Annotated in this window: 58 protein-coding genes, 2 tRNA genes and 1 other RNA gene (2 of these 61 cut by a window edge); 45 read left to right on the top strand and 16 right to left on the bottom strand. The window is 67.8% G+C overall.

The genetic code is table 11. From position 1 onward, the window contains the following. The 10 genes from secY to rplQ form a co-directional block, all read left to right on the top strand. Nucleotides 1-14, top strand: partial view of a preprotein translocase subunit SecY gene (gene secY / locus PTQ19_RS12530; protein WP_179410074.1) — the end only. Its footprint begins 1309 nt before the window's first position; 14 of the gene's 1323 nt are visible here — the last part of the coding sequence; its start codon lies off the left edge, out of view; the stop codon is at nucleotides 12-14. Continuing rightward, entirely contained in the window at nucleotides 11-607 is a 597-nt protein-coding gene (locus PTQ19_RS12525) for an adenylate kinase (protein WP_179410075.1), read from the top strand. Before secY ends, PTQ19_RS12525 begins: the two co-directional genes overlap by 4 nt. Nucleotides 608-616: 9 nt before the next feature. Continuing rightward, nucleotides 617-1465, top strand: coding sequence for a type I methionyl aminopeptidase (gene map, locus PTQ19_RS12520; RefSeq protein ID WP_274367568.1), 849 nt, complete (start codon nucleotides 617-619; stop codon nucleotides 1463-1465). 94 nt (nucleotides 1466-1559) lie between these two features. Continuing rightward, nucleotides 1560-2219: a DsbA family protein gene (locus PTQ19_RS12515; RefSeq protein ID WP_274367567.1), complete on the top strand. Its 660-nt coding sequence runs from the start codon at nucleotides 1560-1562 to the stop codon at nucleotides 2217-2219. Nucleotides 2220-2380: 161 nt separating this feature from the next. Then, nucleotides 2381-2602, top strand: coding sequence for a translation initiation factor IF-1 (gene infA, locus PTQ19_RS12510; protein WP_017201569.1), 222 nt, complete (start codon nucleotides 2381-2383; stop codon nucleotides 2600-2602). An 88-nt stretch (nucleotides 2603-2690) separates the two neighbouring features. Continuing rightward, nucleotides 2691-2807, top strand: a complete 117-nt coding sequence (rpmJ, locus tag PTQ19_RS12505) for a 50S ribosomal protein L36 (protein WP_071644008.1) — start codon at nucleotides 2691-2693, stop codon at nucleotides 2805-2807. Between the two features lie 165 nt (nucleotides 2808-2972). After that, entirely contained in the window at nucleotides 2973-3347 is a 375-nt protein-coding gene (gene rpsM / locus PTQ19_RS12500; RefSeq protein ID WP_274367566.1) for a 30S ribosomal protein S13, read from the top strand. Nucleotides 3348-3374: 27 nt separating this feature from the next. Next, nucleotides 3375-3773, top strand: coding sequence for a 30S ribosomal protein S11 (rpsK, locus tag PTQ19_RS12495; protein WP_274367565.1), 399 nt, complete (start codon nucleotides 3375-3377; stop codon nucleotides 3771-3773). A gap of 110 nt (nucleotides 3774-3883) precedes the next feature. Beyond that, entirely contained in the window at nucleotides 3884-4873 is a 990-nt protein-coding gene (locus PTQ19_RS12490) for a DNA-directed RNA polymerase subunit alpha (RefSeq protein WP_179410080.1), read from the top strand. A 35-nt stretch (nucleotides 4874-4908) separates the two neighbouring features. Beyond that, entirely contained in the window at nucleotides 4909-5415 is a 507-nt protein-coding gene (gene rplQ / locus PTQ19_RS12485) for a 50S ribosomal protein L17 (RefSeq protein ID WP_274367564.1), read from the top strand. Between the two features lie 77 nt (nucleotides 5416-5492). Here rplQ and PTQ19_RS12480 read toward each other — a convergent pair whose 3' ends face one another. Beyond that, on the bottom strand, nucleotides 5493-7064 hold the full coding sequence (locus PTQ19_RS12480; RefSeq protein ID WP_206824477.1) for an AMP-binding protein: 1572 nt from the start codon (nucleotides 7062-7064) through the stop codon (nucleotides 5493-5495). A gap of 127 nt (nucleotides 7065-7191) precedes the next feature. Here PTQ19_RS12480 and PTQ19_RS12475 point away from each other — a divergent pair, with 127 nt between their 5' ends. From PTQ19_RS12475 to PTQ19_RS12460, 4 genes are all read left to right on the top strand, one after another. Beyond that, the gene (locus tag PTQ19_RS12475; protein WP_274367563.1) at nucleotides 7192-7989 is read left to right on the top strand and encodes a sulfite exporter TauE/SafE family protein; all 798 of its coding nucleotides are present in this window, start codon (nucleotides 7192-7194) and stop codon (nucleotides 7987-7989) included. 73 nt (nucleotides 7990-8062) lie between these two features. Next, nucleotides 8063-8527, top strand: coding sequence for an FAS1-like dehydratase domain-containing protein (locus tag PTQ19_RS12470; protein ID WP_274367562.1), 465 nt, complete (start codon nucleotides 8063-8065; stop codon nucleotides 8525-8527). Beyond that, nucleotides 8527-8928, top strand: a complete 402-nt coding sequence (locus PTQ19_RS12465; protein WP_222446345.1) for a MaoC/PaaZ C-terminal domain-containing protein — start codon at nucleotides 8527-8529, stop codon at nucleotides 8926-8928. The genes PTQ19_RS12470 and PTQ19_RS12465 overlap by 1 nt, the downstream gene beginning before the upstream one ends. 16 nt (nucleotides 8929-8944) lie before the next feature. After that, nucleotides 8945-10081, top strand: a complete 1137-nt coding sequence (locus tag PTQ19_RS12460; RefSeq protein WP_206551486.1) for a UDP-N-acetylmuramate dehydrogenase — start codon at nucleotides 8945-8947, stop codon at nucleotides 10079-10081. A gap of 94 nt (nucleotides 10082-10175) precedes the next feature. Here PTQ19_RS12460 and PTQ19_RS12455 read toward each other — a convergent pair whose 3' ends face one another. Further along, nucleotides 10176-11378, bottom strand: coding sequence for a pyridoxal phosphate-dependent aminotransferase (locus PTQ19_RS12455; RefSeq protein ID WP_274367561.1), 1203 nt, complete (start codon nucleotides 11376-11378; stop codon nucleotides 10176-10178). Between the two features lie 103 nt (nucleotides 11379-11481). Here PTQ19_RS12455 and PTQ19_RS12450 point away from each other — a divergent pair, with 103 nt between their 5' ends. Continuing rightward, nucleotides 11482-13890 (top strand): polysaccharide lyase 8 family protein, encoded by a 2409-nt coding sequence (locus tag PTQ19_RS12450; protein WP_274367560.1) that lies wholly within the window; start codon nucleotides 11482-11484, stop codon nucleotides 13888-13890. A gap of 25 nt (nucleotides 13891-13915) precedes the next feature. Here the strand turns inward: PTQ19_RS12450 and rraA are convergent, their stop codons facing one another. The 3 genes from rraA to aceB all read right to left on the bottom strand — a co-directional run bounded on the left by rraA (nucleotide 13916) and on the right by aceB (nucleotide 17780). Next, nucleotides 13916-14380, bottom strand: coding sequence for a ribonuclease E activity regulator RraA (gene rraA / locus PTQ19_RS12445; protein WP_274367559.1), 465 nt, complete (start codon nucleotides 14378-14380; stop codon nucleotides 13916-13918). Between the two features lie 90 nt (nucleotides 14381-14470). Beyond that, on the bottom strand, nucleotides 14471-16066 hold the full coding sequence (locus PTQ19_RS12440; RefSeq protein WP_179410089.1) for an isocitrate lyase: 1596 nt from the start codon (nucleotides 16064-16066) through the stop codon (nucleotides 14471-14473). A 49-nt stretch (nucleotides 16067-16115) separates the two neighbouring features. Then, the gene (gene aceB, locus PTQ19_RS12435; protein WP_274367558.1) at nucleotides 16116-17780 is read right to left on the bottom strand and encodes a malate synthase A; all 1665 of its coding nucleotides are present in this window, start codon (nucleotides 17778-17780) and stop codon (nucleotides 16116-16118) included. Between the two features lie 144 nt (nucleotides 17781-17924). Here aceB and PTQ19_RS12430 point away from each other — a divergent pair, with 144 nt between their 5' ends. Further along, the gene (locus PTQ19_RS12430) at nucleotides 17925-19376 is read left to right on the top strand and encodes an XRE family transcriptional regulator (RefSeq protein ID WP_206551489.1); all 1452 of its coding nucleotides are present in this window, start codon (nucleotides 17925-17927) and stop codon (nucleotides 19374-19376) included. Between the two features lie 39 nt (nucleotides 19377-19415). Here the strand turns inward: PTQ19_RS12430 and PTQ19_RS12425 are convergent, their stop codons facing one another. Further along, nucleotides 19416-20921 carry a helix-turn-helix domain-containing protein gene (locus PTQ19_RS12425; RefSeq protein ID WP_274367557.1) on the bottom strand — a complete coding sequence of 502 codons (1506 nt, stop codon included), beginning with the start codon at nucleotides 20919-20921 and terminating at the stop codon, nucleotides 19416-19418. A 99-nt stretch (nucleotides 20922-21020) separates the two neighbouring features. On the opposite strand from PTQ19_RS12425, the gene gabT reads away from it, so the two are divergent. From gabT to rplA, 14 genes are all read left to right on the top strand, one after another. Further along, entirely contained in the window at nucleotides 21021-22382 is a 1362-nt protein-coding gene (gabT, locus tag PTQ19_RS12420; protein WP_274367556.1) for a 4-aminobutyrate--2-oxoglutarate transaminase, read from the top strand. Nucleotides 22383-22479: 97 nt separating this feature from the next. Continuing rightward, on the top strand, nucleotides 22480-23838 hold the full coding sequence (locus PTQ19_RS12415) for a flavin monoamine oxidase family protein (RefSeq protein WP_206824481.1): 1359 nt from the start codon (nucleotides 22480-22482) through the stop codon (nucleotides 23836-23838). Beyond that, on the top strand, nucleotides 23835-24725 hold the full coding sequence (locus PTQ19_RS12410; RefSeq protein WP_179410095.1) for a universal stress protein: 891 nt from the start codon (nucleotides 23835-23837) through the stop codon (nucleotides 24723-24725). The genes PTQ19_RS12415 and PTQ19_RS12410 overlap by 4 nt, the downstream gene beginning before the upstream one ends. Nucleotides 24726-24734: 9 nt before the next feature. Next, complete coding sequence (locus PTQ19_RS12405; protein ID WP_179410096.1) at nucleotides 24735-26276, top strand: APC family permease; 1542 nt, start codon at nucleotides 24735-24737, stop codon at nucleotides 26274-26276. A 33-nt stretch (nucleotides 26277-26309) separates the two neighbouring features. Beyond that, nucleotides 26310-27782 carry an NAD-dependent succinate-semialdehyde dehydrogenase gene (locus PTQ19_RS12400; protein WP_179410097.1) on the top strand — a complete coding sequence of 491 codons (1473 nt, stop codon included), beginning with the start codon at nucleotides 26310-26312 and terminating at the stop codon, nucleotides 27780-27782. Between the two features lie 28 nt (nucleotides 27783-27810). Next, nucleotides 27811-29172 carry an aldehyde dehydrogenase family protein gene (locus PTQ19_RS12395; RefSeq protein ID WP_206551494.1) on the top strand — a complete coding sequence of 454 codons (1362 nt, stop codon included), beginning with the start codon at nucleotides 27811-27813 and terminating at the stop codon, nucleotides 29170-29172. A 119-nt stretch (nucleotides 29173-29291) separates the two neighbouring features. After that, nucleotides 29292-29489: a DUF4177 domain-containing protein gene (locus PTQ19_RS12390; RefSeq protein ID WP_179410099.1), complete on the top strand. Its 198-nt coding sequence runs from the start codon at nucleotides 29292-29294 to the stop codon at nucleotides 29487-29489. Then, nucleotides 29486-29998 carry a DUF2165 family protein gene (locus PTQ19_RS12385; protein ID WP_179410100.1) on the top strand — a complete coding sequence of 171 codons (513 nt, stop codon included), beginning with the start codon at nucleotides 29486-29488 and terminating at the stop codon, nucleotides 29996-29998. The genes PTQ19_RS12390 and PTQ19_RS12385 overlap by 4 nt, the downstream gene beginning before the upstream one ends. Continuing rightward, nucleotides 29995-30432 carry a pyridoxamine 5'-phosphate oxidase family protein gene (locus PTQ19_RS12380; protein WP_274367555.1) on the top strand — a complete coding sequence of 146 codons (438 nt, stop codon included), beginning with the start codon at nucleotides 29995-29997 and terminating at the stop codon, nucleotides 30430-30432. Before PTQ19_RS12385 ends, PTQ19_RS12380 begins: the two co-directional genes overlap by 4 nt. A 150-nt stretch (nucleotides 30433-30582) precedes the next feature. Continuing rightward, nucleotides 30583-30655, top strand: a tRNA-Trp gene (locus tag PTQ19_RS12375). A gap of 41 nt (nucleotides 30656-30696) precedes the next feature. After that, entirely contained in the window at nucleotides 30697-30966 is a 270-nt protein-coding gene (secE, locus tag PTQ19_RS12370; protein WP_179410102.1) for a preprotein translocase subunit SecE, read from the top strand. 59 nt (nucleotides 30967-31025) lie between these two features. Then, the gene (gene nusG / locus PTQ19_RS12365; protein WP_274367554.1) at nucleotides 31026-32042 is read left to right on the top strand and encodes a transcription termination/antitermination protein NusG; all 1017 of its coding nucleotides are present in this window, start codon (nucleotides 31026-31028) and stop codon (nucleotides 32040-32042) included. 176 nt (nucleotides 32043-32218) lie between these two features. Continuing rightward, the gene (gene rplK, locus PTQ19_RS12360; RefSeq protein WP_179410104.1) at nucleotides 32219-32650 is read left to right on the top strand and encodes a 50S ribosomal protein L11; all 432 of its coding nucleotides are present in this window, start codon (nucleotides 32219-32221) and stop codon (nucleotides 32648-32650) included. Nucleotides 32651-32662: 12 nt separating this feature from the next. Next, nucleotides 32663-33349, top strand: a complete 687-nt coding sequence (rplA, locus tag PTQ19_RS12355; protein ID WP_206551497.1) for a 50S ribosomal protein L1 — start codon at nucleotides 32663-32665, stop codon at nucleotides 33347-33349. 62 nt (nucleotides 33350-33411) lie between these two features. Here rplA and PTQ19_RS12350 read toward each other — a convergent pair whose 3' ends face one another. Further along, entirely contained in the window at nucleotides 33412-34077 is a 666-nt protein-coding gene (locus PTQ19_RS12350; protein ID WP_274367553.1) for a LysE/ArgO family amino acid transporter, read from the bottom strand. A gap of 71 nt (nucleotides 34078-34148) precedes the next feature. Between PTQ19_RS12350 and PTQ19_RS12345 the strand changes: the two genes are divergently transcribed. Continuing rightward, nucleotides 34149-35051 (top strand): LysR family transcriptional regulator ArgP, encoded by a 903-nt coding sequence (locus tag PTQ19_RS12345; RefSeq protein ID WP_206824496.1) that lies wholly within the window; start codon nucleotides 34149-34151, stop codon nucleotides 35049-35051. A 2-nt stretch (nucleotides 35052-35053) separates the two neighbouring features. On the opposite strand, the gene PTQ19_RS12340 is transcribed toward PTQ19_RS12345, so the two are convergent. Continuing rightward, the gene (locus tag PTQ19_RS12340; RefSeq protein WP_179410108.1) at nucleotides 35054-35731 is read right to left on the bottom strand and encodes a YqaJ viral recombinase family protein; all 678 of its coding nucleotides are present in this window, start codon (nucleotides 35729-35731) and stop codon (nucleotides 35054-35056) included. Nucleotides 35732-36011: 280 nt separating this feature from the next. Here PTQ19_RS12340 and rplJ point away from each other — a divergent pair, with 280 nt between their 5' ends. Together rplJ and rplL are read left to right on the top strand one after the other, a co-directional pair. Continuing rightward, nucleotides 36012-36500, top strand: coding sequence for a 50S ribosomal protein L10 (gene rplJ, locus PTQ19_RS12335; RefSeq protein WP_179410109.1), 489 nt, complete (start codon nucleotides 36012-36014; stop codon nucleotides 36498-36500). A gap of 48 nt (nucleotides 36501-36548) precedes the next feature. Next, nucleotides 36549-36932 (top strand): 50S ribosomal protein L7/L12, encoded by a 384-nt coding sequence (rplL, locus tag PTQ19_RS12330; RefSeq protein ID WP_179410110.1) that lies wholly within the window; start codon nucleotides 36549-36551, stop codon nucleotides 36930-36932. A 57-nt stretch (nucleotides 36933-36989) separates the two neighbouring features. Here rplL and PTQ19_RS12325 read toward each other — a convergent pair whose 3' ends face one another. Beyond that, nucleotides 36990-37994 (bottom strand): LacI family DNA-binding transcriptional regulator, encoded by a 1005-nt coding sequence (locus PTQ19_RS12325; RefSeq protein ID WP_206821874.1) that lies wholly within the window; start codon nucleotides 37992-37994, stop codon nucleotides 36990-36992. A gap of 242 nt (nucleotides 37995-38236) precedes the next feature. On the opposite strand from PTQ19_RS12325, the gene PTQ19_RS12320 reads away from it, so the two are divergent. From PTQ19_RS12320 to PTQ19_RS12310, 3 genes are all read left to right on the top strand, one after another. Next, nucleotides 38237-39562: an ABC transporter substrate-binding protein gene (locus PTQ19_RS12320; protein WP_206821875.1), complete on the top strand. Its 1326-nt coding sequence runs from the start codon at nucleotides 38237-38239 to the stop codon at nucleotides 39560-39562. Nucleotides 39563-39659: 97 nt separating this feature from the next. Then, the gene (locus tag PTQ19_RS12315) at nucleotides 39660-40799 is read left to right on the top strand and encodes a carbohydrate ABC transporter permease (RefSeq protein WP_224818701.1); all 1140 of its coding nucleotides are present in this window, start codon (nucleotides 39660-39662) and stop codon (nucleotides 40797-40799) included. Continuing rightward, nucleotides 40796-41782, top strand: coding sequence for a carbohydrate ABC transporter permease (locus tag PTQ19_RS12310; protein WP_425313116.1), 987 nt, complete (start codon nucleotides 40796-40798; stop codon nucleotides 41780-41782). The genes PTQ19_RS12315 and PTQ19_RS12310 overlap by 4 nt, the downstream gene beginning before the upstream one ends. Here the strand turns inward: PTQ19_RS12310 and PTQ19_RS12305 are convergent, their stop codons facing one another. After that, a complete protein-coding gene (locus PTQ19_RS12305) occupies nucleotides 41783-42115 on the bottom strand; it encodes an AraC family ligand binding domain-containing protein (RefSeq protein ID WP_274367552.1) in 333 nt (110 codons plus the stop codon). A gap of 56 nt (nucleotides 42116-42171) precedes the next feature. On the opposite strand from PTQ19_RS12305, the gene PTQ19_RS12300 reads away from it, so the two are divergent. From PTQ19_RS12300 to PTQ19_RS12285, 4 genes are all read left to right on the top strand, one after another. Then, entirely contained in the window at nucleotides 42172-42837 is a 666-nt protein-coding gene (locus tag PTQ19_RS12300; RefSeq protein WP_179410114.1) for a phosphatase PAP2 family protein, read from the top strand. Next, nucleotides 42812-43417 carry a GNAT family N-acetyltransferase gene (locus PTQ19_RS12295; protein ID WP_274367551.1) on the top strand — a complete coding sequence of 202 codons (606 nt, stop codon included), beginning with the start codon at nucleotides 42812-42814 and terminating at the stop codon, nucleotides 43415-43417. Before PTQ19_RS12300 ends, PTQ19_RS12295 begins: the two co-directional genes overlap by 26 nt. Nucleotides 43418-43471: 54 nt before the next feature. Beyond that, nucleotides 43472-43556: transfer RNA gene (locus PTQ19_RS12290), tRNA-Ser, on the top strand. 84 nt (nucleotides 43557-43640) lie between these two features. Continuing rightward, nucleotides 43641-44540, top strand: a complete 900-nt coding sequence (locus PTQ19_RS12285; RefSeq protein WP_206551505.1) for a rhodanese-related sulfurtransferase — start codon at nucleotides 43641-43643, stop codon at nucleotides 44538-44540. Here PTQ19_RS12285 and PTQ19_RS12280 read toward each other — a convergent pair. The 3 genes from PTQ19_RS12280 to PTQ19_RS12270 all read right to left on the bottom strand — a co-directional run bounded on the left by PTQ19_RS12280 (nucleotide 44528) and on the right by PTQ19_RS12270 (nucleotide 48978). After that, on the bottom strand, nucleotides 44528-46675 hold the full coding sequence (locus PTQ19_RS12280) for a transglutaminase TgpA family protein (RefSeq protein ID WP_274367550.1): 2148 nt from the start codon (nucleotides 46673-46675) through the stop codon (nucleotides 44528-44530). The genes PTQ19_RS12285 and PTQ19_RS12280 overlap by 13 nt on opposite strands. Nucleotides 46676-46781: 106 nt before the next feature. Continuing rightward, a complete protein-coding gene (locus PTQ19_RS12275; protein WP_274367549.1) occupies nucleotides 46782-47921 on the bottom strand; it encodes a DUF58 domain-containing protein in 1140 nt (379 codons plus the stop codon). Between the two features lie 76 nt (nucleotides 47922-47997). Then, on the bottom strand, nucleotides 47998-48978 hold the full coding sequence (locus PTQ19_RS12270) for an AAA family ATPase (RefSeq protein ID WP_179410119.1): 981 nt from the start codon (nucleotides 48976-48978) through the stop codon (nucleotides 47998-48000). A 112-nt stretch (nucleotides 48979-49090) separates the two neighbouring features. Between PTQ19_RS12270 and ffs the strand changes: the two genes are divergently transcribed. Next, nucleotides 49091-49187: signal recognition particle sRNA small type (gene ffs / locus PTQ19_RS12265), an RNA gene on the top strand. A 14-nt stretch (nucleotides 49188-49201) separates the two neighbouring features. Here ffs and PTQ19_RS12260 read toward each other — a convergent pair. The 3 genes from PTQ19_RS12260 to PTQ19_RS12250 are packed head-to-tail and all read right to left on the bottom strand — an operon-like array spanning nucleotide 49202 to nucleotide 51223. Continuing rightward, the gene (locus PTQ19_RS12260) at nucleotides 49202-49711 is read right to left on the bottom strand and encodes a hypothetical protein (protein ID WP_206824506.1); all 510 of its coding nucleotides are present in this window, start codon (nucleotides 49709-49711) and stop codon (nucleotides 49202-49204) included. 2 nt (nucleotides 49712-49713) lie between these two features. After that, a complete protein-coding gene (locus PTQ19_RS12255) occupies nucleotides 49714-50700 on the bottom strand; it encodes a hypothetical protein (protein WP_206824508.1) in 987 nt (328 codons plus the stop codon). Further along, nucleotides 50684-51223 carry an RNA polymerase sigma factor gene (locus PTQ19_RS12250; RefSeq protein ID WP_206824509.1) on the bottom strand — a complete coding sequence of 180 codons (540 nt, stop codon included), beginning with the start codon at nucleotides 51221-51223 and terminating at the stop codon, nucleotides 50684-50686. The genes PTQ19_RS12255 and PTQ19_RS12250 overlap by 17 nt, the downstream gene beginning before the upstream one ends. Before the next feature lie 107 nt (nucleotides 51224-51330). Between PTQ19_RS12250 and PTQ19_RS12245 the strand changes: the two genes are divergently transcribed. The 4 genes from PTQ19_RS12245 to PTQ19_RS12230 all read left to right on the top strand — a co-directional run. Further along, on the top strand, nucleotides 51331-51930 hold the full coding sequence (locus tag PTQ19_RS12245) for a rhomboid family intramembrane serine protease (protein ID WP_274367548.1): 600 nt from the start codon (nucleotides 51331-51333) through the stop codon (nucleotides 51928-51930). 61 nt (nucleotides 51931-51991) lie between these two features. Further along, nucleotides 51992-52558, top strand: a complete 567-nt coding sequence (locus PTQ19_RS12240; protein WP_274367547.1) for a hypothetical protein — start codon at nucleotides 51992-51994, stop codon at nucleotides 52556-52558. 9 nt (nucleotides 52559-52567) lie between these two features. Beyond that, entirely contained in the window at nucleotides 52568-54673 is a 2106-nt protein-coding gene (gene pta / locus PTQ19_RS12235) for a phosphate acetyltransferase (protein ID WP_274367546.1), read from the top strand. A 124-nt stretch (nucleotides 54674-54797) separates the two neighbouring features. Continuing rightward, nucleotides 54798-55173, top strand: the beginning of a protein-coding gene (locus PTQ19_RS12230; protein ID WP_274367545.1) for an acetate/propionate family kinase. 848 nt of this gene lie beyond the right edge of the window; 376 of the gene's 1224 nt are visible here — the first part of the coding sequence; its start codon is at nucleotides 54798-54800; its stop codon lies off the right edge, out of view.

Raw genomic sequence — 55173 nt, 5'->3', positions numbered from 1 at the left:
GGCTCCTGAGATGACCGCCACCGCACGACTGCTGATCGTCGGCCCGCAGGGCTCCGGAAAGGGCACCCAGGGTGTCCGTATCGCCGAGGCGCTGGGCATTCCCGTCGTCTCGACCGGAGACATCTTCCGGGCCAACATCAAGCAGGGAACCGAACTCGGACAGAAGGTCACCGCGATCCTGGATGCCGGTGACCTGGTGCCCGACGAACTGACCAGCGAGATCGTTCGCGACCGGCTCTCGCAGGAGGACGCCGCCACGGGCTTCCTGCTCGACGGCTACCCGCGCAACACCGCTCAGGTCGCGCACCTCGACGCCTTCCTCGCAGACCAGGGCGCCTCGCTCGACGCCGTGCTGCTGCTGGATGTGCCGCGTGACGAGAGCATCGCGCGTCTCAGCCTGCGTGCCGTCGAGCAGGGGCGCTCGGATGACACGGAAGAGGCCATCGCGCACCGCCTGGACATCTACGAGAACGAGACTGCTCCGATCATCTCGGTGTACGCGGAGCGTGGCATCGTCGACCGTATCGACGGCGTCGGCTCGCTTGACGACATCACCGCTCGGATTTCGGATGCCCTGGCCGCGCGCGGCATCGCACAGCTGGTCTGATCTGTTCTGATGTTTCGCAAGTCGATCTACAAGAGCCCGGCGCAGCTGAGGTCGATGGTCGAGCCCGGCCGGATCACGGCAGCGGCACTCGAAGCGCTCCGCCCGCTGGTGCGAGCGGGCGTGAGCACCGCTGAGCTGGACGCCGAGGCGTCGCGGGTGATAATCGCGCGTGGAGCGGAGTCGAACTTCAAGCTCGTGCGCGGGTACCGGCACACGACGTGCATCTCGGTGAACGAAGAGGTCGTCCACGGCATCCCCGGCGACCGTGTGCTGCAGCCCGGTGACATCGTCTCGGTCGACTGCGGCGCACAGTTCCAGGGGTGGAACGGCGACAGCGCCGTGACCTTCATCGTCCCCGGCGATGCGCCCGCTGATGTTCTCGCGCGACGAGAAGAGCTCTCCCGCGTCACGAACGGGTCGATGTGGGCGGGAATCGCGGCGATGGCATCCGCCTCGCATATCGGCGACATCGGCGCGGCGATTCAGGACTACGTCGAGGCGCAGGGGCCGTCTGTGGTTTCGGGGGAGAGCTACGGCATCCTGCGTGAGTACGTCGGTCACGGCATCGGACGCAAGATGCACGAGGCACCCAGCGTGTTCAACTACCGCACGCCGGATGCTGGTGCAGAGATCCGCCCGGGCCTGGCCCTTGCGATCGAGCCGATGCTCACCGCCGGTGGCGAGGCGACGTTCGTCGAGGACGACGACTGGACGGTATCGACGGTAGACGGTTCTGACGGCTGCCACTGGGAGCACAGCGTCGCCCGCCACGAGAGCGGCATCTGGGTGCTCACTGCGCCGGATGGGGGAGCGGCCGGTCTTGCTCCGTTCGGCGTGACTCCGACCCCGATCGCCTGAGGTCTCACACGCCAGGCATAGCGACGTCCGGGCAGAATATTCGTTGAGGCAACAGGTTCGCCGACGCGGCGAGCCGTACACAGATCGGAAGTCTATGGCTGCTGCGCAGGGCAGGAACAACTGGTTCGTCATCGGTATCTCGACCGCGGTCGTGGTGGTGCTCGTCGCACTCGGTGCGCTCGTGGTGTGGATGAACAACCGTGCGAACGACCCGGGGGCCGCGCCCACCGGCGACATCATCAACGCGGAGTCGGGCGCGATCACCTTCGGCGAAGGCGACGATGTCGTCGCCACGTACCTGGACTTCATGTGCCCCGCGTGCAACGCCTTCGAACAGTCGTACGGGCAGAGCCTGCAGTCGGCGGCGGCCAACGACGACATCACGCTGGAGATCTATCCGGTCGCGATCCTCGACCACCTCTCCCAGGGGACGAACTACTCGTCCCGCGCCGCGGGAGCGATGTACTGCGTCGCCGACGCCGCCCCAGACAAGGCGCTGGACTACATGAACGCGCTGTTCGCGAACCAGCCGCAGGAGTCGGGGCCCGGTCTGACCGATGCGCAGCTCGCGCAGATCGCGGAGCAGGTCGGTGCGGATGCCGCGGTCAGCTGCATCGCCGACGGCACCTACGAGAAGTTCGGTGCCGCCCAGGCCAAGAAGCACGATGTGCGCGGTACTCCGACGGTCGACATCAACGGCACGCGCCTGGACATCAGTGAGATCAACACCGAGCTGCCCAAGGTGCTGCCCTGAGGTTTTGCGGGATCCGCATTTGCCGCACGGGCATCGACGGTCTAACATAGATCTTTGGTGCCGTGCGCCTTGTTCTGGCGTGTCCCAACTCGGCGGCGCAGCACCGCTATCATCACCCATCCACCGCAGATCGACCGATCTGCAGAAGCGTCAGCGAGGCTATGGCTAAGAAAGACGGTGTCATCGAGATCGAGGGCGTCATTTCCGAGGCGCTGCCCAACGCGATGTTCCGCGTTGAGCTCAGCAACGGACACAAGGTGCTCGCCACGATCTCCGGAAAGATGCGGCAGAACTACATCCGCATCATCCCCGAAGACCGCGTGGTCGTGGAGCTTTCGCCCTACGACCTGACCCGCGGGCGCATCGTTTACCGCTACCGCTGATCGGTCGAGAAGTAACGGCTGTCGACTGGCGAGTCCCTGTGACGGGGCTCGGCACGAGAGAGCACGAAGACAGCGAACAGGAAGCACTATGAAGGTCAACCCCAGCGTCAAGCCCATCTGCGACCACTGCCGCGTGATCCGTCGTCACGGTCGCGTCATGGTGATCTGCAAGAGCAACCCGCGCCACAAGCAGCGCCAGGGCTGAGCACGAGCTCCACAACTGAATACTCCGGTCGTCGAGTGAGTGCATCACTTCACGACCGGGAAATGAACAGGCAGGTCGGATCCCGCGCAGGCGGGGGACACCCCGGGTTGGAGGCCCGGGAACGGACTCTGCTCCACACCTCCACCTCACTCCAGGAGATACCGCATGGCACGTCTTGCCGGCGTTGACATCCCGCGCGACAAGCGCGTGGTGATCGCCCTCACCTACATCTACGGCATCGGCCGTACCCGCTCCGTCGAGATCCTTCAGGCGACCGAGATCGACGAGTCGATCCGCGTCAAGGACCTCTCCGACGAGCAGCTTGTCGCACTGCGCGACTACATCGAAGGCAACTACAAGGTGGAGGGTGACCTGCGCCGCGAGGTCGCCGCCGACATCCGCCGCAAGGTCGAGATCGGCTCCTACGAGGGTCTGCGTCACCGCCGTGGCCTTCCGGTGCGCGGTCAGCGCACCAAGACCAACGCGCGTACCCGCAAGGGCCCGAAGCGCACCGTCGCCGGCAAGAAGAAGGCCCGCTAAGCGGCCAGGGAATAGGAGAACACTTTCATGGCTGCACCCAAGGCCGCCGCGCGCAAGCCGCGCCGCAAGGAAAAGAAGAACATCGCGCTGGGCCACGCCCACATCAAGTCGACGTTCAACAACACCATCGTTTCGATCACCGACCCGTCCGGCGCTGTCATCAGCTGGGCCTCGTCGGGTGGCGTGGGCTTCAAGGGCTCGCGCAAGTCGACCCCGTACGCGGCCGGTATGGCCGCCGAGTCGGCTGCCCGCCAGGCCGCCGAGCACGGTGTCAAGAAGGTCGACGTCTTCGTCAAGGGCCCGGGGTCGGGTCGTGAGACCGCGATCCGCTCGCTGCAGGCCGCTGGCCTCGAGGTCGGTTCGATCCAGGACGTGACGCCGCAGGCTCACAACGGCTGCCGTCCGCCGAAGCGCCGCCGCGTCTGATCTCGTCCCTGCCCGCCCGGCGCCGCTCAGGTGCCGGGCGGGCAGGTCCACAACTCAAGACCTCACCCACACATGTCATATAGCGGGCATGTGATCGAAAGGAACACATAGTGCTCATCGCACAGCGTCCCACTCTCACCGAGGAAAAGATCTCCGAGAACCGCAGCCGGTTCGTCATCGAGCCGCTGGAGCCCGGGTTCGGATACACGATCGGCAACGCGCTGCGTCGCAGCCTGCTGTCGTCGATCCCCGGCGCATCGGTCACCACCATTCGCATCGACGGCGTGCTGCACGAGTTCAGCACGATCCCCGGTGTGAAGGAGGATGTCACCGAGATCATCCTGAACATCAAGCAGCTGGTCGTTTCCAGCGAGCGCGACGAGCCCATCACCGCGTACCTGCGCAAGACGGGCGCCGGCGAGGTCACCGCCGCTGACATCTCCGCTCCGGCGGGTGTCGAGGTGCACAACCCCGAGCTGGTCATCGCGACGCTCAACGACACCGCTCGCTTCGAGCTCGAGCTCACCATCGAGCGTGGCCGCGGCTACGTCTCGGCTGCGCAGAACCGCAGCGAGTACGCCGAGGCCGGCCAGATCCCGATCGACTCGATCTACTCGCCGGTGCTCAAGGTCAGCTACCGCGTCGACGCCACCCGTGCCGGTGAGCGCACCGACTTCGACAAGCTGGTGCTCGATGTCGAGACGAAGTCGGCGATCAGCGCGCGCGACGCCGTTGCATCGGCCGCGAAGACCCTCACCGAGCTGTTCGGTCTCGCTCGCGAGCTGAACACCGAAGCAGAGGGCATCGAGATCGGCCCCGCGCCGGTCGAGGCCGTGCTCTCCAGCGAGCTCTCCATGCCGATCGAGGACCTCGATCTGTCGGTGCGCTCGTACAACTGCCTCAAGCGTGAGGGCATCAACACCGTTTCGGAGCTGGTCGCCCTTTCGGAGACGCAGCTGATGAACATCCGCAATTTCGGACAGAAGTCGGTCGACGAGGTGCGCGACAAGCTCGTCTCGCTCGGTCTGTCGCTGAAGGATTCGGTGCCCGGTTTCGACGGCGCCCACTTCTACAGCGCAGGCGAAGACGAGTCCTTCTGAAACCCGACCTCTTCCTGATCAGGAGCTAGACGAACATGCCCAAGCCCACCAAGGGTCCCCGCCTCGGAGGCGGCCCCGCACACGAGCGCCTTCTTCTCGCGAACCTCGCGGCAGCGCTCTTCACCAACAAGTCGATCCGCACGACCGAGACGAAGGCCAAGCGCCTGCGTCCGCTCGCGGAGCGTCTGATCACGCTCGGCAAGCGCGGCGACCTGCACGCACGCCGCCGTGCAGCGACCGTGCTGCGCTCGAACAAGGACGCCCTGCACGTCCTGTTCGCCGAGATCGCCCCGCTGGTCGCCGAGCGTGAGGGTGGCTACACCCGCATCACGAAGGTCGGCAACCGCAAGGGTGACAACGCGCCCATGGCCGTGATCGAGCTCGTTCTCGAGCCCGTCGCGCCGAAGAAGAAGGCCAAGCCCGCCGCTAAGGCTGCAGCGCCCAAGGCTGAGAAGGTCGAAGAGGCACCCGCCGAGGAGACCGGCGAGGCTCCCGTCGAGGACGCCGCTGCTGAGGCACCCGCGGAGGAGAAGGCCGAGTAAGGCCCTCCACGCGTTGTAAGAAGCCCGCCACCCTCTGGGGTGGCGGGCTTCTTCGCATCCGCTGGCGTAGTGAAGCGTTACGCGGCGCGAAGCTCCTTGCGCAGGATCTTGCCCGCGCTCGACTTCGGGATGGTCTCGATGAACTCGACCTGGCGCACCTTCTCGTGCGGGGCGACGCGCGCTGCGACGAAGTCCATCACATCCTGGGCGCTGAGATCAGCATCCGCCTGACGCACCACGAAAGCCTTCGGGATCTCCTGGCCATCCTCGTCGTAGGCACCGATCACGGCGCTGTCGGCGATGAGCGGATGCTCGAGCAGGAGTGCTTCGAGCACGGCGGGCGCTACCTGGTAGCCCTTGTACTTGATGAGCTCCTTCAGGCGGTCGACGATCCGGAAGATGCCGTCGGAGGTGACGGTCGCGATGTCACCGGTGTGCAGCCAACCGTCGACGTCGAGCATCTCGGCGGTCGCCTCGGGGCGGTTCAGGTAGCCGCTCATGATCTGCGGGCCGCGCAACCAGAGTTCGCCGGCGGCGCTGGGGCCATCGGCGGGAACGTCGACGTCGATGCCGGTCTCGGGGTCGACGATACGGGCCTCGGTGTTGGGGACAAGCGGGCCGATCGACGACTTGTCGATGTCAGTGCGCTCGGCCGGGATGAGGTTGGCCGCCGGACTCGTCTCGGTCATGCCGTAACCCTGCACCACGCTGCAGCCCAGGCGCTGCTCGACCGCGGCCGCCAGCGCACCGTCCAGCGGCGCCGCCCCCGAGAAGATCACGCGCACCGACGACAGATCGTACTGGTCGACGATGGGGTGCTTCGCGAGCGCCACCGCGACCGGCGGAGCGATGAACACCCAAGACGTGCGGTGTTCCTGGATGATGCGCAGGAACTCGGGTAGGTCGAACTTCGGCATGGTGACCAGTCCGGCGCGCTGACGGATCGCGAAGTTCAGCAGCACCGTCATTCCGTAGATGTGGAAGAACGGCAGGATGGCGAGGATGCGGTCCTGCTCGCCGACGGTGAGCATGGAGCGGCACTGGGCAACGTTCGCGACGAGGTTGCGGTGTGTGAGCATCACGCCCTTCGGGCGACCCGTCGTCCCTGATGAATAGGGCAGCACAGCAAGATGCGTCGCCGGGTCGAAGACGACGTCCGGTGCGGCGTGGCCCTCTGCCAGCAGGGATCGCAGGTCCGGGTGGCCCTCTGCTCCGTCGAGCACGATGAGCCGGTCGTCGGGAATACCGCGCTGCGCGGCGGCTGCCTTCGCGCCCGCGAGTAGCGGTGTGACGGTGATCAGCCACTCGGCACCAGCGTCTTCGAGCTGGTTCGCGATCTCGTCGGCCGTGTACAGGGAATTGATGGTCGTCGCGGTGGCGCCGGCACGCAGAATGCCGTGGAAGACCGTCGCGAACGCCGGGATGTTGGGGCAGAGGATGCCGATGCGTGAGCCGATCCCGATGCGACGGGCGGCGAGAGCGCCCGCGAACAGGTCGATCTGGGCGACGAGCTGTCGGTACGTCGTCTCGGCGCCGCTCGTACCGTCGACGATCGCGACGGCATCCAGCTGAGTCTCGTCGAGATCGGCGAACAGGTACTCGTGGATCGACGTGTTCGGGATCTCGATGTCGGGAAGTGTGCTGCGCATGGGGATCTCCTTCGATCGCGCGTCCGATGTGGGACTCAGTCTCTCATGCTGTGACACGCAATGCCGAACCTGCGGGGCGCCGACCCTGTGCGCAACAGACACAGCGCACGGGTTTAGTGTTGACCGTGTGACTGAAGAGGATCTGTCCATCACCCGGGAGCCTCGCGCGTACTTCACCTTCGTCTTCATCGGACTGCTGGCAGGCCTCCTGTCGGGGTTGTTCGGCGTCGGCGGCGGAACGGTGATCGTGCCCCTGCTCGTGCTGATGCTGCACTATGGTCAGCGCCGCGGTGCCGGCACGTCGCTCGCCGCGATCGTGCCGACGGCGAGCATCGGTGTCATCTCGTACGCCCTGGCCGATGCGGTGGCCTGGATCCCGGCGCTCATCCTCGCCGGAGGTGCTGTCGTGGGGGCGCAGATCGGCACCTGGTTGCTGCCGAAGGTGTCGCAGTCGGCATTGCGCTGGGGCTTCGTGGCGTTCCTCGTCGCGGTCATCGTCAGCCTGTTCGTCGTGATCCCCTCGCGCGAGGCTGAGCTCGTGCTCGGGTGGGGCAACGGCATCGGCCTTGCGGGTGTCGGCGTCGGTACCGGCATCATCGCCGGGCTCATCGGCGTCGGCGGAGGCGTCGTCGTCGTGCCCGTGCTGATGCTCGTCTTCGGCACCAGTGACCTGGTGGCCAAGGGCACGTCGCTGCTGATGATGATCCCCACGGCGATCTCGGGGACCATCGGCAACCTGCGTCACGGCAACGTCGACCTGCTGGCGGCCGGCATCATCGGACTCGCCGCATGCACGACGACGGCGCTGGGCGCCTGGCTGGCGACGATCGTGGATCCGTTCGTCGGCAACATGCTCTTCGCGGGCTACCTGCTGTTCATTGCGGTGCAGATGAGCGTGAAGGCCATCCGCGGACGCCGGCGCTGATCTCGCCCGCGCTGGAGGGTTTGTCCGGTCGTGGGCACCGGCGCTTCTGAGGCACGCTCGGTAGGATCGAGGGGTGCCTGTGAACAACGAACTGGTCGGCCGGGAGTTCCCGCCGACGGCCCCGTATCTGGTCGGACGAGAGAAGGTGCGCGAATTCGCCCGCGCAGTCTTCGCGGATGCTCCTCAGCACACCGACGTCGAGGCGGCCCGCGCGGCCGGCTATGCCGACGTCGTTGCGCCGCCGACCTTCGCAATGGTCGTGCAGGACCTCACTCTTCAGCAACTGCTCGCCGAGCCCGACTCGGGGATCGTGCTCGCCCGTACGATCCACGCCGAGCAGCGTTTCACCTACACGCGTCCGATCGTCGCGGGCGATAAGCTGACCGCGCAGCTGGCGGTCACGGGCATCCGCACTCTCGGAGGCAACGCGATGATCACGAGCGACGCGACGATCACCGACGGCGACGGCGCGCACGTCGTCACCGCCACCAGCGTTCTGCTGGTGGGCTCGGAAGCTACCGACGAGGAGGCGAAGTGATGGCCGAGTACACTGTTGGCGACATCATCGCCGAGCGCACCGTGCACCTGACGCGCGAGTCGCTGGTTCGTTACGCCGGGGCATCCGGCGATTTCAACCCGATCCACTACCGCGACGATGTGGCCGAGGCCGTCGGCCTTCCCGGCGTGCTCGCGCATGGCATGCTCACGATGGGGCTGGCCTCATCGACGGTGCTGGCCGCGCTTCCCGCAGACGTCCGTGTGATCGACTACGGGGTGCGCTTCACCAAGCCGGTCGTCGTCGATCCCGAGCACGGCGCTGATGTGCACGTGCTCGCCAAGGTCGGCGCTGTCGATGAGACCTCGGCACGCATCGATCTCACGGTGAAGGCCGCCGAGACCACGGTGCTCGCCAAGGCCCAGCTGCGCGTCGCGCTCTGAAGGGGCTTCGGCTGAGATGACAGAGATCGAACCCATCGCCCTGCGCGAGCTGACCACCCTGCGGACGGGCGCCGCCCCGCATCGGATGCTGGATGCCACCACGACTCCCGAGCTCATCTCCGCTCTCCGCGAGGTGTGGCAGGAGGGAGGCGAGTGGTTCGTGCTGGGCGGGGGATCCAATCTCTTCGTCGGTGACGAGCCGTTCGACGGCACGGTCATCCGCATCCTCACCACCGGTATCGAGGAGCTGCCGTCGCCGCACGAGGGTCGCATCCGGTTGCGTGTGCAGGCGGGGCATTCGTGGGACGACCTGGTCGCCTACGCGGTCGAGCGCGGGTACGCCGGTATCGAGGCGATGAGTGGCATCCCCGGGACCGTCGGTGCGGCTCCCGTGCAGAACGTGGGCGCCTACGGGCAGGAGATCCAGGAGACCCTCGTCGAGGTCGAGCTGATCGACGAGCACGCCGACGCCGCCGTCGTGGTTCCGGCCGCCGAACTCGGATTGGGGTTCCGTACCTCGGTGCTCAAGCACCATTACGGCGAGGTGCAGGAGCGCCGCGCCGTCATCCTCTCGGTGACCCTTGACCTGGCTGTGACGGGTGATGGCGGACGCGTCGTGCGTGGTGACCAGCTGCGCCGGGCCCTGGGCCTGGAGGACTACGAGCCTGTGCCGCTGAGCTGGGTGCGCGCGCGAATCCTCGAGACCCGTGCGATGAAGGGGATGCTGCTCGACGAGGCCGATCCCGATACCCGTAGTGCGGGCTCGTTCTTCCAGAACGCGATCGTGTCTGAGGCCGTGGCGCGCACGCTGCCGGCGGAATGCCCGCGGTGGAAGGTCGAGCCCGACCTCGACGCGATGACGGTGATTCCGTTGGATGACTATTACGGGCTCAGCCCGCGCGCCGAGCGGCCCGCGAGCATGGTGAAGGTCAGCGCCGCATGGCTGATCGAGAACTCGGGCATCCGCAAGGGCTTCAAACTGCCGCGTTCGCGCGCGGGTATCTCGACCAAGCACGCCCTCGCGGTGACCAACCGCGGCGGTGCGACTGCCGCTGAGGTGAGCGAGCTCGCCCGCTTCGTGCAGAGTCGCGTCCACGCCGAGTACGGTCTGCTGCTGCAGCCTGAGCCGGTTCTGGTGGGCGTCGAGCTCTGACGCCGCCGACACCCCCACTTCACGCCGAGACCCCTACGTAGCTGCGCAGCTACGTAGGGGTCTCGGCGGTAGAACGGGGTGTCGACGCGCGGGGTCAGGAGGCGAACAGGCGCTGCAGGCGCTGCACGCCCTCCAGCAGCTGGTCGTCGCCGAGCGCGTACGACAGCCGCAGGTAGCCGGACGGGCCGAAGGCCTCGCCGGGGACGACGGCGACCTCGGCCTGTTCAAGGATCAGATCGGCCAGCTCGAGCGACGTCGTGGGAGTCACACCGCCCCAGGTGCGGCCGAGGAGGCCCTGCACATCGGGGTACACGTAGAAAGCGCCCTGCGGGTTGGGCACCACGAGCCCGTCGATCTTCGACAGCTCCGACACGATCAGACGGCGACGGCGGTCGAACGCCTCGCGCATCTGCTCGGCCTCGGTCTGAGGCCCGGTCAATGCAGCGACGGCTCCGCGCTGCGCGACGTTGTTGACGTTGCTCGACAGGTGCGACTGCAGGTTGGCGGCGATCTTGATGGCATCCGCCGGGCCCACCATCCAGCCCACACGCCAACCGGTCATCGCATACGTCTTGGCGACGCCGTTGACCAAGATCGTCTGACCGGCGACCTCGGGCAGCGCCTCGACGATCGAGGTGGCCTTGACGCCGTCGTAGGTGAGGTTCTGGTAGATCTCATCCGAGATCACCCAGATGCCGTGCTCGACGGCCCAGGCGGCGATCGCGGCGGTCTCGTCGGCCGAGTACACCGAACCCGTCGGGTTCGACGGCGACACGAACACCAGCACTGTGGTGCGGTCGGTGCGCGCGGCTTCGAGCTGCTCGACGGTGACCTTGTAGTCCTGGTCGGCGCCGGCGAACACCTCGACGGGCACGCCGTCCGCCAGGCGGATCGCCTCGGGGTAGGTGGTCCAGTACGGCGCGGGCAGCAGCACCTCGTCGCCGGGGTTCACCACCGTCTGGAAGGCCTGGTACACCGACTGCTTGCCGCCGTTGGTGATCAGCACCTGCGAGGGCGAGACCTCAAGGCCCGAGTCGCGCAGCGTCTTCGCCGCGACGGCTTCGCGCAGCGCGGGAAGTCCGGCCGCCGGCGTGTACCGGTAGTTGGCCGGGTCGGCGAGGGCCTCGGCGGCGGCATCCACGATGAACTGCGGCGTCGCGAAATCGGGTTCGCCGGCCGCGTACGAGATCACGGGGCGGCCTTCGGCCTTGAGGGCCTTGGCCTTGGCATCCACCTTCAGCGTGGCGGACTCGGCGATGGCGGACAGCTTGCGGGAGAGAGGGGCGCGTTCGGTCACGATCTTGATCGTACTCGGGTGGCGCTACTCATTGAATCCTCTCCCGCGCTGCTCGTAGCGTCGGCGGCGATCGGCTGTGGCCGGCGCGACCGAAGGAGCTCGAATGCACACGACCAGACGCGGATTCCTGCAGCTCGGAGGCACGGCGCTCGCCGCGTCGCTGATCCCCGGACTGCTGCCGAGCAGCGCCGGCGCGGCGCCCCCGCCGCTGTCCATCGCGGGAGGGACGGAAGCGCTGCGTGCGCGCTGGGTCGACGCGCTCACCAGCCGATCGATCATCACCGCCGATCCGACAGGGTTCGACGACGCCATCGCCGCGCTCGACCGGGGGACCACTGCGCTGATGCAGCAGATCGCCCCCACCGGCACCCGGTACTTCACCTCGACCGACTGGACGGTCGGCGCCACGGATCTGCTGCGTTCGAACCAGATGAGGCTGAACTACGTCAACCTTGAGAAACTCGCCACGGCGTGGGCCACCCCCGGCTCGACGCACGAGGGGTCGTCCGAGGTGCTCGATGCGGTGCGCACGGGGCTTGCGCACATGCACGAACAGATCTACCACCCCGGCACCACGTGGTGGGGCAACTGGTGGTCGTGGAACATCGGTGCCGCGCAACCCCTGGCCAATGTCATGGCGCTGATCCGCGACGAGCTCGATCAGGCCGACATCGACCGCTACTGCGTGGCGTTCGATCATTTCCTGCCAGAGCGCGACCCCCGACTCCAGCAGCATCCGAGCGGCGTGCAGGAGTCTAACGGCGCCAACCGCGTCGATATCTGCCAGGCCGTCATCGTGCGCGCCGTCGTCCAGCCCGACGAGCCGCTGCTGCGCGCGGCGGTCGACGCGCTCAGCCCCACCTGGCAGTACGTGACCGAGGGCAACGGCTTCTTCGCCGACGGCTCGTTTGTGCAGCATTCCACCATTGGCTACACCGGCACCTACGGTCTTGTACTGCTGGGCGGCCTGTCGAAGCTGTTCGCCCTGCTCGCCGATTCGGACTTCCCCATCGTTGACCCCACGCGCAGTAATCTCACCGGTGTGATCGAGGGGTCGTTCGCGCCTTTCATGTTCAACGGGCAGATGATGGACGCGGTGCGAGGGCGTGCGGTCGCGCGCTATGCCCTGCGCAGCAAGGACAACGGTGACGAGCTCATCGAGCACACGCTGCGCCTGGCGAAGGCCGCCGACCCCGATACTGCGGCACGATGGCGGGGCCTGTGTCGGCAGTGGATCGAGTCGAACGCTGCCGCCGACATCGCCGAATCGACGAAGATCGGCCGCCGTGCACTGGTCGCGGAGCTACTCGACGCCAAGGTCGTAGCCAGACCGGATGCCACCGGCCCGCGGTTCTTCCCCGCGATGGACCGTCTTGTGTACCGTTCGACCGACGGCGCCTGGGCTCTGTGCGTCGCGATGTGCTCGAACCGGATCGCGTGGCACGAAGGAACGGGTGCCGAGAACATGCGGGGTGTCAAGACCAGTCAGGGGATGACCTATCTCTACCTCGCTGATGACGACACGCACTTCGACGATCACTTCTGGGCGACATCCGATCTCGACGCACCTGTCGGTGCCACCGTAGATCTCACTCCGCTGCCGGACAATCCGGAAGGTCAATGGGGTGAGACGACCCCGTCGAACGAGTGGACGGGCGGAGCGACGCTCGACGAGTTCGCGGTCTCGGCCATGCACCTGGTCGCGCCGGGCGGAACCGGACTCGTCGCCCGCAAGGCGTGGTTCTTCCAGGACGATCTCGTCGTCGCGCTCGGCAGCGACATCTCGTCGCGCAGCGGGGCCGAGGTGCGCACGGTCGTCGAACACCGCAACCTCGGTGGTGCTCCGCGCACACTCACGGTCGACGGCGAGGCGATCACCGCCCCGCGCACTCTGCGCGGCGCACGCTGGGCACACCTCGCCGACGTCGGCGGCTACGTGTTCCTCCCCGGCTCGCCCGCCCTGCGCGCCGAGGTGGTCGAGCGGCAGGGTCGATGGACCGACAACGCGACACGTTCGGTGCCCGAGACGCAGCAGGTGCGTCGCCGTCAGTACGCGACGCTGGCGTACACGCACGGACCGGATGCCACCGATGCGTCGACGTACGCCTATGCACTGCTGCCGGGTGCCGACGCGGCGCAGACCGCCGCCCGCGCCGGCGACCTCGGCGTGCGGGTGCTGCGCAACGACTCGGCGGTGCAGGCGGTGCGGTTGCCCTCCGGCGCGATCTGCGCCGCGGTGTGGGCAGGCGCCGCGTTCGACAGGGTGAGGATCTCATCGAGCGCGACGCTCATCCTCAAGAAGATCCCGACCGGTCTGGAGGTGTCTCTCGCCGACCCCACCCAGACCCAGGACGCCCTGGACGTCGTGCTGGTCGGCATCGCCGGTGACCGCGTGTCCGGGCCGGACGCGGACCGTGTCTCGCTCACCCGCGTCCGATCCGAGGTGCGACTGCGCGTCGATACCCGCGGCACCGCGGGCAGGTCGCTGCGCTTCTCGGTGCACCGACGCTGAGCGCGCCACGGATGCCGGTGCGATCTCAGCGCTCGACGAGGATGCCGTCCTCGTCGGCGTAGAGCCGGGCGCCGGGGCGGAAGACGACGTCGCCGAACTCGACAGTGACATCGACCTCGCCGACGCCGTCCTTGGCGCTCTTGCGCGGGTTGGTGCCCAGCGCCTTCACCCCGAGCGGCATACCCGCGATCGCGGCGCTGTCGCGCACGCAACCGTGGATGACGACGCCAGTCCAGCCGGCATCCACCGCGAGCTGCGCGATCATGTCACCCATCAGAGCGGTGCCGAGCGAGCCGGCGCCGTCGACGACGAGCACGGCACCGTCACCGGGGGAGGAGAGCAGCGTCTTCACGAGCGCATTGTCCTGAAAGCAGCGCACCGTGCGGATCGGGCCCTCGAACGCGGTCACCCCGCCGAAGGAGCGCAGTTGAAGCGGGAGCGATTGCAGGGCGTCGCCGTGCTCGTCGTAGAGGTCTGCGGTGGAAGTCATCGAGGAGTCCTGTCTGCGGGGTGGTGGCGGAAAGAGACGAGAGGTCGGATGCCGTGGCATCCGACCTCTCGGTGGGTCAGGTCAGCCGTGTCAGCTGAACTGGTTCATGGTGTTGTGCTGGCCGCCGGCCTTGAGAGCGGCGTCGCCGGCGAAGTACTCCTTGTGGTTGTCGCCGATGTCGGAACCGGCCATGTTCTGGTGCTTCACGGTGGCGATGCCCCCGCGGATCTCGCGGCGCTGCACGTCCTTGACGTAGGCGAGCATGCCCTCGTCGCCGAAGTAGCCCTTCGCGAGGTCGTCGGTCGACAGGGCGGCCGTGTGGTAGGTCGGCAGGGTGATGAGGTGGTGGAAGATGCCGGCGCGCGCCGAACCGTCGCGCTGGAACGTGCGGATCTTCTCGTCGGCCAGGCGGGCCAGCTCGGTGTCGTCGTACTCGACGCTCATCAGGGCGCTGCGGTCGTAGGCCGAGACGTCCTCGCCCTGCTCGGCGAGTGCGTCGTAGGCCTGCTGCCGGAAGTTCAGCGTCCAGTTGAACGACGGGCTGTTGTTGTAGACCAGCTTGGCGTTGGGGATGACTTCGCGGATCGCGTCGACCATGCCCGCGATCTGCTCGACGTGCGGCTTCTCGGTCTCGATCCACAGCAGATCGGCACCATTGCGCAGCGACGTGATGCAATCGAGCACGCAGCGCTCCTCACCGGTGCCGGCGCGGAACCGGTACAGGTTGCTGGCCAGGCGGCGCGGCCGCATGAGCTTGCCGTCGCGCTTGATGACGACATCGCCGTTGCCGAGGTCTCCGTCGGCGATCTCCTCGACGTCGAGGAAGGAGTTGTACTGGTCGCCGAGGTCGCCGACCTCGGTCGTCACGGCGAGCTTCTGCGTCAACCCGGCGCCGAGCGAGTCGGTGCGTGCGACGATGATGCCGTTGTCGATGCCGAGCTCGAGGAAGGCGTAGCGAACCGCATTGAGCTTGGCGATGAAGTCCTCGTGCGGCACGGTGACCTTGCCGTCCTGGTGGCCACACTGCTTCTCGTCCGAGACCTGGTTCTCGATCTGGATCGCGCAGGCACCCGCCTCGATCATCTTCTTGGCGAGCAGGTAGGTCGCCTCGGGGTTGCCGAAGCCGGCGTCGATGTCGGCGATGATCGGCACGACGTGGGTCTCGTACTCGTCGATCTGCGACTGGATGAACTCGGCGGCGGTCTCGTCGCCGGCGGCGCGCGCGGCGTCGAGCTGGGTGAACAGCAGGTCCAGCTCACGGGCGTCGGCCTGACGCAAGAAGGTGTAGAGCTCTTCGATCAGCGCCGGCACCGCGGTCTTCTCGTGCATCGACTGGTCGGGGAGCGGGCCGAACTCGGACCGCAGCGCCGCGACCATCCAGCCGGACAGGTACAGGTAGCGCTTGTTCGTCGACTTCAGGTGCTTCTTGATCGAGATCAGCTTCTGCTGCCCGATGAAGCCGTGCCAGACGCCCAGCGACTGGGTGTACAGCGACGAGTCGGCGTCGTACTCGGCCATGTCGCGCCGCATGATGTCGGCGGTGTACTGGGCGATCTCGAGTCCGGTGCGGAACCGGTTCTGTGCGCGCATGCGGGCAACCGACTCGGGGTCGATCGCGCTCCACGGGGAGCCCTGCTCGTCCTTCAGCGCCTGGACGGCGGCGATGTCATCCTGGTAGCGGGTCATGTCGTCTTCCTTCGTTGGGATGCTGGTGTTCCGGTGCGTTCAGCGGTGGTCAGTCGGTCAGGTGGCGGGAGTAGGCGGGCAAGGTCAGGAAGGCCGGGAAGGTCTCCTGCAGCGCCACCTCGCGGAAGATCTCTGCCGCGTCGTCGTACCGGTCCTCGTCACCGCGGGGAACGGTGGCCAGCACGTCGGTGATGATGTCCTCGACGTACGCGGCGGTGATCGGCGTGCCGTCCTCGGTGGTGCGGTCCTGCTGGATCCACTGCCACACCTGCGAGCGCGAGATCTCGGCGGTGGCGGCGTCCTCCATCAGCCCGTCGATGGCGACGGCGCCCAGTCCGCGCAGCCAGGCCTCGATGTAGCGGATGCCCACCGACACGTTGTCGTAGACGCCGCGCGCGGTGATCGGGCGACCGATGCGCAGGTCGAGCAGCTGAGCGGCGGTGACGTTCACATCGTCGCGCTGGCGGTCGACCTGGTGGGGACGGTCGCCGAGCACGGCGTCGAACTCGGCGCGGGCCGCGGGGATCAGATCGGGGTGGGCGACCCAGGTGCCGTCGAATCCGTCGCCGGCCTCGCGGCGCTTGTCGGCGGCGACCTTCTGCAGTGCCTGCTGGGTCATCTCGGGGTCGCGGCGGTTCGGGATGAACGCGCTCATGCCGCCGATCGCGTGGGCGCCGCGCTTGTGGCAGGTCTGCACGAGCAGGTCGGTGTAGGCGCGCATGAAGGGCACCGTCATGGTGACCTCACTGCGGTCGGGCAGCACGAACCGTGCGCCGCGGCCGCGGTAGGTCTTGATGATCGAGAAGATGTAGTCCCAACGGCCGGCGTTGAGCCCGGCGCAGTGGTCGCGCAGCACGTACAGGATCTCGTCCATCTCGAAGGCGGCCGGCAGCGTCTCGATCAGCACGGTGGCGCGGATCGTGCCGTGCGGGATGCCGATGTACTCCTCGGCGAAGGTGAACACGTCGTCCCAGAGGCGGGCCTCTTCGCTGGACTCCAGCTTGGCGATGTAGAAGTACGGGCCGCGGCCGGCGTCGATCAGGGCCTGCGCGTTGTGGAAGAAGTACAGACCGAAGTCGACCAGAGAGCCCGAGGCCGCCATCGTGCGACCGGTGCGGTCGGTGAAGTCGACGTGCTTCTCGGTGAGGTGCCAGCCGCGGGGACGCATCACGATAGTGGGGGTGCGCTCGGCGGTGACGTGGTATGCCTTGCCGTCGGGAGAGGTGTACGAGAGCTCGCCGCGGATCGCGTCGCGCAGCGACAGCTGACCGCCGATGACGTTCTGCCAGGTCGGGCTGGTGGCGTCCTCCTGGTCGGCGAGCCACACCCGCGCGCCCGAGTTGAGGGCGTTGATGGTCATCTTCGGGTCGGTGGGGCCGGTGATCTCGACACGGCGGTCCTCCAGGCCGGGGCCGGGGCCGGCGACGCGCCAGTCGGCGTCCTCGCGGATGTGGCGGGTGTCTTCGCGGAACCGCGGGTCGTGGCCGTTGCCGATCTCGAACCGGCGGCGCATGCGGTCGGCGAGCCGGTCGTGGCGGCGGTTCGAGAAGCGGTGGTGCAGCTCGGTGATGAAGGCCAGAGCCGCCGGGGTGAGGATCTCGTCGAACCGCTCGTGGATCGGTCCGGTGATGTGGATCGCCGGTCCCTGGTGTGCGCCGACGGCGACGCCGGCATCCTGGATCGGCGTGGTCTGTGACGCAGTGGGAGCGGTCATGATCTGTCTCCTCCGTGAGATGTCGGTCGCTGGTGTTCGGCCGGGGTGGCTTGACATCCACTCTGGGAGAGGAATGGCCTCAGCGCAGACCAAATCGGGGGAGAAGTTTGATGGAATTTCTGTTTTTGTGACAGACTGCTCGGCATGAGTCAGCCCGAAACGGTAGAAGAACCGGACGCCCTCACGATCGGGCGCCGCATCCGACAGCTGCGCACCGCGCAGGGGATGACGCTCGAAGACCTCGCGGCGCGGATCGATCGTGCACCCAGCCAGGTGTCGATGTTCGAGACCGGCAAGCGCGAGCCGAAGCTGACCCTGCTGCAGTCGATCGCCCGTGCGCTGGGCACGGGTCTCGATGGTCTGCTCGAGGGTGAGCCGCTCGACGAGCGCAGCACTCGCGAGATCGCGTTGGAACGGGCCATGAAGGGGCAGACCTTCCAGGCGCTGGGCATCCCGGCGTTCCGCATCGCCAAGACGATCCCCGATGAGGCGCTCGAGGCGATGCTCGCGCTGCACGGCGAGATCGAACGGTTGCGCGATGAACGGTCGGCGACTCCCGAAGAGGCGCGGCGGGCCAACGTCGAGCTGCGTCACCTGATGCGCACGCAGGACAACTACTTCGTCGAGCTCGAGCAGCACGCCGCGCAGATCCTGGCCGCCGTCGGGCACCCCGGTGGTCCGATCACCCAGCGGACGGCATCCGAGATCGCCGCGCACCTGGGTTTCACCCTGCACTACGCGCCCGACCTGCCGCAGACGACGCGCAGCGTCGCCGATCTCGCGCACGGGCGGCTGTACCTCTCCAGCAGCATCCCCGCCAAGGGCGACGCCCGTACCGCGGTGCTGCAGGCCCTGTCCAGTCGCATCCTCGGCCACGGTGAACCGCGCAGCTACGCCGAGTTCCTGCGTCAGCGGGTCGAGACGAACTACCTCACCGGCGCGCTGCTGGTCCCCGAGGCGCACGTGGTGCCGGTGCTGCAGGAGGCGAAGTCACGTCGCGCCATCTCGATCGAAGACGTGCGCGACGCCTACTCGGTGTCGTACGAGACGGCGGCGCACCGGTTCACGAACCTCGCCACGCGGCACCTCGACATCCCGGTGCACTTCTTGAAGGTGCACGAGTCGGGAACGATCACCAAGGCGTATGAGAACGACGACGTGAACTTTCCGACCGACCGGCTCGGATCCATCGAGGGGCAGATGTGCTGCCGTCGCTGGACGAGCCGGGTGGTGTTCGACGTCGAAGACCGCTTCAACCCGTACTACCAGTACACCGACACCGGCAACGGCACGTACTGGTGCACGGCCCGCGTCGAGCCGTCCAGCGAAGGCCTGCATTCGGTGAGCGTGGGGGTGCGTTTCGACGACACCCGCTGGTTCGTCGGGCGCGACACGAACAACCGCGGCGTGTCGAAGCACTCGGTCGAGACCTGCTGTCGCCGTGCTCCCGCCGAACTCGAGGAGCGCTGGCGGCAGCACTCCTGGCCGAACGTCCGCACGCCGCGCACGCTGCTGGCCACCCTGCCGACCGGCGCGTTCCCCGGCGTCGACAGCACCGACGTGTACGAGTTCCTCGAGGCGCACGCGCCGGCCTGAGCGGCCGCGGCACGCTTGCTCAGGCGGGGCGGATGCCGCTCACTCGCCGGCGGCGTGCAGGGCGATCCACAGCTCGGCGCGGGCCGGGAAGGTCGCCAGATCAACGCCGAGCAGCGCGGATGCCTGTGCGATGCGACTGCGCAGGGTGTGCCGGTGCACGCCGAGCGCGTTCGCGGACGCATCGAGCACGGCGTCGTGCTCCAGCCAGACGCGCAGGGTGCGTTCCAGGTCGCTGCCCGACGCGGCGTCGACCTGCCGGATGGGGGCCAGGCGTGACTCGGCGACCAGGCGCGCCTCGTCGGTGCTGAGCGCGCCGATCATGCTCGCGCTCGCCGTGTCCGCATAGCGGGTGACCGCATCGCCGCTGCGGCCCAGCGCGAACACCGCCTGTTCGTGCATGCGCGCGAACGACCCGTACCCGTCCGCCGCCGAAACCCCCCACTGCACCGAGAAGCGATCGGCGATCTGAGCGTAGACCTGTTCCTGCGCGGCGGAGACGACCAGCACCATGCCACTGGGGGCGGCCGCGCCGAAGTATGCCAGGCCGTCCTCCGAGCGGCGGCGTTCGCACCATTCCACGATCGCCTCGGCGGGGGCATCCGCCGAGGCGACACCGACCAGGACGGGCGCGACGGGCAGTGAGCCGAGCACGCGGCGCGCCAGCGCCGGGTCGTCCCGCAGGAGCGACTGGAGCACCTGGCTGTGCAATCGCGCCCGGCTGCGGTTGAGCTGCTCGCTCTGCTCCCTGGCCAGGCCCGCCATCGCGATCACCGAGGTGACCACCGTGCGCGCCTCGGGGTCGAGGGCGTCGGTGGCCAGCGCGATCACGCCGCGCAGGTGGCCGCCGCGCCCCAGGGTGAACAGCAGAAAAGGCTGACCGTCGGCGGTGACCGATTGGGCGGCCTGCGCGCCGCGGGCAAGGAGCTCGCCCACGTGTGCTGACAGGTCGGCAGCAGCGGGCTCGGCGAGAGAGCGCGTCGGATGCTCGTGCGTGAGCGCTCCGCCGGCATCGAACATCCCGACCCAGACGTCGATCCGGCGGGCCAGTTCGCTCAGCGTCGACTCGAGTCCGCGGGGTCGCAGCGCGGCGATCGCGAGTGCCCGCTGCGCATCGAGTGCCCAGGAGCGCCGGGCGTACGCCTGAGCGGCGATCGCCTCGGCGTGCGCCCTGGCCACGGCGATGAACGGTGTGCGGTAGGGCACCTCGAACAGGGGCATCCCCAGTGCGGCGCATGCGGCGATGAGCTCGCGGGGAGCGCCGGCGTGGTGCACGTCGGCTCCGAAGCCGAGGCCGGCGACCCCGCGATCGGCGAGTCGGGTCACGTAGGCCTGCGCCTGTGCCGCGTCGCCGTCGGTGAGCTGGGTGCCCGTGGTCAGCAGCAGCAGGTCATCGGCGAGGAACGGGGTCGGGTCGAGGAGATCCGAGCTGTGCACCCACCGCAGGGGGCGATCGAGGCGATCGCCAACCTTGGCCTCCGTGGGCGACAGGAGCGTCAGCTCGAGGTCACGTCGGCGCAACAGGGTGCGCAGAGTGGGATCGTCCACGGCCACCTCTCAAGCTGCTATACGTCAGGGCGAACCCCTTGGCAGAATTGTACGCTTCGGCGAGTGCATCGGGCCCCTGCGGCTCGTACAGTCGCCATCATGACTCGTTCCGACGCAGATTCCGCAGCCCTTCCCTTCGGCGGCCCCGGCCTTCCCCAGGAGCGCCGCGTCGTCACCGCTCTTCCCGGCCCGCGCTCGGCGGAGATCCTCGCCCGCAAGGCGCAGGCCGTTCCCGCGGGCGTCGGACACACCGCGCCGATTGCGGCCGTCGCCGCCGGCGGCGGAGTCATCGTCGACGCCGACGGCAACTCGCTCATCGACCTCGGATCGGGCATCGCAGTGACCTCGGTCGGCAATGCACACCCGAAGGTCGTCGAGGCCGTCGCGGCGCAGGCCGCGCAGTTCACGCACACCTGCTTCATGGTCTCGCCCTACGAGTCGTACATCGACGTCGCCGAAGCACTCAACCGCGTCACCCCCGGCGACTTCGCCAAGAAGACCGCGCTGTTCAACTCGGGCGCCGAGGCCGTCGAGAACGCGATCAAGATCGCCCGCAAGCACACCGGCCGCCAGGCCGTCGTCGCCTTCGATCACGGCTACCACGGCCGCACCAACCTCACCATGGCGCTGACCGCTAAGTCGATGCCCTACAAGAGCGGCTTCGGTCCCTTCGCCCCCGAGGTGTACCGCGCACCGATGTCGTACCCGTTCCGCGACGGCCTCAGCGGCCAGGAGGCCGCGGCCCGCGCCATCCTGCAGCTCGAGAAGCAGATCGGCGCCGATAACCTCGCCGCTGTCATCATCGAGCCCATCCAGGGTGAGGGTGGCTTCATCGTGCCCGCCGACGGGTTCCTGCCCGCAATCGCCGAGTGGTGCCGCGCCAACGGCGTGGTATTCATCGCCGACGAGGTGCAGACCGGCTTCGCCCGCACCGGAGCGATGTTCGCCAGCGAGATCTTCGGTATCGAGCCCGACCTGATCACCACCGCCAAGGGCATCGCCGCGGGCCTGCCGCTGGCGGCCGTCACCGGACGCGCCGAGATCATGGACGCCTCGCACGCTGGCGGCCTCGGCGGCACCTACGGCGGCAACCCGATCGCGTGCGCCGCCGCGCTCGCCGCCATCGACGCCTTCGAGAACGAAGGACTGATCGAGCGCGCCCAGCAGATCGGCGCGCTGCTCACCGACCGACTCTCCCGGATGCAGGCATCCGACGCCCGCATCGGCGACGTCCGCGGCCACGGCGCAATGATCGCCGCTGAGTTCGTCGACCCCGAGACGAACGCGCCGGACGCCGCACTGACCGCTGCCGTCGCCAAGGCCTGCATCGCCGCTGGCGTGATCGTGCTCACCTGTGGCACCTACGGCAACGTCATCCGGTTCCTGCCGCCGCTGTCGATCAGCGACGAGCTGCTGGGCGAAGGCATCGACGTCGTCGCCGACGCCCTGGCTTCGGCCTAACAGACTGCCGGCCGCGGCCCGTATCGGGGGATATCGGGCCGCGGCCGGCACACACAACATGCTCCGAGAACGGCCTCGAGAACGAAGGAAAGTGCACATGACCGAGATCAACCGCGACGTGCTGATCGTGGGCGCCGGCGCAGCCGGGCTCACCGCGGCCAACGAACTGCGCAAGGCAGGCCTGTCGGTGGCCGTCCTCGAGGCGCGTGACCGCGTCGGCGGCCGCCTGTGGACCGACGTCATCGACGGCGCGATGCTCGAGATCGGCGGACAGTGGGTCTCGCCCGATCAGGACGCCCTCATCGAGACGATCGACGAGCTCGGACTGGAGACGTACAGTCGCTACCGCGAGGGCGACAGTGTGTACATCGGACCGGACGGCACCGTCAGCCGGTTCACCGGTGAGATGTTCCCAGTCGCCCCCGAGACCGAGCGTGTGATCGACGAGATCACCGAGCGCCTCGACCGGATGGTCGCCGAGATCGACCCCGACAGCCCGTGGGAGCACCCGAACGCCGCCGAGTGGGATGCCGTCACGTGGGACGCCTGGCTGCGCTCGCAGACCGACGACGACGAGGCCGTTCGCAACCTCGCCTTCGCCACCGGATCGGCCATGCTCACCAAGCCGACGCACACGTTCTCGCTCCTGCAGTCGTTGCTGATGGCCGCATCCGCCGGGTCGTACTCGAACCTCGTCGACGCCGACTTCATCCTCGACAAGCGTGTGGTCGGCGGACTCCAGCAGGTCCCGCTGCTGCTGGCCGAGCGCCTCGCCGAGGACGTGCTGCTGAACCAGCCGGTGCGCTCGCTCGAGTGGGGCGATGCCGGCGTGACCGCCACCACCGACGACACCACCGTCCGTGCCCGCTTCGCGATCCTGGCACACGCGCCGGTGCTGTACGACCGCATCTCGTTCGTGCCAGCACTGCCGCGCCGGCAGCACCAGCTGCACCAGCACCTGTCGATGGGCTTCGTCATCAAGGTGCACGCCGTCTACGATCGTCCGTTCTGGCGCGAGCAGGGGCTCAGCGGCACCGCCTTCAGCCCGTACGAGCTCTCGCACGAGGCCTACGACAACACCAACCACGGCGACGAGCGCGGCACCCTCGTCGGCTTCGTCAGCGACCAGAACGCCGACGACCTGTTCACCCTGTCGGCCGAGGAGCGCAAGGAGCGCATCCTGGAGTCGCTGTCGCACTACTACGGTCCCGAGGCGAAGAACCCGGTCGTGTACTACGAGAGCGACTGGGGCAGCGAGGAATGGACCCGCGGCGCGTACGCCGCCAGCTTCGACATGGGCGGGCTCCACCGCTACGGAAGCGACCTGCGCACGCCCGTCGGGCCGATCCACTTCGCCTGCTCCGACATGGCCGGTGCCGGTTACCAGCACGTCGACGGCGCCATCCGGATGGGTCGCCTGGCGGCCACCCGCATCATCGAGCAGAGCCGCGCATGAGCCCTTCGTCGATCGTCATCGGATACACCGCGACGCCGGCCGGCGCCGACGCCCTGGCTCTGGGCGTGCGCCTGGCCCGCGGCCTCGGCATGCGCCTCGACCTGGTCGTCGTGCTGCCCGCCGAGGGCACCCGCAACGCGGCCGTGCCGCCCGAGCGCGCCTACGTCGACCACATCCGCCGCCAGGCGCAGGAGTGGTTGCGGACGGCATCCGCCACGATCCCCGACGACGTCGAGCGCATGGGGCATGTGCGCTTCGGCGACTCCTTCGCGGCGGGACTCATCGCCGCCGCCGAGGAGTTCGACGCGCGACTGATCGTCGTGGGTGCCGCCGGTACCAGCGCCTTCGGTCGACACCGGCTCGGTTCGGTGGCATCCGACCTCGTGCACTCGTCGCCGATCCCCGTCGCGCTGGCGACGGCCGGCTCGGCAGAGGACGTCGATCTCGCCCTGCCCATCACGCGCGTGAGCGCGGCGATCGGCACCAGGGAGGGCTCGGACGTCCTCCTGGAGGAGGCCGTCGCCTTCACCCGAGCCAGCGGCGGATCACTGCGGCTGATCTCGCTCGTCCCGTTCGACACCCCGGCCGGACTCGACACCGCCGCCATCACCCTCGTGCGCAACTCGCACGGCGGCGATGTGCTCGCGCAGGCGCGCGAGGCGCTGCCCGCGGGCGTCGAGGCGACCGTCGAGCGCGCGACCGGAGACAGCGTCGAGGATGCTGTCGCACACCTGCCGTGGGAGCCGGGCGAGATCGTTCTCGTCGGCTCCAGTCGGCTCGCGCAACCGCGCCGGCTGTTCCTCGGCTCGACCGCGGCCAAGATGCTGCACGAGCTGCCCGTCCCCATGATCGTCGTTCCCCGCACCCGCGGCACCGGAAAGGCCTGAGGCCACAGAATGTCCCAGAAATCGCACAGCGTCGTGCCGGACCCGGTCACCACCGGTATCTCCCGCAAGGGTCTGAGCAGCGGAACCGTCGGTCTGCTCGGAGCCGTCGTGATCGGTATCTCGTGCATCGCGCCCGCGTACACCTTCACCGCGGCCGTCGGACCGACGGCATCCGAGGTCGGATCGCAGATCCCGGCGATCATCCTCGTCGGCTTCATCCCGATGCTGCTGGTCGCCTTCGGGTACCGCGAGCTGAACCGCCAGATGCCGGATGCCGGCACCTCGTTCACGTGGGCGGCCCGCGCCTTCGGCCCCTGGGTGGGGTGGATGGCCGGATGGGGCCTGGTCGTCGCGACCATTCTGGTGCTGTCGAACCTCGCCGGCGTCGCCGTGGACTTCCTGTTCCTGCTGCTGTCGCAGATCACCCGCGATCCCGCCATCGCCGACCTCGCCGGCATCACCTGGATCAACATCGCCGTCTGCCTGCTGTTCATGCTCGGCGCCACCTTCATCTCGTACCGCGACATGAAGACCACGCAGAAGCTGCAGTACTGGCTGGTCGGGTTCCAGCTGCTCGTGCTGGTGTTCTTCGCCGTCGCCGCGATCAGCCAGGCCGTCTCGGGCAACGGCTTCGACTTCCAGCCGTTCGATCCGTCCTGGTTCAACCCGTTCGAGGTCTCGTCGTTCAGCGCGTTCGCGGCGGGTCTGTCGCTGTCGATCTTCATCTTCTGGGGCTGGGATGTCACCCTGACGATGAACGAGGAGACCAAGGACCCCGAGCGCACGCCGGGACGCGCGGCGACCGTGACCGTGCTGACCATCGTGTCGCTGTACCTGCTGCTGTCGGTCGCGATGATCATGTACGCCGGCGTCGGCACCGGTGAGCTGGGCCTGGGTAACGAGGGCATCCAGGAGAACGTCTTCTTCCACCTGTCGGGACCGATCCTCGGCCCGCTGGCGTTCCTGGTATCGCTGGCCGTGCTCACCAGCTCGGCATCGTCGCTGCAGTCCACATTCGTGGGTCCTGCGCGCACGCTGCTGGCGATGGGGCACTACGGGGCACTGCCCTCGGCGTACGCCAAGGTCAGCCCGCGCTTCTTCACCCCCGGCTACGCCACGATCGTGTCGGCCATCGTCGCCTCGGCGTTCTACGCGATCATGCGCGTCGTCAGCGAGGACACCCTGTGGGACACCATCCTGACGCTGGGCATGATGATCTGCTTCTACTACGGCATCACGGCGTTCGCGTGCGTGTGGTACTTCCGCAAGCAGTGGTTCGACTCGGCGCGCAACGTGTTCTTCACCTTCCTGTTCCCGCTCATCGGCGGCATCCTGCTCGCGGTGCTGTTCTTCACCACGCTGATCGACTCGATGGACCCGGCCTACGGCTCGGGCACCGAGATCGGCGGAGTCGGCATCGTCTTCATCCTCGGCATGCTCATCATCGGGGTCGGGATCGTGGTGATGATCATCAACGCGATCCGCCGCCCCGCCTTCTTCCGAGGTGAGACGCTGGGTATCGACGCCCCGCCGAGCCTGCGCCGCCGCTGACCCACCCTCCCCACACAGAATCGAGAACCACCCATGAGCACAGCACTCGCATCCAACGAGCAGGAACTGCTCGGCCGGGTACCCACCGGTCTCTTCATCGGCGGCGAGTGGATCGACGCCGAAGAGGGCCGCACCTTCGACGTGCGCGACCCCGCGACCGGTGAGGTCATCGCCTCGATCGCCGATGCGACGCCGGCCGACGGCATCCGCGCGCTCGACGCGGCCGTCGCCGCGCAGGAGTCGTGGGCGGCGACCCCGCCCCGCACGCGCAGCGACATCCTGCGTCGCGCCTTCGACCTCGTGCAGGAGCACAAGGAGGACCTCGCGCTGCTGATGACCCTCGAGATGGGAAAGCCGCTGGCCGAGGCCCGTGGCGAGGTCGTCTACGGCGGTGAGTTCCTGCGCTGGTTCAGCGAGGAGGCCGTGCGCATCACGGGTCGCTACGGCACCAGCCCCGAGGGCACCGGACGCATGATCGTCTCGCAGCGTCCCGTCGGACCGTCGTTCTTCATCACGCCGTGGAACTTCCCGTTCGCGATGGCGACCCGCAAGATCGCCCCCGCGCTCGCCGCGGGCTGCACCGTGGTCATCAAGCCGCCGGCACTGACCCCGCTGACGACGATCTTCTTCACCCGTCTGCTCGAAGAGGCGGGCTTGCCGGCCGGTGTCGTCAACGTGGTGCAGACCTCGTCGTCGTCCAAGCTGTCGGCGCCGATCATCGCCGACCCGCGCCTGCGCAAGCTCTCGTTCACTGGATCGACCGGCGTCGGCCAGAAGCTCATCGAGCAGGCCGCTCAGGGCGTGCTGCGCGTGTCGATGGAGCTCGGTGGCAACGCGCCGTTCGTCGTCTTCGAGGATGCTGACCTCGACAAGGCGGTCGACGGTGCGATGGCCGCGAAGTTCCGCAACATCGGCCAGGCATGCACGGCCGCGAACCGGTTCATCGTGCACGAGGACATCGCCGAGGAGTTCGCGCGCCGGGTCACCGAGCGCGTGCAGGCGATGAAGATCGGACGCGGCACCGAAGAGGGCGTCACCATCGGCCCGCTGATCGACGCGGATGCCGTCGGCAAGGCCGCCGAGCTCGTCGGCGATGCTGTTGAGCGCGGGGCCCGTGTGCTCGCCGGCGGCGCGGCCGTCGAGGGCACCGGAACGTTCTACCAGCCGACCGTGCTCACCGACGTGGTCGCCGGCAGCGACATCCTGCGCGAGGAGATCTTCGGACCCGTGCTGGCGATCGCGACCTTCGCCGACGAGGCCGAGGCCGTGCGCCTGGCCAACGACACCGAGTACGGGCTGGTCTCGTACGTCTTCACTCAGGACCTCGCGCGCGGACACCGCATGATCGAGGCGCTTGAGACGGGCATGATGGGGCTGAACGTGGGCGTCGTCTCGAACGCCGCTGCACCCTTCGGCGGCGTCAAGCAGTCCGGCATCGGCCGCGAAGGCGGTTTCGAGGGCATCCACGAGTACCTGTCCACCAAGTACACGCTCATCCCGGCGTGAGCCACCACACACGAAGCGAGGAACCGACATGACCGACTACGCCGTCGTCAACCCGGCCACCGGCGAGACCGAAGCCGCATTCGAGACGTTCACCGACGCCCAGATCGAGGATGCCGTCGCCCGTGCCGCGAGCGCCGCCGTCACGTGGGCGGCGACCCCGCCCGCCGAGCGTGCGGAAGTGATCCGTCGCATCGCGCAGCTGCACCGCGAACGTCGCGACGAGTTCGCCGCGATCATCGTGCGCGAGATGGGCAAGCCGATCGCCGCGGCCGAGGGTGAGGTCGACTTCGCCGCCGACATCATCGAGTACAACGCCGACAACATCGACAAGATCACCGGCGACACCCCGCTCGACATCCTGGGCGAGGGCAGTGCCGTCGTGCGCCGCGCGCCCCTGGGCGCCCTGCTGGGCATCATGCCGTGGAACTTCCCCGCGTACCAGGTGGCACGCTTCGCGGCCCCCAACCTGGCGGTGGGAAACACGATCATCCTCAAGCACGCCCCGCAGTGCCCCGAGTCGGCCGCGCTGCTCGAGCGCATCTACCGCGATGCGGGCCTGCCCGACGGCGCGTACGTCAACGTGTACGCCACCAACGAGCAGGCCGCGACGATCATCGCCGACCCGCGCGTGCAGGGCGTCTCGGTGACCGGTTCCGAGCGCGCCGGCGCGGCCGTCGCGGAGGTCGCCGGGCGCAACCTCAAGAAGGTGGCGCTGGAACTCGGTGGGTCCGACCCGTTCATCGTGCTCTCGACGGATGACATGGATGCTGTCGCTCAGGCCGCGGTTGATGCACGCCTCGACAACAACGGCCAGTCCTGCAACGGCGCCAAGCGCTTCATCGTGGTCGACGAGCTCTACGACGCCTTCACCGAGAAGTTCGTCGCGGGCCTCGCCGCTGTCTCGGCCGAGGACCCGACGCAGCAGGACACCGTGCTGGGCCCGCTGTCGTCGACGGCGGCCGCCGAGCGCCTGCAGCAGCAGGTCGACGAGGCACTCGCGCAGGGCGCGACGCTGCTGACCGGCGGCACCCGCAACGGCACGTTCTTCGCACCGACCGTCCTCGCCGACGTCACCGCCGACATGAACGTGTATCGCGAGGAGCTGTTCGGACCCGCCGCGGTCGTGTACCGCGTGGCCGACGAGGCCGCTGCGGTCGCGCTCGCCAACGACACCTCGTTCGGTCTCGGCTCGTACGTGTTCACCACCGACCCGGCGCAGGCCGAGCGCGTCGCGGATGCCATCGAGGCCGGCATGGTCTACATCAACCTGGTGCTCGCCGACAGCCCCGAGCTGCCCTTCGGTGGCGTCAAGCGCAGCGGTACCTCGCGCGAGATGGGCCTGCTGGCCGCCGACGAGTTCGTCAACAAGAAGCTCATCCGCACCGCCTGATCCGTGCGACCATGACCCTCCGGATGCCCGTTCCGTGGCATCCGGAGGGTCTCTCGCATCCGTCCGCGAATCTCGTTACGATCGGCCCAAGGGACGTCCACCGCGAAGGGAGGCACAGCGTGTCCGCACCCGAGTACTCCTTCGTCAGCGTTCCGTTGCGCCGAGACCGTGCGGGGTGGGAGTTCGCCTTCGACTATCAGACCGTCATCACCGAGCGCGCCGCCGACGGGTGGGGCTTCGTGCAGTTGATCCTGCTCGAGCACCACACCGAACCGCGTGCCGACCTCGTCTTCGTGCGAAAGGGTCAAGAGCAATGAAACATCCGTTGCGTCTGCTGCAGTCATTCGTCGTGTTCATCGCGGGACTGTTCGGGTTGTTCGTGTTCGCGGGCAACCTGATGGACTACGACTCGAACTATCAGTTCGTCGTGCACGTGCTGTCGATGGACACCACTTTCGAGGGCAACGCGTTGATGTGGCGCGCGATCGACAGCCCGGTGATCCACACGATCGGCTACATCGGCATCATCATCGCCGAGGGCGTCTTCGCGGGTCTCGCACTCTACGGCGGTGTGCTGCTGTTCTTGCGGCGCAACGCCGACATCGCCGCCTACGACCGGGCCAGGGGCTGGGGCTACGCCGCCTTCGCCCTGGGCTTCGCGATCTGGTTCCTCGGCTTCATCGTGGTCGGCTCGGAATGGTTCGCGATGTGGCAGTCGGGCATCTGGAACGGCAAGGACACCGCGATGGGCATCGTCACGCTGTGGGCCGCGTTCGCGGTGCTGCTCGCGATGAACGAGCCTGCGCGTGAGGGGAGCGCAGCATGAACCTCTACGACGACCCGGTCACCGTTCTTCCGGAGCAGCGGTGTTGGGAGCTGGTGCGCACTCAGGAACTCGGAAGGCTCGTCACGCATGTCGGCGACGTCGTCGACGTCTTCCCCGTGAACTACGCGGTCGACGATGAGGGCATCATCTTCCGCACGGCACCCGGAACCAAGCTGCTTGAACTGACGGTCAACGCCGATGTGATTTTCGAAGTCGATGATCACACCGACACCGAGGCGTGGAGCGTCATCATGCGTGGTCGTGCGACGGCTTTGGAGAGCGAGGCCGACATCGAGCGGGCCGAGAACACCGGCCTGCGCCCGTGGATCCCCACGCTCAAGCGCGTCTTCGTGCGCATCGAGCCGACGCGCATCAGCGGCCGGGGCTTCCGTCGAGACCCCGAGCCCGAGCGCACCGGCGTCGCGGAGTACTGATCGGCTGTGCACCGCGCGAATCACCCGGGATTTCGGTTCGGTTCGGTCGGATGCCGCGGATGCCGTACACTGATCTAGCAGTTGTCTGCATCCTTCACCGTGCCCCACACGGCACGCGAAGGAGGTAGACCCAGAGGTCGCAAGGTCTCTAGGGCGGTAGCTCAATTGGCAGAGCAGCGGTCTCCAAAACCGCAGGTTGCAGGTTCGATTCCTGTCCGCCCTGCGCGTCAGCGCACATGCTGGCTCACGAAAGGTACGTACCGGATGGAACAGGACGACGTTCGCGGCGACATCGTCGCAGCAGGCCCGTACGCACTGCGCGAGAAGAAGCTGGGCTTCTTCGGGCGCATCGCTCTGTTCTTCCGCCAGGTGATCGGCGAACTGAGCAAGGTCGTCACCCCGACTCGCAAAGAGCTGGTCAAGTACACCGCCGTGGTCTTCGTGTTCGTGCTGATCGTGATGGGCATGGTGTACGGCCTCGACTGGATCTTCGGGAGCCTGACGCACGTCGTGTTCGGAGTCCCGCTCGGCTGACGCACCCTCGACGTCCGCAGGAACCCCTGGGAACGTCGCAGTGAACGGAAAGAAGCAACGTGTCTGAACGATATTCCGACGATGCGGACTGGGCGACAGCCGCAGAGCAGTCGAGTGAAGAGGACGAGTCCCAGGAGGGCAACGTCCTCGCCGAGCAGGAGCAGTCGGCCACGGCCGCCGAGCACGTGGCTTTGCACGTCGAGGGCGACGGGGAAGACGCCGAGAACTTCGGCGGCGACACGGATGACATCGAGATCGAAGACCCGGAGGCAGACGCGATCGTGAACGACGCTCTCAACCTGGACGAAGCAGCTGAGTCAGAAGCAGCCGCAGAGGTCCTCAACGACGCCGTGGCGGAAGACACCGCCGACGCAGAGGCCGCAGCCGCTGAAGAAGTGGCACCCTACGACGGCCCCGAGATCGACGGCGACAGCGCCGATGAGCCTGCGGAGGAAGACCCCTACGAGGCCTTCCGCATGGATCTGCGGATGCTGCCCGGCAAGTGGTACGTCATCCACTCCTACGCCGGCTTCGAGCGCAAGGTGAAGGCCAACATCGAGCAGCGCAAGTCGACGCTCGAAGTAGAGGACGACATCTACCAGATCGAGGTCCCGATGGAGGACGTCGTCGAGATCAAGAACGGCCAGCGCAAGATGGTCACGCGCGTGCGCATCCCCGGCTACGTGCTGGTGCGCATGGAGCTCAACGAGGACACCTGGTCGGTCGTGCGTCACACGCCCGGCGTCACGGGCTTCGTGGGCAACGCCCACAACCCCACACCGCTCCGCTTCGAAGAGGCCTTCAACATGCTGAAGTCGCTCGTCGAGGTCAAGGATGTGCCGACCGCGAAGTCCATTGCTGCCAAGGGTGGCGTCGCCGTCGCCCGCCCGGTGGCCGCTGAGGTCGACTTCGAGATCGGCGAGACGATCACGATCAAGGAAGGGTCGTTCGCGGGCCTTCCCGGTTCGATCAGCGAGATCAAGCCCGAGAGCGGCAAGCTCACGGTTCTCGTCTCGCTCTTCGAGCGCGAGACTCCGGTCGAACTGTCGTTCGACCAGGTCACCAAGATGGCCTGACCCGCACAGCATTCACGAACGGCCGCCCCGGAACGGGGCGGCCGTTCGTGCGTTCTCGGGTATACTTGGATGGTTTGTGCGCCCGTTTCTCGTGCGCGCGAGCAACCGCAGCCCGGAACCGCCGGGTTCGCGGGAGAACGGATGCGTGCCGCATTCGCTCGATGAAAGGAAAGAGAATGGCACCGAAGAAGAAGGTGACCGGCCTGATCAAGCTTCAGATCAACGCCGGTGCAGCCAACCCGGCGCCGCCGATCGGCCCCGCGCTCGGTCAGCATGGCGTCAACATCATGGAGTTCTGCAAGGCGTACAACGCCGCGACCGAGTCGCAGCGCGGCAACGTCATCCCCGTGGAGATCACCGTCTACGAGGACCGCAGCTTCACGTTCATCCTGAAGACCCCGCCGGCAGCCGAGCTGATCAAGAAGGCCGCTGGTGTCGCGAAGGCATCGCCCACGCCGCACACGGTCAAGGTCGGAAAGCTCACCAAGGAGCAGGTCCGCCAGATCGCCGAGACCAAGCAGCCCGACCTGAACGCGAACGACATCGACGCTGCGTCGAAGATCATCGCCGGCACCGCCCGTTCCATGGGCATCACGGTCGAGGACTGAGGGGGATAAATCATGGCTAAGTCCAAGGCATACCAGGCTGCCCTCGCCAAGATCGAGGCAGACCGTTTCTACACTCCCGCTGAGGCTGTCGCCCTGGCCAAGGAGACCGGTTCGGCGAAGTTCGACTCGACCGTCGAGGTCGCGCTGAAGCTCGCTGTTGACCCCCGCAAGGCAGACCAGATGGTGCGCGGCACCGTCATGCTGCCGCACGGCACCGGTAAGACCGCCCGCGTCATCGTTTTCGCCAACGGCCCGGCCGCTGAGGCTGCGATCGCCGCTGGTGCGGACGAGGTCGGTGGCGCCGAGCTGATCGAGAAGGTCGCCGGTGGCTGGACCGATTTCGACGCCGCGGTCTCGACCCCCGAGCTGATGGGTCAGGTCGGTCGTCTGGGTAAGGTGCTGGGTCCCCGTGGCCTCATGCCCAACCCCAAGACCGGCACCGTGACTCCGAACCCGGCCAAGGCCGTTGAGGAGATCAAGGGCGGAAAGATCGAGTTCCGCGTCGACAAGCACGCCAACGTGCACTTCATCGTCGGCAAGGCCTCGTTCAGCACTGAGCAGCTGAACGAGAACATCGACGCCGCTCTCGAAGAGATCGTGCGTCTGAAGCCGTCGAGCGCGAAGGGCCGCTACATCCAGAAGGGCGCCGTGTCGACCACGTTCGGCCCCGGCATCCCGCTGGACGTCAACGCCATCTGAGTCTGAGACTCGCTTTCGAAGACCCTCACCCCGCTCGGGGTGAGGGTCTTCTGCGTTGCGGCTCAGCCGAAGAGTACGGGCAGCACCAGGTTCACACCGAGCGCGATCATCACGACGGCGATACCGGCATCGAGCATCCGCCACGCGCGCGGTGTACGCAGCCATCTACCCAGGTGACGCGCACCGAATCCCAGCGCGGTGAACCACACGAAGCTGGCGATCACGGCGCCCGTCGCGAACAACCAGCGGCCGTCGCCGTGTGTCGCGGCGACTGAGCCCAGCATGAGCACCGTGTCGAGGTACACGTGCGGGTTCAGCCAGGTCAGCGCGAGCACCGTCGCCAGGGTGGGTGCCAGGCGGGTGCGGGCCAGCATCGTGCTCGCGGACCCGGATGTCGGGTGGCTCGGCCCCGGGGATGCGGTGTCGTCGGATGCGAGCAGCTCGCCCCCTCCCCGCCAGGCCCGTCGGGCAGCGACCAGTCCGTATCCGACGAGGAAGGCTGCGCCCGCCCAGCGCGCGACGACCACGAGCCAGGGTGCGGTCTCGATCAGCAGTCCAAGGCCGGCGACGCCGGCGATGATCAGCACCGCATCAGAGAGAGCGCACACCAGCACGACCGGGAGAACGTACTCACGCCGTAAGCCCTGCCGCAGCACGAAGACGTTCTGCGCGCCGATGGCGATGATCAAGGAGAGGCCGAGGCCGAGGCCGGCGAGCACGGTGAGCATTCCTTCACGGTATCGAGGCACGGATCATTAGCGCCAACAAAGATTCGTGCTCGGCCATTAGCATTGCTTATGTGAAGATCGATGCGCAGCTTGCCGCGACCATCGCCGCGGTGATCGACGAGGGCAGCTTCGAAGCGGCCGCGCGCAGACTGCACATCACCCAGTCGGCGGTGAGCCAGCGGGTGCGCGTTGTCGAGCAGCAGATCGGGCGGGCGGCGCTCGTGCGTTCGCGCCCTGTGCGCGCGACCGAGGCGGGCGAAGCGCTCGTGCGCCTTGCACGTCAGGTCGAGCTACTGGAGCACGATGTGATGGTGGCCTTCGGTCTCGGAGACGCCGAACCCGAAGCCGCTGTCGAGACCGCGGCGCGCGTGCGGATCCCGCTCGCCGTGAATGCTGACTCCATGGCGACGTGGTTCCTGTCTCCGATCGCGCGGATCGCGCGACAGCATCCGATCGATGTCGATCTGCACCGCGACGATCAGGACTACACCGCGCGGATGCTCGAGTCGGGCGAGGTCATGGCAGCCGTCACCAGCGAGGCAGAGCCGGTGGGCGGTAGCGCGGTGACACCCTTGGGTGTGCTCGAGTACCGAGCCATGGCGACGACCGACTACTTCGAGCGCTGGTTCGCAGACGGTGTCTCGAACGACGCGCTGCGCAAGGCGCCCTTCGTCGATTTCGATCGGCGCGACGCGCTGCAGCAGGGGTGGCTGCGGGCGCGGGGAGTCGATCCGTGGTCGGTGCCCAGGCACTACGTGCCGGCGTCGCACGACTTCTCTCACGCCGTGCGGCTGGGGCTCGGATGGGGACTGATCCCGATGCCGCAGGCGACCGAAGACCTGATCGAGCTGGGGGAGCCGCGCATTCGCGTGCCCTTGTACTGGCAGCAGTGGAACCTGCGCTCACCGCTGCTCGATGCGATCGCTGCAGAGGTCGCCGACGAGGCGTCGCGCGTGCTGGTGCCGTTGCGCTGAGATCAGTCGCTGAGGGCGAGCGCGCGGAACATGTCGCGCTCGCGGAGTGAGTCGCGGCGGCTCTCGGCGGGCGCGGCGCCGGTGGGAGGACGTTGACCAGTCGTGCGGTGATACAACTCGTCGATCAGACGGGTCGCGAGGTCGACGAGGCGGCCGATCTCTTTCTCGTCGCGGTCGATCCACACCGAACGGGGCTCGTCGTGCAGCGGTCGGAAGTCGTCGTGCTCTTCCCACACGAATAACGTGCGCTCGGCGCCCAGCACGTGCTGCTGCCACCACACCTGCCGCAGGTAGTTGCGGGGGATGGTGCGCCAGGACTTGTTGGTCGTCTTGATCTCGGCGAGCAGTACCCGGCCCTCGCCGTTGACACAGACGCCGTCCGGCGTCGCGAGATGGCGCTTCTCGACCGCGGCGTGGAACAGCGCCGACGAGGGCAGGATGCCGTGAGTCGAGGCGACCCACGCGGCGATCTCGGGCTCGCGACGGCGGCCGTGATCTGTGTACGCGTTGCCGCCGAAACGCGGCCCGCCGCCGAGCTTGGAGTCCGCGGCGCGAATGATCGAGGCGTCTCCCGAGAGCCCTGCGACATCGGTTGCGGTGATCCCCCGTGCGCGAGCGCGAAGCCACGCGACCCGGTCGCGGGAGTCCGCGACGATCCGGGCTTCGAGTTCGGGGGTCACTCCACGAGGCTACCCCAAGCCGTGGGGGTCCTTGACCCTCCCACGCCGCGTGATTTGGGGTGGGCCGTCGGATGCCGTAGACTTCACGTAACCGAAGACCGCCGGTCATCGTCATGTGCGCAAGCACGCGTCGATCGAAGCACTGCATCGCAGGGGCCCGCGCAGGTGTGCGATTTCTTTCTGAAGCTCCGTGCGCTTGCGCCGGAGCTTTTCTCATGTGGTGGGCAGTCAAGGTCGACGCCCCGCATCCGTGTGGCGTCCGTACACAGAAGGAGTGACCATGGCGCAGAAGGATGCAACGGTTGCCGAGCTCACGAAGTCTTTCGAGAGCTCGAACGCCGTCCTGCTGACCGAGTACCGCGGTCTGACGGTTGCCCAGCTCAAGGAGCTGCGCAACGCTATCCGTCAGGACGCGGAATACGCCGTGGTGAAGAACACGCTGACCAAGATCGCCGCGAACAACGCGGGGATCACGACGCTGGACGAGGGCCTCAAGGGCCCGTCGGCCGTCGCGTTCGTGCACGGTGACTTCGTCACCACCGCCAAGGCTCTGCGTGACTTCGCCAAGGCCAACCCGCTTCTCGTGATCAAGGGCGGCGTCTTCGAGGGCAACGCTCTCGACGCCGACGAGGTCAACAAGTACGCCTCGCTCGAGAGCCGTGAGGTTCTGCTGGCGAAGGCAGCGGGCATGATGAAGGCGACGATGGGCAAGGCTGCTGCCACCGTCGACGCGCTTCGCGAAAAGCTGGAGACCGCCGAGGCCGCGTAAGCGTCCGGCGTCTTCCTCACACAAACCCCATTTATTAGGAGATACATCATGGCGAAGCTCACCACTGAGGAGCTGCTGGAGCAGTTTGCGGACCTGACCCTCATCGAGCTCAGCGAGTTCGTGAAGGCGTTCGAGGAGAAGTTCGACGTCACCGCGGCCGCTCCGGTCGCCGTTGCCGGCGCAGCCGGTGGCGCTGGCGATGCCGCTGCCGAGGAGGAGAAGGACTCGTTCGACGTCATCCTCGAGGCTGCTGGCGACAAGAAGATCCAGGTCATCAAGGCCGTCCGCGAGCTCACCTCGCTGGGTCTCGGCGAGGCCAAGGCTGTCGTCGACGGCGCTCCGAAGGCCGTCCTCGAGGGCGCCAACAAGGAGACCGCTGAGAAGGCCAAGGAGGCCCTGGAGGGCGCCGGCGCCACGGTTACCCTCAAGTAAGACTTCTTACTGACACAGAAGGCCCCGGGTTCGCCCGGGGCCTTCTGTGTACCCGGATCAGCGCGGCACCGTCGTCGACGCGCGCATGATCAACTCCGAGGGCAGCACCCGGTGCACGGTTTCCGCGCCGGGTGAGTCCATGCGGTCGCGCAGCATGCGGACCGCCTCACGGCCCTGTTCTTTCGGATGCTGCAGGACGGTCGTCAGCGAGAACATCTCCGCGTGCGCATGGTCATCGATGCCGACCACGCTGAGATCGGCGGGGGAGGACACCCCCAGTCGTCGCGCGGCGATGATGCCTCCGATGGCCACTTCGTCGCAGACGGCGACCACCGCCGTCGGACGGGAGCGCCGGTCTCCCAGCATCCGCACCGCCGCTTCGTACCCGCCGGGCATCGTCGCCTCGCCCGAAGCGTGGCGGATGCCGGCTTCGAGACCTGCGGTGCTCATGGCCGCGCGGTAGCCGGCGAGCCGCTGCTCGTCACCGAAGGCGTGTGTCGCGGCATCCGCTCTACCGCCGAGGAACGTGATGTCGCGGTGTCCGAGGTCGATGAGGTGTTCGGTCGCGAGTCGCCCAGCGGCCGTGTCATCGATCGAGATCGCGCTGGTGCCCTCGGCGTACGAGCCGACGCTCACCAAGGGCGAGCCGACGAGCATGAGCCGTTCGAGCTCGCGGGCGCTGGGTTGGATGCCGACGGCGATGATGCCGTCGAGGCGACGCTGCGGCAGGATCTCTTCGAACAGCCGGGTGCGTTCCGCTGACCCCTCTCGGCTGCCGTAGAGCACCAGGTCGTGCCCGGACGTGAGCAGTTCCTGCTGGATGCCGCTGAGCAGCTCAGAGAAGAACCAGCGGTCGAGGGTGGGGACGATCACGCCTACCGACAGCGTGCGGCCCGTCGCCAGGCTCTGCGCCGAGGAGTGCACGACGTACGCGAGCTCGCGGGCCGCGGCGTGTACGCGTTCACTGGTGTCGTCGGCGACGTAGCCGCTGCCGCTCAGAGCGCGGCTGGCGGTCGCTTTCGAGACGCCGGCGCGGGCTGCGACATCGGCAAGCGTGCTCATCGTTCGTCCTCTGGGGGAAAGTCGGGATTCCGAACACCGTGTCGCGGAACCGGTTCCACACGCTATGCTGTGGGAGCGCTCCCACGCAACGGGTCACGGCTGGACAACGGTTGTCGAGAACGGCTCGTGCGGGCATTGTGTCGGGGCGTCCAAGACAAGTAGGTTGTTCTGGAATCGGTTCCTCATTGTTGCGGGACACGCCGCGTCGGGGAGCAGAGACCCACTCGAAGAGGAGAAATGACATGGCACAGTCACAGCGCTATCGGCGCCTCGCGCCGCTGGCACTGCTCGGTGCGGCGGGCGTCGCACTGGCAGGGTGCGGAGCTCCTGGCGCACCGGACGGCGGCAGCGACGCCGGCAGTGAAGACGTGGCCGGCGAGACCGTCACGATCTACGGCACGATCGTCGACAGCGAGGCAGAGCTGCTCCAGGAGTCCTGGGCCGGTTTCGAGGAAGAGACCGGGATCGAGATCAAGTACGAGGGCAGTCAGGACTTCGAGACGCAGCTCGGAACCCGTGCACAGGGCGGGAACCCGCCCGACATCGCGATCTTCCCGCAGCCGGGACTCTTCGCCGACTTCGCCACCCGTGACTTCCTTCTGCCCGCACCCGCCGAGGTCGAGCAGAACGCGAACGAGTACTGGACCGAGGACTGGGTCAACTACGGAACGGTGGACGGCACGTTCTACGGCGCGCCCCTGATGGCGAACGTCAAGGGCTGGATCTGGTACTCGCCGACGAAGTTCGCCGAGTGGGGCGTGGAGGTTCCGACGACGCTCGATGAGATGCAGACGCTCACCGAGTCCATCCAAGCGGCGACCGGCGAACCGGCGTGGTGTGCAGGCTTCGAGTCCGGCACGGCGACCGGATGGCCAGGCACGGACTGGGTCGAGGACTACGTGCTGCGTCAGGCGGGCCCCGATGTGTACGACCAGTGGGTCACCAACGACGTGCCGTTCACCGATCCGCAGATCAAAGCCGCCTTCGACTCCGTCGGCGACATCCTGCTCGACCCGGCCAACGTGAATGCCGGATTCGGTGACGTCCGCTCGATCAACTCGACCGCGTTCGGCGATGTCGCCCCGAAGGTCGCGGACGGATCGTGCGCACTCACGCACCAGGCATCGTTCCTGTCGGGCTTCTTCCCCGATGGCACGACGATCGCTGAGGACGGCGACGTCTGGGCGTTCATGCTCCCTGGCGAGAGTGCAGACGCCAGCGCGGTCACGGGCGCAGGTGAGATCGTGGGAGCGTTCAGCGACTCCGCCGCAACGCAGCAGGTGCTCGCGTACCTCTCCAGCCCCGAGTGGGCGAACAGCCGCGTGAGCCTGGGCGGCGTCACCTCGGCCAACAACGGACTGGACCCCGCCAACGCGCAGGACCCGATCCTTCAGGAGACCATCAAGATCCTGCAGGATCCCGACACCACGTTCCGGTTCGACGCCAGTGACCTGATGCCCGGTGCAGTCGGCGCGGGCACGTTCTGGAAGGGAATGGTCGCCTGGGTCAACGGCACGTCGACCGATGAGGTGCTCCAGCAGATCGAGACGGGCTGGCCCGCGGGCTGACCGACTCGGGTGGGCCGCCTTCGGGCGGCCCACTCCACCTCTGACCTGATCCGGGCAACGGTGCACGGATCATCGCCACTCGTGCAAGGGAATCGATGTGACCGCGACTGACTTCTTCCAATGGGTGGGCACGATGCCACCTGTCGTGCAGGCGGTGATCGTCGTCATCGCCTTCGCGATCGTCGTGGCCGTCATTCTGTTCCTCGTCGACGTCGCGCCGCGTTCCGGGCCCTGGTACACCGCCGCGCGACTAGCGATGTGCCTGCTCGTCCCCTTCGCCGTGATGTGGTTCTTCCGCTCGTACTACTGGGCGATCGGTGTGGCAGTCGTCGTCGGGGGCGTGTTCTTCCTGCTCGACTATCGATCGCGCGCGGGGAAGGGCTACCTCATCCAACTCGTGGCGTTCATGGCGCCGGCGTTCCTGCTGCTGACGGTGGGCCTCGTGCTCCCGTCGATCCAGACGTTCGTCGCATCGTTCATGAACTCGTCGGGTAAGAGCTTCATCGGCCTCGACAACTATCTGTGGATCTTCGGTCAGCCCGACGGCATCCGCGTCGTGGTCAACACGATCGTGTGGGTGCTGGTCGTCCCGACCGTCTCGACCATCGTGGGGTTGGCGTACGCGGTGTTCATCGACCGCACGCGCGGCGAGAAGGTCTACAAGGTACTGGTCTTCATGCCGATGGCGATCTCGTTCGTCGGCGCCGGCATCATCTGGCGGTTCATGTACGAGTACCGCGGGCCGCAGTACGACCAGATCGGCCTGCTCAACCAGATCCTCGTGTGGTTCGGGGGAGAACCGCAGCAGTTCCTGCTGAACCCTCCGTGGAACACCTTCTTCTTGATCGTCGTCCTCATCTGGGTGCAGACCGGGTTCGCGATGGTCATCCTGTCAGCATCCATCAAGGGCGTGGCGACCGAGCTTCTCGAAGCCGCCGAGCTTGACGGTGCGAACGCCTGGCAGCGATTCCGATCCGTGACCGTCCCTTCCATCCGTCCCGCTCTCATCGTCGTGTTGACGACCATCTCGATCGCATCGCTGAAGGTGTTCGACATCGTGCGCACGATGACCGCCGGAAACTACGAGACGAGCGTGCTCGCCAACGAGATGTACACCCAGTTCTCGAAATTCGAGGCAGGGCGCAGTGCAGCGCTCGCCGTCATCCTCTTCGTGCTTGTTGTGCCGATCGTCGTCTACAACGCACGTCAGATCCAGAAGCAGCGGGAGATCCGATGAGCAGCGCGATGAACCCAGGGACGGCGGCGACCCCGCAGTCCGACGTAGCGATGAGCACCCGCGCGATCACGACCGGGGGTGGGCTGAACGCCTCGGCAGGACGGGCCCGCAAGCGACTGAGCCGGCCATGGGCCTCGGCGGCATCGATCATCATCGCGGTGCTGTGGACGATCCCCACGCTCGGGCTGTTCATCTCGTCGTTCCGGCCGCGGGATCAGATTCTCACGAGCGGGTGGTGGGAGTTCTTCCTGAACCCCGAGGTCACCGGCGAGAACTACGTGGATGTGCTCTCGTCCGGTACGACGCAGCTGACGATGCTCGAGTCTTTCGTGAACTCGATCGCCATCACCATCCCCGCGACCATCGTGCCGCTGATGATCGCGTCGATGGCGGCGTACGCGTTCGCCTGGATCGACTTCAAGGGGCGCAACTTCCTGTTCATCTTCATCTTCGCGTTGCAGATCGTGCCGATCCAGATGGCGTTGGTGCCGTTGCTGAGCACATTCTCGAGGGGATTGAACCTGTTCGGCCTGCAGGTGACCCTGCCGCTGGGGGCATCCGGAGGCTACGCGCAGGTGTGGTTCGCGCACACGATGTTCGCGCTGCCGCTGGCGATCTACCTGTTGCACAACTTCATGTCCGAGATCCCGAGCGAGATCATCGAGGCGGCGCGTGTGGACGGCGCTTCGCGAGGGCAGATCTTCTTCCGTATCGTTCTGCCGCTGACGATGCCGGCGATCGCCTCGGTCGCCATCTTCCAGTTCCTCTGGGTTTGGAACGACCTGCTCGTCGCCCTCGTCTTCGCCGACGGCGGCGCCGCGCCGATCACCAAGCTGCTGGCCGAGATCACGGGTACCCGTGGAAACGACTGGCACCTGCTCACCGCCGGAGCGTTTGTCTCGATCATCGTTCCGTTGATCGTCTTCTTCGCGTTGCAACGGTACTTCGTCCGCGGCCTGCTCGCCGGCTCTACCAAGGGGTGATCAGCCGAGCAACACCAGCAGCACGTGCGAGGCGTCGACAGCCTCCAGTTCGTGCAGCATGCCGGCGGGGACCTGGATCGCGCCACCCGCGGTGAGATCGTGCTCGGCTCCGCCGGCCCGGAACAGGATGCGCCCCGACACGACCTGCACCAGGATCGGCACGGGGGCGCGGTGCTCCCGCATGATGGCTCGGGCATCCATGACGAGGGTGCGGATCTTGAATCCGTCGCCGTCGAGGGTGCGGTGTGGCTTTACCCGGCCGGCCTCGACCGGGTGGGCAGCGACGAAGTCGGCGGCCGAAGCCGCGAGCAGGAACGGCTGGTCTGCGCTCATGCCCCGAGGATAGCCCTCGCTCTGGTGCGGATGCCCGAACCGGGCACAATGGGGTGATGACGAGACGGGCGCTACTGATCACCGGAGGGGCGCTGCTCGCCGCAGCGATCGCGTTGGGCATCCTCGTGGTGACGGTGCCCGCCGGGGCGACGAACGCCCTGGACGAGTTCTGGAACGGCGTGGCGGCGCAGCTGCGCGAACCGTGGGTGCTGTGGGGTGCGCTGTTCATGAACCGCGTCGGCGGAGGGTGGATCGCGGTGCTGCTGGTGCCGTTGCTGATCGTGGCGTCGTTGGTCGCGGTACGACGGTGGCGATCGGCGGTGTTCGCGGCCTCGGCGTTCATCGTGAGCGCGGGACTGACCCAGCTGCTCAAGAACCTGTTCGCGCGTGCGCGCCCTGATGACATGCTGGTCGCATCGGACTTCGGATCGTTCCCCTCGGGGCACACCGCGAATGCGGCGACCATCGCCGTCGTGCTGTGGCTGGTGTTCCCCCGTGTCTGGGTCGCGGTGGTCGGTGTGCTGTGGGTGCTCGTCATGGCGCTGTCGCGCACGATCCTCGCGGTGCACTGGATCACCGACACGATCGGGGGAGCGCTGGTCGGCGCGTCGGCGGCTCTGCTCGTGGCGGGGATGCTGTGGGGCTGGGCCTCGCTAGGCTGGTCGGGTCCGCCAGCCGCATCAGCGAGGAGCCCCCGTGCCGAAGATCCGACCCTACCGTGACGCCGACCGGGACGCCCTCTACGACATCTGCGTGAAGACCGCGGATGCCGGTGGCGATGCGACCGGGATGTTCACCGACGACCGCCTGTGGGGCGACATCTTCGCGGTGCCGTACGCGGTGCGCGACGCGGGCCTGACCTGGGTCGTCGAATCCGACGACGGGCGCACGATCGGCTACGTCGTCGCGACGGATGACACCGAGGCTTTCGAACAGTGGTTCCGCGAGGAGTGGTGGCCGACGCGCATGGGCGCGTACCCGCTGTCGGGTGCGGCGGAGCCGACCCGACAGGACGGCATCATCGGCTACGCCAGTCGGCGGGCGCCGGGAACGAACGCGCACGCCGCCGAGTACCCGGCACACCTGCACATCGACCTGCTGCCAGAGACCCAGGGGATGGGGCTGGGGCGACAGCTGATCGAGACGCTGTTCACCGAGCTGAAGCGGCGCGGCGTTCCCGGTCTGCACCTGGGTATGAACGCCACAAACACGGGGGCGGGCGCGTTCTACGACCGCTTGGGCATGCAGCGTCTGCAGGCCGATGCCGACACCGTCGTGTACGGGGTGCACCTGGTCGACTGAGTGGGCTGGTTCGATCCCGCCCTCGTCATCGGATAGGATGGACAGGTTGTTCCTGGTGACGTGTCCGAGCGGCCGAAGGAGCACGCTTGGAAAGCGTGTGTTGTGCAAGCAACCGAGGGTTCGAATCCCTCCGTCACCGCCGAAAAGGGCCCCGCATCTACGGGGCCCTTTCTGCATCCGTCGGCGACGGCGGACTCCGAGCCACGCGACGTAGAATCGGCTGATGCCCACTCCGAAGATCGTGCTGTTCTACGCGTTCGCCCCGTTGGCCGATCCCGATGCGATCCGACTGTGGCAGCGCGACCTTTGCGCGTCGTTGCAGTTGCGCGGGCGCATCCTGATCTCGGAGCACGGCATCAATGGCACGCTCGGCGGTGACCTGCCGGCGGTGAAGAAGTGGCTGCGGCGGTTCCGCGACTATCCGGCGTTCAAGGACGCGGACATCAAGTGGAGCGAGGGCACTGGCCTCGACGCCGACGGCTTCAGCACCGATTTCCCGAAGCTCAGCGTCAAGGTGCGTGACGAGATCGTCTCGTTCGGTGCCCCCGGCGAGTTGGCGGTGGATGATCACGGCGTCGTCGGCGGTGGAGCGCGCCTGAGCCCCGAGCAGCTGCACGAGCTGATGGACGAGCGCGGCGATGAGGTGGTGTTCTTCGACGGACGCAATGCGCTGGAGGCCGACATCGGCCGGTTCCGGAACGCCGTGGTGCCCGACACCGACACGACCCGCGATTTCGTGGGGCTGCTCGAATCCGGCGCATACGACGATCTCAAGGGCAAGCCCATCGTGACGTACTGTACCGGCGGTATTCGCTGCGAAGTGCTGTCGAGTCTGATGATCGCGCGCGGGTTCGGCGAGGTGTACCAGCTTGAGGGCGGCATCGTCCGGTACGGCGAGAAGTACGGCGACGACGGCCTGTGGGAGGGATCGCTGTACGTGTTCGACGGGCGCGGGTCGATCGACTTCTCAGACCATGCCGCGGTGATCGGCGAGTGCATAGGCTGCGGAGGTGCGACCAAGCGCACCGCGAACTGCCCCGACCTCTCGTGCCGGCGCCAGTTCGTCGTCTGCGAGAGCTGCGACGTCGTGCTCTGCGACGAGCACCGCGCTCACGCCTCCTGAACGCGTCCGCGAAGCGAAGCGGCGCGGCGCCACAGCGACGCCGGCAGCAATCGTGCCGTCACGCGGCGGTGGCCGTCGACACTGCGTTCGAGTGCCGTGAGCACACCGCGCAGCGGCACGGACAGATCATCATCAGCGGATGCCATCGGCGCATAGCTGCGGTGTTCGACAGCTTCCACCAGTTGCCGCATCGCGTCGGCGTCCGCGCCGCGTTCGGCGACCACATAGCGAGCGCGGACGCGAGCCGTGTCGGCCGCGTGCAACGGTAGACCGAGGTCGGCCATCGTGTCGCGCACTTCCTGCCACGCCGCCATGGCGTCTCCTCGACGGGCTCGGCTGATGCGCAGCATCCGCGTGCCCCCACGCACCAGGGCGGGCAGCAGCGCGAGCAGGAGCGCTCCGAGGGCGATCAGCACGACGGGCAGCGGATTGAGCGTCTGCAGCTGCTGATCACCGATGGACTGCTCATCGAGGCGGTCGGGTCCGCCGGTCGGCACGTCGGACGGTGCTGTCGTCGGCGCCGTGGTGGGTGTCGGTGCGTCGGGCCCGTCGCCGCTCCCACCCGCGGAGGTCTCCGACAGAAAAGCGGTGGGCACACCGAGTGTGGCCGTCGGCTCGAAAGGCACCCATCCGATGCCGTCGAAGTGCACCTCGGGCCACGAATGCAGCTGGTCGCTCGAGACGGAGTAGACGATGTCGTCGTCGCGTCTCTGGTCGGTCGCGGTGCCGGGCAGATATCCGACGACGATGCGCACCGGCATGTCGAGGGCCTGCGCCATGAGCGCGAAAGCGCCCGCGAAGTGCACACAGTACCCGGTGCGCTTGTCGAGGAAGGTGGCGACGGCGTCAGCACCGGTACCGTCGAATCCCTCGTCGACCGGCGCATCGAGTGAGTAGGTGAACTCGCTGCGGAACCAGTCCTGCAGGGCGATCAGACGGTCGTAGTCGGTGTCGGCCTCGGCCGTCACCGAGCGGGCCGTGTCGGCAATGACCGGTGGCAGGTTCACCGTGCGCGGGAGGGCGCGTCCGAGGTCGGATGCCGGTGCCCGGCGGATCTGCTCGAGCGTCGGCGCCGCGGTCGCCGTGCGCACCGTGTAGTCGGCGCCCGCCGCGTTCTCGGTCGCACTGATGACGGTGCGTCCCGCGGGCATCGCCTGCCAGTCGCCGTCGATGCCGGTGACGCGTTCGGGAGCATAGGGAACCGGCAGGCGGTCGCTGGACACGTTGAGCACCCGGATCGAGACCCGACGTTCAGCCGTCTCGATCGCTTCGCCCCAGTCGCGCTCGCCGAAGCCCTCGCCGAGCGGTTGCAGATCGGTGCGGTCGGGTCGCCAGATCTCGCCGTCGAACCGTGACAGCGTGGCCAACCTCAGGTACGGGGGAGCGGTGCCCGAGGTGACCAGCGTCAGAGCCTCGACACTTTCGGGGCGGCGAAGATCATCGCCCAGGCGCAGGTCGGCCCGCACCGTCAACGTCGGGCCGGTGCCCGACAGCGCCGCGCCCATCGGTAGCATCGGCGTCACCAGCAGAGTCACGGCGATCGCGGTGGCACCGGCGATCGCGGCGGCCAGCGCCGAGGTGCGTCGCGGCGCGGACGCATCGTGCCGGGCACCGAAGCGCAGCATGATCAGGATCATGACAGCCTGCATCAGGAACCACGCGATGTTCAGCGAGCCGAACGAGACCAGCATCGGCAGCACCCCGATCACCGAGGTGAGCAGCACGGTGAGCAGGATCTGCCGGTGCGCCAGCAGCTGGTCGACGAGGATCGTCACGCCGGCGAAGAGCACTCCGACTGCTGTCGCGAGCCCGGCGGATGCCGCGATCGGTGCTACACCGCCGGCGATCTCATCGATCGCCTGCTGCATCCGCACGGCGATCAGCTGCCCCGAAAGTCGCGTCGGGATCAGCCCGAGAAAGGCGGTATCGCTCGCCAGCAGGGCGGTGCACGCCATGATCGTGATGGTGACCTGCACCGCGAGGGCGAGCAGATCGCGGATGCCCGCGCGCAGCCGCCGGAAGATCACACGCCCGAGCGAACCCGCGCCGCTGGCGACGATGATCGCCAGGAAGGCCACGAACGTCCACGTGCCCGGCATGATCGCCCCGGTGTACGGCCAGAGCGCGACGAGCATCGTCGCTCCTGCGAGGAATCCCGGGACGATGGGGCTGACGGGACGCAGATCGGCGGTTCCCCTACGCTCCGTGGCGCGGGTGGCCGCGGAGTCCGCCGTCACCGAATCAAACACCGGACACCTGCGCCTGAGGGAGGGCATCCGCCCACGTCTGATCCAGCTCATCGCCGGACGTGACCGCGGCGGTGTTCCAGCCGTGCGCGGACGCCGCGCTCAGCGCGCCGCGCTCTGCGCCGGCGGCGAACAGCAGGGGTGCTGCCGCCCCCGCGGTGCTCAAGCGGTCAGCATCCGCCACCGAGATCCGCCCCGTGATCACGACGAGTGGTCCTGGGGGAGTGCTGCCGACGATCGCGCGCAGATCGCGCGCCTCACCGCGGGGTGTCACGGTGGCCAAAGCGACCATGAGGTCTTCGCGGTCGTCCTCGTGTCCGCGCAGCGCGCCGAGCAGGCCGCCCGCGCTGTCGATGACGTCGACGCTGTAGCCGTCCTGCACGAACCGCAGGGCCGCCGACGCGCACAGCGACACCGCTGTCTCGAACTCCGGATCGGGCCCGTCGGCGGGCCGGTCCCAGCGTGCGGCGGAACGGTCGAGCACGACGACGGCGTCGGGACTGGCCTCTTCCTCCTCCTGGCGCACCATGAGTTCGCCGTGATGCGCCGTCGCACGCCAATGGATGCGTCGGCGGGAGTCGCCGGACGCGTACGGCCGAGGAATGAGGTTGTCGGCGCCCTGCCCGAGGCGCGTGGACCGGGTCTGAGCAGCACCGCCCGCGGCGCCCACCTTCGAGGGGAGCGACGGCAGCGCCACGACCTGAGGGACGACCGTGATCGTGCGCGTGTCACCGAACTCCTGTTCGCGCTGCGCGAGACCGAACGGGTCGACGGTGCGCAGCACCAGCGGGCCGAGGGTCGAGATGCCGCGCTGCACGCCCTCAAGCTCATAGCGCAGCAGCGCGGAGTCACCGGGATACTGGCCCTGCGCATCGCCGCGCACGGCATCCGGCAAGGTGTCGCGCCAGATACCACGGGGGACGCCCGGGGCGTACAGATCGAACCGCAGGGCGACGCGCGAGGACTCGCCCACGGTGAGCAGATCGGTCGAGATCTGCCGTGACACGACGCCGCGGCGCCGCGGCGCGTACGCCACGAGCATCGAGACCAGCGGCAGCAGCACCAGCAGCACGCCCAGGTACAGCAGCGGGCGAGCGCCGGCGACGTTGGCCGCGATCGCCAGCAGGATGCCCATGACCAGACATCCCCATCCGCGGGCGGTCAACCTACGACGTCTCATGGTCTCTGTGGTCGAATCTGGTCTGCGTGGTTCAGACGCGTGCGCCGGCGAACGGCACGGGCACGCGCGAGACGATCTGCTTCAGGGCGCTCTCGACGGGCTGCGCCCCGGCACGGTGCACGCCACGCGCCGCGAGCAACCGGTGAGCGAACACCGGGATCACGAGGTCGGCGAGATCGTCGGGAACGACGAAGTCGCGCCCATCGAGCGCGGCCGCGACCTTCGCCGCGCGCACGAGCTGCAGGGTCGCGCGCGGGCTCGCCCCCAGGTGAAGGCTCGGGTCCATGCGGGTCGCCTGTGCGAGCGCGACGGCATACTCCTCCAGCGACTCGGCGACGTGCACGCGCCGCGCCCAGGCGATCAACTGCTCAACGGTCGCCGCGTCGGTCACCGGCACGATCGCCGACAGCGGGTTGGACGTCTCACGCTGGCGCAGCATGAGAGTCTCGGACGCGGCATCCGGGTATCCCATCGAGATCCGCATCATGAACCGGTCGCGCTGGGCCTCCGGCAACGGATACGTGCCCTCCATCTCGAGCGGGTTCTGCGTCGCGACCACCAGGAACGGCTCGGGCAGACGGTGCGTGGCGCCGTCGACAGTCACCTGCTGCTCCTCCATCGCCTCCAGCAGCGCCGACTGCGTCTTGGGGGAGGCACGATTGATCTCATCGGCGATGACGATGTGCGCGAACACAGCGCCGCGCTTGAACTCGAACTCCCGCCCCACCGGGTCGTACACGGCGACCCCGGTGACGTCGCTCGGCAACAGGTCCGGCGTGAACTGGATGCGCCGCACCGTGGCATCCACACTCGCCGCCAGCGCGCGAGCGAGCATCGTCTTTCCGACGCCCGGCACGTCCTCGATCAGCAGGTGCCCCTCAGCGAGCAGGCAGATCAGCGCGCTGCGCACGGCATCCGGCTTGCCGTCGATCACCGACGTGACCGAGGCCGTGATGCGCGCGGTCTGCTCGGCGAACTGCTCGGCGGTGATCTGCGGAACGTTCTCGTGCATGCGATGCCCTTCGTGCGCGACGGTGCGTGCCTCGATCGTAACCCGGTGTGAAGCGAGGGGTTCCCCGAGATGCCGGCGGTCAGCGCCGCGCGCAGCGTCGGGTAGACTGATCGACGGCTCTCCGCGTGACGACACCCAGGCCAACTCCCCCAGGACGGAAACGTAGCAAGGGTAACCGGGCTCTGTCGGGTGCGCGGAGGGTCTTTTCTTTTGCCGGGGGCGCTCAGCTCACGCAGCGCACGTTCGTCACACTGCCGAACACGTTCGCCGATGCGCCCGCCTTCGCCGTGGCCCGGACCGTCGTGCCGCTGCGGGCCTGGAGGTAGCCGGTCGAGCGCGCGTTGGCGATGGAGCGCACGGTGAACGCGCTGATCGAGAACGTGCCGCACGTCGACCAGCTGAGTCGGCTGCCGCTGAGGTTGCCCCCTGAGAAGGCGCACACCCTGCCGCTGGCGCAGGAACCGACCGAAGCCGTGCCGACGGCGGACGACCCGACCGCGGATGACGAGAGAGTGCGTGTCGAAACACCACTCGCCGAGGTCATCTCCAGCCCGAGCGCCGGCCACGTCGCATGGTGCGCATCCAGCAGCACGCCGCCGGGCACCGCTGCCATCACCGCGGCGATATCAGCGCTCGGCTCCGGCGGGGCATCCGTGGCGAGTGCCGCCGGTCCCGACAGTACGAGGGCGACGGCGGTGGTCAGGGCCGCGAGTATCGTGCTGCTGCGCTTCATGGTCATTGCTCCTCTTGTGAGTCCCACATCCGGTACTCGACAACGGTGCCTGCGGGTACCGTCTCATCCGCCACGGTGCGCATCGTCTCCACTCCGACGATCCGTCCCGAGTCCGACGAGAGCAGCACGGTGTCGGTCAAGCCATCGATGGTCGAAGCGATCTGCACTCCCGCAACGTCCCGGCCGAGGCGATCCACGGACTGCCCCAACGAGGCCGCCCCACCGGTGCTCACGAGCATCTCCAACAGCACTGCATGCTGCGTATCGCTGAGCGTCCAGTAGTCCATCACCGTGACCATCGACTGCACCAGATCTCCCGCGCTCGGGCGTTCGGGCATGCCGTACATCGTCAGCAGCTCTGTCATGCCGGCCACGGTCGCTGGGGGAGCCTCCGGACTCGGCACACCGAACTCACCCGGGGCGAATGTCACTTGCGACACCACGGTGTCGGTGGCGCTGACGCGTCCCGGCCCGCCATCGCTCCCGGGCTGCACACGGCCTTCGACGACGAGCGAGTGGCCCGAGAGATCGGGGTTCCACTCCAGCTCGACGATCTGCGGGGTCACCGCTGCCTGCAACTCCCCGTCATCGATCGAAATCGCCCATGAGATCGTGTGCACCCGCCGAGCCGGGTTCTCGGCTCCGGCGGGTCCGCTCAGAGCATCCGTCGCCTCGGCGACCACCTGCGGCACCGGCGCCGGAGCCGTGAACGACAGCGGAACGGGGCTGACGGCCTCGGCACGCTGACCACCCAACGCCACCGACACCGACACGGTGGCCACCACCACCAGGGATGCGACAGCCAGAGTCCAGCCGAAGCGCCGCGATGCGCGGCGGCGCTCGCGACTGCGGGCCGCGGCCTGTTCGGCGGCGAGGCGGTCGCGCAGTGCGCGCAGAAATGCCGGCGGACCGGCGTCGGATGCCGCCTGGGCCGGATCGATGCGCCGCAGCAGCGAACGCAGTCGTTCATCGTCACGCAGATCGGACATGCTCACCTCCCGCTCGGAGGCCGACCTCGGCGGCGAACAGCAGCGCATGGAGCTTCTGCCGTGCGCGCTGAAGGCGTTTGCGCGCCACGGCCTGGCGAAGCCCCAGCATCTTGGCTGCCGTGGCGACGGTCCAGCCGTCCATGTCGACCAGTTCGATGAGATGGCGCTCCCCAATGGACAGGCCTGAGAACACCCACTCCAGATCGATCCGCAGATCGCCTTCCGGCGACGCGGCAGCGCGCAGCACCTCGCCGAGTAGCGCCGGGGCCTGCCGAACAGGCGCCGGGGTCTGGCCGTCTCCGCTGGAGGTGTCGATGACGCGCAGCAGCCAGCTCAGGTTCACCGACCCGCCATCGCGCACAACGACCCAGGCGCGCTCGAACGCATTCTCGACCGCGTCCTGGGCATCCTCCAACGTCATGAAGACGCGTTGCGCATGACGCAGCGCGGCCGCGCCGAAGCGATCCACCAGCGCATCGAACGTTCGGCGGTTCTCCTCGAGGACGATGCGTCGACGCCTCATCGCCAGACCACCCGCGGAACACCGTCATACTGCATGGCCCGATCCTCCCACAGCGGCGAGGCGTCGACGCCCAGCCTCCTCCCGCTCTGTCCTGCGAAGATCGTCGTGTGACCGCATCCGCTCCCGCCCCGGCCTCTCCCTACTTCACGCGCTTCCTCGCCCCGGTGGGGCTGCTCGCGCTGATGTGGGTGATCCAGCTCGCGGATGCCGTCCTCCCGGGCAGCTTCGTCGGATGGGGCCTGCGGTCGTGGGATCTGGGGAGTCTGCAGGGCGTTGTGCTCGGTCCGCTGTTGCACGCCGGCTGGGCGCACCTGATCGCGAACTCCGTGCCGTTCCTGGTGCTCGGCTGCCTCGTCGCCGTTGAAGGGGCGAAGCGCTTCTGGGCGGTGACCGCCATGGTCGCGCTCATCGGAGGCGCGGGCACCTGGCTGGTGAACGCACCGGGCACCCTCACTGTCGGATCGTCCGTGCTCGTCTTCGGCTACTTCGGGTACGTCGTCGTGCGGGTGCTCGCCCCCGGTCGCCTCGCACACCGGTTCGCGTACGCCGGGATCGCCGTGATCGTCGTGGTGATGTACGGCACGACGATGTTCACCGGCATCTTCGGCGTGCACAGCGGTGTGTCGTGGCAGGCGCATCTGTTCGGGGCCATCGGCGGCGGCCTGACCGTGTTCGTCCGCCGCAGAGAGGTCGGCAGCCGTGAGTGAGCGGCGCACACGCGCCGCGCGGATGCGGCGCCGCGCCCGGCGCCGTCGACAACGACGTCGGATGCTGAAGATCGCCGGCATCACAGCATCCGCCGCCATCGTGATCGCGGGCGCGCTCGCCGTGGTCGGGGTGCTGACGGCCACGCGATCCGACGCCTACTGCGTCGATGAGCCGCGGACGTTCCCCGACGCGGGGGTCGACGGGTGGCAGGGCGAGCAGCTCGAGAACGCGGCGATCATCATCCGCACCGCCGACGAGTTCGGCCTCGAAAGGGACGGACAGATCCTCGGTGTGATGGCGGCGATGGGCGAGAGCTCACTGCGCAACATCGACTACGGCGACTGGGAGACCTCGGGCGTCACCAACCCCGATGGCACCCGAACCTCGAGCATCGGGCTGTTCCAACAGCAGGACTGGTGGGGGAGCGTCGAGGACCGGATGGACCCGGCCACCGCCGCTCGTCTGTTCTTCACCCGCCTCGAACGCGTGCCGCAGTGGCAGACGCTCGAACCCTCACACGCCATCCATCGCGTCCAGATCAACAGCGACCGCGACCACTACGCGCGCTTCGAGGACGACGCCACCCGCGTCGTCGTGGCGCTGTCTGCGGAGTGCCCGTCGCCGTAGGCTGGAGCCGTGGCACGCAGCATCTACATCACCTCGGCCGAGGGGCACACGGGCAAGTCGACCATCGCGCTGGGCGTGCTCGACGCACTGATGCGCGTGTCGGAGCGCGTCGGGGTGTTCCGCCCCGTCGCCCGTTCGACCGACGAACGCGACTTCGTCGTCGAGCTGCTGCTCGCCCACGACGGCGTGCACCTCGACTACGACGAGTGCATCGGCGTGAGCTACGACGACGTCCGGCAAGACCCCGAAGGTGCGCTCGGCACGATCGTGGCCCGCTTCAAGGCGGTCGAAGCGCAGTGCGACGCCGTCGTCGTGCTCGGCAGCGACTACACCGATGTCGCCAGCCCCGCAGAGCTCAGCTACAACGCGCGCATCGCCGCGAATCTCGGCGTTCCGGTGTTGCTCGTGCTCTCGGGGCGCGACAGTCAGAACCAGGCCGAGCAGCTCGGCACCACCACGGCCCGCACACCCGATCAGATTCAGCAGATGGCGGCGCTCGCGCGCAGCGAGCTCGCCACCGAGCGGGCCGAACTGTTCGCCATCATCGTCAACCGCGCCGAACCCGACATGCTTGGTGAGATCGTCGAGCGCATCGATGACCTGCGCACCCCGGTGTGGGCCGTGCCCGAGGACCGGGCGCTGGTCGCGCCCTCGATGCGGGGCATCCTGCGGGCGGTCGACGGCACGCTGGTGCGCGGCGAAGACGAGTTGCTCGAACGCGAGGCGTACAACATCGTCATCGCCGGCATGTCGATGGTCAATGTGCTGCCGCGCCTCACCGAGAGTGCCGTCGTCGTGATCGCCGCCGACCGCACCGAGACGTTGCTGGCGACGCTGCTCGCCGCAGCATCGGGGACGTTCCCCGATCTCGCGGGCATCGTGCTCAACGGCCCCTTCCCGCTGCCCGATCCGGTGCTGCAGCTGATCGACGGCATCGAGTTGACCGTGCCGATCGTGACCACCGATCTGGGCACCTACGACACCGCGGTGCGCATCATGAACACCCGTGGCCGCGTCAGCGCCGAGAGCAGCCGCCGCTACGAGAGCGCACTGGCGCTGTTCCAGACCCACGTCGACATCTCCGAGCTGACGATCGAGATGGGGCTGGCCGAATCGACCGTCGTCACGCCGCTGATGTTCGAGTACGGGCTCATCGAACGCGCACGCAACGACCGCAAGCGCATCGTGTTGCCCGAGGGCGGCGATGACCGCATCCTGCGGGCCGCCGCCGTGCTGCTGGCCCGCCAGGTCGCCGACCTGACGATCCTCGGCGACGAGACCGAGATCCGGGCCCGCGCTGTCGCCCTCGGGCTCGACATCAGCGAGGCGCAGATCCTCAGCCCCACGGATCCGGTCATGGTCGAGCGGTTCGCCGCCGAGTACGCGCGGCTGCGCGCGCACAAGGGCATCACCGTGCAGCAGGCGGCCGACACCGTCACCGATGTGTCGTACTTCGGCACGATGATGGTGCACCTCGGGCTCGCTGACGGCATGGTATCGGGTGCAGCGCACACCACCGCGCACACCATCCGGCCCTCGTTCGAGATCATCAAGACCAAGCCGGGCGTCGATGTCGTCTCCAGCGTGTTCCTGATGGCACTCTCTGACCGCGTGCTCGTGTACGGCGACTGCGCCGTGATCCCCGACCCCACCAGCACGCAGCTCGCCGACATCGCGCTGTCGTCGGCGGGCACAGCGAGGCAGTTCGGCATCGATCCGCGGGTGGCGATGCTGTCGTACTCCACCGGCGAGTCGGGCAGCGGCGCCGACGTCGACAAGGTGCGCGAGGCGACCGCTCTCGTGCGCGCTCGCGACCCGCAGCTGCCGGTCGAGGGACCGATCCAGTACGACGCCGCGGCGGATGCGGCCGTCGCGAAGGCCAAGCTGCCGGATTCGGCCGTGGCGGGCCGGGCGACCGTGTTCGTCTTCCCCGACCTGAACACCGGCAACAACACCTACAAGGCGGTGCAGCGCTCGGCCGGCGCCGTGGCGATCGGGCCCGTGCTGCAGGGGCTGAACAAGCCGATCAACGATCTCAGCCGGGGTGCGCTGGTCGACGACATCGTCAACACGGTGGCGATCACGGCCATCCAGGCGCAGGGCGGCGCCGCGTGACCACCCCACCCCGCGCGCACCCCTCTATTCGTCACAGAACCGAGCTATCGGCCCCGAATAGCGCCGGTTTGCGACAAATAGACGGGGGTAGTGGGGGTAGTGGGGGTATCAGGAGGAGCAGGGCATGAGTCACGTACTGGTCATCAACAGCGGGTCGTCGTCGCTGAAGTACAGCCTGCTCGACATGACCCGCGAGGTCGAGCTCGCCGGCGGACTCATCGAGCGCATCGGCCAGCCCGTCAGCACCGTCGCGCACACCGTCCACACGGTGGCCTCTCCCGGCGAGCCCGCACCGACCATCCTCGAGGCTCGATACGAGGACGACCGCCCCATCGCCGACCACGATGAGGCCTTCGCGGCGATGCTTGCGCTGTTCGCCGAGCACGGCCCCGTCCTGACCGAGCATCGGCCCGTCGCCGTCGGCCACCGCGTGGTGCACGGCGGCGCGCGCTTCTACGCACCGACAGTCGTCACGCCCGACGTCGAACGCCAGATCGGCG

Origin of the sequence: Microbacterium esteraromaticum, assembly GCF_028747645.1 — a bacterium.
GTDB classification, from domain to species: Bacteria; Actinomycetota; Actinomycetes; order Actinomycetales; family Microbacteriaceae; genus Microbacterium; species Microbacterium esteraromaticum_C.
The sequence above is the reverse complement of the archived record's forward strand: the minus strand, read 5'-3'. Positions and strand labels throughout refer to the sequence as shown.

What these genes read in the sequence shown, in the direction of transcription:
- PTQ19_RS12300 (WP_179410114.1), top strand. Translation starts at nt 42,172, where the DNA reads ATGACGAGACGGGCGCTACTGATCACCGGAGGGGCGCTGCTCGCCGCA.
- PTQ19_RS12410 (WP_179410095.1), top strand. Translation starts at nt 23,835, where the DNA reads ATGAGCCCTTCGTCGATCGTCATCGGATACACCGCGACGCCGGCCGGC.
- PTQ19_RS12395 (WP_206551494.1), top strand. Translation starts at nt 27,811, where the DNA reads ATGACCGACTACGCCGTCGTCAACCCGGCCACCGGCGAGACCGAAGCC.
- PTQ19_RS12430 (WP_206551489.1), top strand. Translation starts at nt 17,925, where the DNA reads ATGAGTCAGCCCGAAACGGTAGAAGAACCGGACGCCCTCACGATCGGG.
- PTQ19_RS12280 (WP_274367550.1), bottom strand. Translation starts at nt 46,675, where the DNA reads ATGCTCGTCGCGCTCTGGCCGTACACCGGGGCGATCATGCCGGGCACG.
- PTQ19_RS12260 (WP_206824506.1), bottom strand. Translation starts at nt 49,711, where the DNA reads ATGAAGCGCAGCAGCACGATACTCGCGGCCCTGACCACCGCCGTCGCC.
- rplJ (WP_179410109.1), top strand. Translation starts at nt 36,012, where the DNA reads ATGGCGCAGAAGGATGCAACGGTTGCCGAGCTCACGAAGTCTTTCGAG.
- PTQ19_RS12400 (WP_179410097.1), top strand. Translation starts at nt 26,310, where the DNA reads ATGAGCACAGCACTCGCATCCAACGAGCAGGAACTGCTCGGCCGGGTA.
- rplA (WP_206551497.1), top strand. Translation starts at nt 32,663, where the DNA reads ATGGCTAAGTCCAAGGCATACCAGGCTGCCCTCGCCAAGATCGAGGCA.
- rpsM (WP_274367566.1), top strand. Translation starts at nt 2,973, where the DNA reads ATGGCACGTCTTGCCGGCGTTGACATCCCGCGCGACAAGCGCGTGGTG.
- PTQ19_RS12385 (WP_179410100.1), top strand. Translation starts at nt 29,486, where the DNA reads ATGAAACATCCGTTGCGTCTGCTGCAGTCATTCGTCGTGTTCATCGCG.
- PTQ19_RS12250 (WP_206824509.1), bottom strand. Translation starts at nt 51,223, where the DNA reads ATGAGGCGTCGACGCATCGTCCTCGAGGAGAACCGCCGAACGTTCGAT.
- PTQ19_RS12380 (WP_274367555.1), top strand. Translation starts at nt 29,995, where the DNA reads ATGAACCTCTACGACGACCCGGTCACCGTTCTTCCGGAGCAGCGGTGT.
- rpsK (WP_274367565.1), top strand. Translation starts at nt 3,375, where the DNA reads ATGGCTGCACCCAAGGCCGCCGCGCGCAAGCCGCGCCGCAAGGAAAAG.
- PTQ19_RS12450 (WP_274367560.1), top strand. Translation starts at nt 11,482, where the DNA reads ATGCACACGACCAGACGCGGATTCCTGCAGCTCGGAGGCACGGCGCTC.
- PTQ19_RS12415 (WP_206824481.1), top strand. Translation starts at nt 22,480, where the DNA reads ATGACCGAGATCAACCGCGACGTGCTGATCGTGGGCGCCGGCGCAGCC.
- rraA (WP_274367559.1), bottom strand. Translation starts at nt 14,380, where the DNA reads ATGACTTCCACCGCAGACCTCTACGACGAGCACGGCGACGCCCTGCAA.
- infA (WP_017201569.1), top strand. Translation starts at nt 2,381, where the DNA reads ATGGCTAAGAAAGACGGTGTCATCGAGATCGAGGGCGTCATTTCCGAG.
- PTQ19_RS12240 (WP_274367547.1), top strand. Translation starts at nt 51,992, where the DNA reads ATGCTGAAGATCGCCGGCATCACAGCATCCGCCGCCATCGTGATCGCG.
- PTQ19_RS12325 (WP_206821874.1), bottom strand. Translation starts at nt 37,994, where the DNA reads ATGAGCACGCTTGCCGATGTCGCAGCCCGCGCCGGCGTCTCGAAAGCG.
- PTQ19_RS12350 (WP_274367553.1), bottom strand. Translation starts at nt 34,077, where the DNA reads ATGCTCACCGTGCTCGCCGGCCTCGGCCTCGGCCTCTCCTTGATCATC.
- map (WP_274367568.1), top strand. Translation starts at nt 617, where the DNA reads ATGTTTCGCAAGTCGATCTACAAGAGCCCGGCGCAGCTGAGGTCGATG.
- PTQ19_RS12460 (WP_206551486.1), top strand. Translation starts at nt 8,945, where the DNA reads ATGACAGAGATCGAACCCATCGCCCTGCGCGAGCTGACCACCCTGCGG.
- PTQ19_RS12465 (WP_222446345.1), top strand. Translation starts at nt 8,527, where the DNA reads ATGGCCGAGTACACTGTTGGCGACATCATCGCCGAGCGCACCGTGCAC.
- gabT (WP_274367556.1), top strand. Translation starts at nt 21,021, where the DNA reads ATGACTCGTTCCGACGCAGATTCCGCAGCCCTTCCCTTCGGCGGCCCC.
- rplQ (WP_274367564.1), top strand. Translation starts at nt 4,909, where the DNA reads ATGCCCAAGCCCACCAAGGGTCCCCGCCTCGGAGGCGGCCCCGCACAC.
- secE (WP_179410102.1), top strand. Translation starts at nt 30,697, where the DNA reads ATGGAACAGGACGACGTTCGCGGCGACATCGTCGCAGCAGGCCCGTAC.
- PTQ19_RS12480 (WP_206824477.1), bottom strand. Translation starts at nt 7,064, where the DNA reads ATGCGCAGCACACTTCCCGACATCGAGATCCCGAACACGTCGATCCAC.
- PTQ19_RS12255 (WP_206824508.1), bottom strand. Translation starts at nt 50,700, where the DNA reads ATGTCCGATCTGCGTGACGATGAACGACTGCGTTCGCTGCTGCGGCGC.
- rplK (WP_179410104.1), top strand. Translation starts at nt 32,219, where the DNA reads ATGGCACCGAAGAAGAAGGTGACCGGCCTGATCAAGCTTCAGATCAAC.
- rpmJ (WP_071644008.1), top strand. Translation starts at nt 2,691, where the DNA reads ATGAAGGTCAACCCCAGCGTCAAGCCCATCTGCGACCACTGCCGCGTG.
- PTQ19_RS12285 (WP_206551505.1), top strand. Translation starts at nt 43,641, where the DNA reads ATGCCCACTCCGAAGATCGTGCTGTTCTACGCGTTCGCCCCGTTGGCC.
- PTQ19_RS12405 (WP_179410096.1), top strand. Translation starts at nt 24,735, where the DNA reads ATGTCCCAGAAATCGCACAGCGTCGTGCCGGACCCGGTCACCACCGGT.
- rplL (WP_179410110.1), top strand. Translation starts at nt 36,549, where the DNA reads ATGGCGAAGCTCACCACTGAGGAGCTGCTGGAGCAGTTTGCGGACCTG.
- PTQ19_RS12275 (WP_274367549.1), bottom strand. Translation starts at nt 47,921, where the DNA reads ATGGGCATCCTGCTGGCGATCGCGGCCAACGTCGCCGGCGCTCGCCCG.
- PTQ19_RS12270 (WP_179410119.1), bottom strand. Translation starts at nt 48,978, where the DNA reads ATGCACGAGAACGTTCCGCAGATCACCGCCGAGCAGTTCGCCGAGCAG.
- PTQ19_RS12320 (WP_206821875.1), top strand. Translation starts at nt 38,237, where the DNA reads ATGGCACAGTCACAGCGCTATCGGCGCCTCGCGCCGCTGGCACTGCTC.
- PTQ19_RS12515 (WP_274367567.1), top strand. Translation starts at nt 1,560, where the DNA reads ATGGCTGCTGCGCAGGGCAGGAACAACTGGTTCGTCATCGGTATCTCG.
- PTQ19_RS12440 (WP_179410089.1), bottom strand. Translation starts at nt 16,066, where the DNA reads ATGACCCGCTACCAGGATGACATCGCCGCCGTCCAGGCGCTGAAGGAC.
- aceB (WP_274367558.1), bottom strand. Translation starts at nt 17,780, where the DNA reads ATGACCGCTCCCACTGCGTCACAGACCACGCCGATCCAGGATGCCGGC.
- PTQ19_RS12310 (WP_425313116.1), top strand. Translation starts at nt 40,796, where the DNA reads ATGAGCAGCGCGATGAACCCAGGGACGGCGGCGACCCCGCAGTCCGAC.
- PTQ19_RS12305 (WP_274367552.1), bottom strand. Translation starts at nt 42,115, where the DNA reads ATGAGCGCAGACCAGCCGTTCCTGCTCGCGGCTTCGGCCGCCGACTTC.
- PTQ19_RS12525 (WP_179410075.1), top strand. Translation starts at nt 11, where the DNA reads ATGACCGCCACCGCACGACTGCTGATCGTCGGCCCGCAGGGCTCCGGA.